Annotated in this window: 38 protein-coding genes, 1 pseudogene and 2 riboswitches; of the genes and pseudogenes, 12 read left to right on the top strand and 27 right to left on the bottom strand. The window is 68.7% G+C overall.

Annotation, left to right across the window (positions count from 1 at the left end):
- Positions 1-264: 264 nt before the first annotated feature.
- Both A5648_RS15740 and A5648_RS15735 read left to right on the top strand, forming a co-directional pair.
- Positions 265-936 carry an SDR family oxidoreductase gene (locus A5648_RS15740; RefSeq protein ID WP_065025440.1) on the top strand — a complete coding sequence of 224 codons (672 nt, stop codon included), beginning with the start codon at positions 265-267 and terminating at the stop codon, positions 934-936.
- 108 nt (positions 937-1,044) lie between these two features.
- Positions 1,045-2,433, top strand: a complete 1,389-nt coding sequence (locus tag A5648_RS15735) for an NAD(P)/FAD-dependent oxidoreductase (RefSeq protein WP_065025439.1) — start codon at positions 1,045-1,047, stop codon at positions 2,431-2,433.
- Positions 2,434-2,438: 5 nt separating this feature from the next.
- On the opposite strand, the gene A5648_RS15730 is transcribed toward A5648_RS15735, so the two are convergent.
- On the bottom strand, positions 2,439-2,852 hold the full coding sequence (locus A5648_RS15730; protein ID WP_065025438.1) for a PaaI family thioesterase: 414 nt from the start codon (positions 2,850-2,852) through the stop codon (positions 2,439-2,441).
- A 121-nt stretch (positions 2,853-2,973) separates the two neighbouring features.
- Here A5648_RS15730 and A5648_RS15725 point away from each other — a divergent pair, with 121 nt between their 5' ends.
- Genes A5648_RS15725 through gndA form a run of 3 tightly spaced genes read left to right on the top strand, consistent with a single transcriptional unit; the run spans position 2,974 to position 5,846 of the window.
- Positions 2,974-3,390: a BlaI/MecI/CopY family transcriptional regulator gene (locus tag A5648_RS15725; RefSeq protein ID WP_065025437.1), complete on the top strand. Its 417-nt coding sequence runs from the start codon at positions 2,974-2,976 to the stop codon at positions 3,388-3,390.
- A 14-nt stretch (positions 3,391-3,404) separates the two neighbouring features.
- Positions 3,405-4,343 carry a M56 family metallopeptidase gene (locus tag A5648_RS15720; protein WP_065025436.1) on the top strand — a complete coding sequence of 313 codons (939 nt, stop codon included), beginning with the start codon at positions 3,405-3,407 and terminating at the stop codon, positions 4,341-4,343.
- 54 nt (positions 4,344-4,397) lie between these two features.
- Positions 4,398-5,846, top strand: coding sequence for an NADP-dependent phosphogluconate dehydrogenase (gene gndA, locus A5648_RS15715; protein WP_065025435.1), 1,449 nt, complete (start codon positions 4,398-4,400; stop codon positions 5,844-5,846).
- Here the strand turns inward: gndA and A5648_RS15710 are convergent.
- Genes A5648_RS15710 through A5648_RS15700 form a run of 3 tightly spaced genes read right to left on the bottom strand, consistent with a single transcriptional unit; the run spans position 5,843 to position 8,862 of the window.
- The gene (locus A5648_RS15710; protein WP_207511733.1) at positions 5,843-6,715 is read right to left on the bottom strand and encodes an alpha/beta fold hydrolase; all 873 of its coding nucleotides are present in this window, start codon (positions 6,713-6,715) and stop codon (positions 5,843-5,845) included. The two genes, gndA and A5648_RS15710, sit on opposite strands and share 4 nt — an antisense overlap.
- Positions 6,712-7,773 carry a histidine phosphatase family protein gene (locus tag A5648_RS15705; protein ID WP_065025447.1) on the bottom strand — a complete coding sequence of 354 codons (1,062 nt, stop codon included), beginning with the start codon at positions 7,771-7,773 and terminating at the stop codon, positions 6,712-6,714. Before A5648_RS15705 ends, A5648_RS15710 begins: the two co-directional genes overlap by 4 nt.
- Positions 7,774-7,785: 12 nt before the next feature.
- A complete protein-coding gene (locus tag A5648_RS15700; protein WP_065025434.1) occupies positions 7,786-8,862 on the bottom strand; it encodes a histidine phosphatase family protein in 1,077 nt (358 codons plus the stop codon).
- Between the two features lie 742 nt (positions 8,863-9,604).
- Here A5648_RS15700 and A5648_RS15695 point away from each other — a divergent pair.
- The 6 genes from A5648_RS15695 to A5648_RS15670 all read left to right on the top strand — a co-directional run bounded on the left by A5648_RS15695 (position 9,605) and on the right by A5648_RS15670 (position 18,806).
- Positions 9,605-11,041, top strand: coding sequence for a GuaB1 family IMP dehydrogenase-related protein (locus A5648_RS15695; RefSeq protein WP_065025433.1), 1,437 nt, complete (start codon positions 9,605-9,607; stop codon positions 11,039-11,041).
- A gap of 79 nt (positions 11,042-11,120) precedes the next feature.
- Positions 11,121-12,467 (top strand): hemolysin family protein, encoded by a 1,347-nt coding sequence (locus tag A5648_RS15690; protein WP_065025445.1) that lies wholly within the window; start codon positions 11,121-11,123, stop codon positions 12,465-12,467.
- On the top strand, positions 12,460-13,530 hold the full coding sequence (locus tag A5648_RS15685; protein ID WP_065025432.1) for a hemolysin family protein: 1,071 nt from the start codon (positions 12,460-12,462) through the stop codon (positions 13,528-13,530). Before A5648_RS15690 ends, A5648_RS15685 begins: the two co-directional genes overlap by 8 nt.
- Entirely contained in the window at positions 13,523-14,407 is an 885-nt protein-coding gene (locus A5648_RS15680) for a 3-methyladenine DNA glycosylase (protein ID WP_065025431.1), read from the top strand. The genes A5648_RS15685 and A5648_RS15680 overlap by 8 nt, the downstream gene beginning before the upstream one ends.
- Before the next feature lie 49 nt (positions 14,408-14,456).
- The gene (locus A5648_RS15675) at positions 14,457-16,646 is read left to right on the top strand and encodes a malate synthase G (RefSeq protein ID WP_065025430.1); all 2,190 of its coding nucleotides are present in this window, start codon (positions 14,457-14,459) and stop codon (positions 16,644-16,646) included.
- A 69-nt stretch (positions 16,647-16,715) separates the two neighbouring features.
- A complete protein-coding gene (locus A5648_RS15670) occupies positions 16,716-18,806 on the top strand; it encodes a substrate-binding domain-containing protein (protein WP_065025429.1) in 2,091 nt (696 codons plus the stop codon).
- A 6-nt stretch (positions 18,807-18,812) separates the two neighbouring features.
- On the opposite strand, the gene A5648_RS15665 is transcribed toward A5648_RS15670, so the two are convergent.
- From A5648_RS15665 to secA2, 12 genes are all read right to left on the bottom strand, one after another.
- Positions 18,813-20,420: a hypothetical protein gene (locus A5648_RS15665; RefSeq protein ID WP_131810580.1), complete on the bottom strand. Its 1,608-nt coding sequence runs from the start codon at positions 20,418-20,420 to the stop codon at positions 18,813-18,815.
- 249 nt (positions 20,421-20,669) lie between these two features.
- Positions 20,670-23,507, bottom strand: coding sequence for an aminomethyl-transferring glycine dehydrogenase (gene gcvP, locus A5648_RS15660; protein ID WP_065025427.1), 2,838 nt, complete (start codon positions 23,505-23,507; stop codon positions 20,670-20,672).
- A gap of 151 nt (positions 23,508-23,658) precedes the next feature.
- Positions 23,659-23,756: riboswitch (glycine riboswitch) on the bottom strand.
- 48 nt (positions 23,757-23,804) lie between these two features.
- Positions 23,805-24,443, bottom strand: a complete 639-nt coding sequence (locus A5648_RS15655; protein ID WP_065025426.1) for a MerR family transcriptional regulator — start codon at positions 24,441-24,443, stop codon at positions 23,805-23,807.
- Positions 24,444-24,676: 233 nt separating this feature from the next.
- Positions 24,677-25,171 carry a bifunctional nuclease family protein gene (locus A5648_RS15650; protein ID WP_065025425.1) on the bottom strand — a complete coding sequence of 165 codons (495 nt, stop codon included), beginning with the start codon at positions 25,169-25,171 and terminating at the stop codon, positions 24,677-24,679.
- Between the two features lie 123 nt (positions 25,172-25,294).
- On the bottom strand, positions 25,295-26,032 hold the full coding sequence (locus tag A5648_RS15645) for a MerR family transcriptional regulator (RefSeq protein WP_082966522.1): 738 nt from the start codon (positions 26,030-26,032) through the stop codon (positions 25,295-25,297).
- 1 nt (position 26,033) lies between these two features.
- Entirely contained in the window at positions 26,034-26,519 is a 486-nt protein-coding gene (gene garA, locus A5648_RS15640; protein WP_207511731.1) for a glycogen accumulation regulator GarA, read from the bottom strand.
- Between the two features lie 175 nt (positions 26,520-26,694).
- Complete coding sequence (gene gcvH, locus A5648_RS15635) at positions 26,695-27,108, bottom strand: glycine cleavage system protein GcvH (RefSeq protein WP_065025423.1); 414 nt, start codon at positions 27,106-27,108, stop codon at positions 26,695-26,697.
- A gap of 28 nt (positions 27,109-27,136) precedes the next feature.
- Positions 27,137-27,901 carry a DUF881 domain-containing protein gene (locus A5648_RS15630; RefSeq protein ID WP_207511729.1) on the bottom strand — a complete coding sequence of 255 codons (765 nt, stop codon included), beginning with the start codon at positions 27,899-27,901 and terminating at the stop codon, positions 27,137-27,139.
- A 4-nt stretch (positions 27,902-27,905) separates the two neighbouring features.
- On the bottom strand, positions 27,906-28,238 hold the full coding sequence (locus A5648_RS15625) for a small basic family protein (protein ID WP_064855409.1): 333 nt from the start codon (positions 28,236-28,238) through the stop codon (positions 27,906-27,908).
- A gap of 46 nt (positions 28,239-28,284) precedes the next feature.
- The gene (locus A5648_RS15620) at positions 28,285-29,214 is read right to left on the bottom strand and encodes a DUF881 domain-containing protein (RefSeq protein ID WP_065025422.1); all 930 of its coding nucleotides are present in this window, start codon (positions 29,212-29,214) and stop codon (positions 28,285-28,287) included.
- The gene (locus A5648_RS15615) at positions 29,207-29,815 is read right to left on the bottom strand and encodes a CDP-alcohol phosphatidyltransferase family protein (protein ID WP_065025421.1); all 609 of its coding nucleotides are present in this window, start codon (positions 29,813-29,815) and stop codon (positions 29,207-29,209) included. The genes A5648_RS15620 and A5648_RS15615 overlap by 8 nt, the downstream gene beginning before the upstream one ends.
- 9 nt (positions 29,816-29,824) lie before the next feature.
- A complete protein-coding gene (secA2, locus tag A5648_RS15610) occupies positions 29,825-32,224 on the bottom strand; it encodes an accessory Sec system translocase SecA2 (RefSeq protein ID WP_109470809.1) in 2,400 nt (799 codons plus the stop codon).
- Positions 32,225-32,315: 91 nt separating this feature from the next.
- Here secA2 and A5648_RS15605 point away from each other — a divergent pair, with 91 nt between their 5' ends.
- A complete protein-coding gene (locus tag A5648_RS15605; protein WP_065025419.1) occupies positions 32,316-34,250 on the top strand; it encodes an ABC transporter ATP-binding protein/permease in 1,935 nt (644 codons plus the stop codon).
- Here the strand turns inward: A5648_RS15605 and A5648_RS15600 are convergent.
- The 11 genes and pseudogenes from A5648_RS15600 to A5648_RS15550 all read right to left on the bottom strand — a co-directional run.
- Positions 34,247-35,755, bottom strand: coding sequence for an FAD-binding protein (locus A5648_RS15600; protein ID WP_065025418.1), 1,509 nt, complete (start codon positions 35,753-35,755; stop codon positions 34,247-34,249). The two genes, A5648_RS15605 and A5648_RS15600, sit on opposite strands and share 4 nt — an antisense overlap.
- 30 nt (positions 35,756-35,785) lie before the next feature.
- Complete coding sequence (locus tag A5648_RS15595) at positions 35,786-36,286, bottom strand: VOC family protein (protein ID WP_065025417.1); 501 nt, start codon at positions 36,284-36,286, stop codon at positions 35,786-35,788.
- Positions 36,283-36,945 carry a hypothetical protein gene (locus A5648_RS15590; protein WP_065025416.1) on the bottom strand — a complete coding sequence of 221 codons (663 nt, stop codon included), beginning with the start codon at positions 36,943-36,945 and terminating at the stop codon, positions 36,283-36,285. The genes A5648_RS15595 and A5648_RS15590 overlap by 4 nt, the downstream gene beginning before the upstream one ends.
- Before the next feature lie 137 nt (positions 36,946-37,082).
- Positions 37,083-37,661: a LysM peptidoglycan-binding domain-containing protein gene (locus tag A5648_RS15585; protein ID WP_109401112.1), complete on the bottom strand. Its 579-nt coding sequence runs from the start codon at positions 37,659-37,661 to the stop codon at positions 37,083-37,085.
- Positions 37,662-37,773: 112 nt separating this feature from the next.
- On the bottom strand, positions 37,774-38,685 hold the full coding sequence (locus tag A5648_RS15580; RefSeq protein ID WP_165607356.1) for a sterol desaturase family protein: 912 nt from the start codon (positions 38,683-38,685) through the stop codon (positions 37,774-37,776).
- A 47-nt stretch (positions 38,686-38,732) separates the two neighbouring features.
- On the bottom strand, positions 38,733-39,446 hold the full coding sequence (locus A5648_RS15575) for an MgtC/SapB family protein (RefSeq protein ID WP_065025415.1): 714 nt from the start codon (positions 39,444-39,446) through the stop codon (positions 38,733-38,735).
- Positions 39,447-39,468: 22 nt separating this feature from the next.
- The gene (locus tag A5648_RS15570) at positions 39,469-40,674 is read right to left on the bottom strand and encodes a PPE family protein (protein WP_065025414.1); all 1,206 of its coding nucleotides are present in this window, start codon (positions 40,672-40,674) and stop codon (positions 39,469-39,471) included.
- A 409-nt stretch (positions 40,675-41,083) separates the two neighbouring features.
- A riboswitch (M-box (ykoK) riboswitch) is annotated at positions 41,084-41,270 on the bottom strand.
- A 126-nt stretch (positions 41,271-41,396) separates the two neighbouring features.
- On the bottom strand, positions 41,397-42,710 hold the full coding sequence (locus tag A5648_RS15565; protein ID WP_065025442.1) for a PPE family protein: 1,314 nt from the start codon (positions 42,708-42,710) through the stop codon (positions 41,397-41,399).
- Between the two features lie 5 nt (positions 42,711-42,715).
- Positions 42,716-44,011, bottom strand: a complete 1,296-nt coding sequence (locus tag A5648_RS15560; RefSeq protein WP_065025441.1) for a PPE family protein — start codon at positions 44,009-44,011, stop codon at positions 42,716-42,718.
- A gap of 12 nt (positions 44,012-44,023) precedes the next feature.
- Positions 44,024-45,244 carry a PPE family protein gene (locus A5648_RS15555; RefSeq protein ID WP_065025413.1) on the bottom strand — a complete coding sequence of 407 codons (1,221 nt, stop codon included), beginning with the start codon at positions 45,242-45,244 and terminating at the stop codon, positions 44,024-44,026.
- Positions 45,245-45,327: 83 nt separating this feature from the next.
- Positions 45,328-45,429: pseudogene (locus tag A5648_RS15550) on the bottom strand (type VII secretion protein EsxI); the annotation flags it as partial.

Below are 45,429 nucleotides of genomic sequence, written 5' to 3'. Positions count from 1 at the left end.
AAAGCGGCGGCCGCAGCGACGGTTGCGGCCGCCGCTTCCCCCTGCCCACTTGACAAGATGTCCCCCATATCAGCGGCGATCGCCAGCGCGGCGGAGCCGGGCGCGGCGGGTCGCCGCCATCGGCCCAGCGGCGCTCGCAAGCGCGGGTTGAGCGGCGGTTATTCCGGACCGTGGCCGGATCGTGTCTGTGCCGAGTTCCGCCCCTGGCTCGAAAACCGGCTACTGTCCAGTAACATAGCTGCGAACACGAGGGAGGTTCTACCGATGGATGTGCTGGTCACCGGTGGTGACACCGATCTGGGTCGCGCCGTCGCCGAAGGTTTCAGCGAAGCCGGCCACAAGGTGACGCTGGCGGGTATGCGAGGTCCCGAACTCGAGGTTGCCGCCAAGGAGCTCGACGCCAACGCCGTCGTCTGCGACAACACCGACCCGGCAAGCCTGTTGCAGGCCCGTGGGCTGTTCCCCGCTCACCTGGACACCATCGTCAACGTCCCGGCGCCGCGCTGGCAGGGCGGCGACCCGCGCACCTACTCGCTGGCCGACCAGGCCAGCGCCTGGCGCAGTGCCCTGGACGCCACGGTGCTCTCGGCGGTGCTGACGGTCACGACCGTCGGCGATCACCTGCGCTCGGGCGGCTCGATCATTTCGGTGGTGCCGGAGAACCCGCTCGACGGCAGCGCCGACGCGGCGGTCAAGGCCGCTTTGTCGAATTGGACCGCCGGGCAGGCCACCACGTTCGGCACCCGCGGAATCACCGTCAACGTGGTCGCCGCCGGAGCCGGCGCGCGCCCGGGTTACGACGGGCTGACCAGCGCCCCGCTCACCGCGGCCACCGAGATCGCCCGGCTCGCGGTCTTTCTGACCACGCCGGCCGCGCGCCACATCACCGGCCAGACGTTGCACGTCAGCCACGGAGCGCTGGCCAATTTCGGCTGATCAGGCGTCGAGTGGTTAATCCCACAACCAGCGGATGCGGTGAGCGCCAACCGGGTCGACTAGCGTATTTGTGAACGCAGTCGCCGTCGAGGAGCAACCGGATTCCCAATGAGTGCCCAGCCTGAAGTCACTGCGCAGCAGCAGAGCCGACGCCACCAGGTCGTGATCATCGGCTCGGGATTCGGCGGTTTGACTGCGGCCAAGAAACTCAAGCGGGCCGACGTCGACGTCAAGTTGATCGCCCGCACCACCCACCACCTGTTCCAGCCGTTGCTGTACCAGGTGGCGACCGGAATTCTGTCCGAAGGCGAGATCGCGCCGTCGACTCGCGTCGTGCTGCGCAAACAGCGCAACGCCCAGGTCCTGCTCGGCGACGTCACGCACATCGACCTGGACGGCAAGTTCGTCACCTCCGAGGTGCTCGGTCACACCTACGACACCCCGTTCGACAGCCTGATCATCGCGGCCGGCGCCGGGCAGTCCTACTTCGGCAACGACCAGTTCGCCGAGTTCGCTCCCGGGATGAAGACCATCGACGACGCCCTGGAGTTGCGGGGCCGCATCTTGAGCGCGTTCGAGCAGGCCGAGCGCTCCCGAGACGCCGCCCGACGGGAGAAGCTGCTGACCTTCACGGTCGTCGGCGCGGGCCCCACCGGTGTCGAAATGGCCGGGCAGATAGCCGAATTGGCCAACTACACCCTCAAGGGCGCGTTCCGCAACATCGACTCGACCAAGGCGCGGGTGATCCTGCTCGATGCCGCCCCGGCCGTGCTGCCGCCGATGGGCGAGAAGCTGGGCACCAAGGCCGCCGAACGACTGCAGAAGATGGGCGTGGAGATCCAGCTCGGCGCGATGGTCACCGACGTCGACCGCAACGGGCTGACCGTCAAGGACTCCGACGGCACCGTGCGCAGGATCGAATCGCAGTGCAAGGTGTGGTCGGCCGGTGTGTCGGCCAGCCCGCTCGGCCATGACCTCGCGGAGCAGTCTTCGGTCGAGCTCGACCGCGCCGGGCGGGTCAAGGTGCTGCCCGACCTGTCGGTGCCGGGGCACCCGAACGTCTTCGTCGTCGGCGACATGGCGGCCGTCGACGGTGTCCCCGGTATGGCGCAGGGCGCCATACAGGGCGCCAAGCATGCCGCCAGCACCATCAAAGCCGAGCTCGGCGGCGCCGACCCGGCCGACCGGGAACCGTTTCAGTACCTGGACAAGGGCTCGATGGCCACGGTGTCGAGGTTCTCGGCGGTCACCAAAATCGGGCCGCTGGAGTTCAGCGGTTTCCTCGCCTGGCTGGCCTGGTTGGGGCTGCACCTGATCTACCTGGTCGGGTTCAAGAACAAGATCAGCACGCTGCTGTCGTGGAACGTGACGTTCTTGAGCACGCGGCGCGGCCAGCTCACCATCACCGAGCAGCAGGCCTTCGCCCGAACCCGACTGGAACAGCTCGAAGTACTGGCAGCAGAGGCGCAGCGCGGCGCCGAACGCGCGGTCAGTTAGCCGGCTCAGGCGGGCAGGTTCTGCAACCGCACCTGGCCACGGGCCACGACCCGCTGATCGGCATCGGTGATGGTCACCAGCCAGAGCTGCTGACGACGCCCGCGGTGGATCGGGGTAGCGGCGGCAGACACCGTCCCCGATGAGACCGCTCGCAGGAAGTCGGTGTTGTTGTTGACCCCGACCACGGTGCCGCCGGCCTGTCCGCCGTCGCGGTTAAGCCAGGCGTGCGCTGAGACGCTTGCCACACTTTCCACGATCGAGCAGTACACCCCGCCGTGCACGATGCCGGCGGGCTGGCACAGCTTGGGCTGCAGCTTCAGCTCGGCGCTGGCGCCCTCGGGGCTGATCTCGGTGAAGACCAAGCCGATTTCGCCGTCGAACGGCGCGAAGTGGGAAGGCGGGGAACCGCTGGCAGCCATGCCATGGTTTTACACGACGGTCTCGGGGTCCACGCACCCCAGCAGACCCACAGCTGCCGATACGACAGCCGGTAGTAATTAAGGGTAGGCTTGCTCCGTTGCCCAGGGAGTTGATTACCAAATGGCGAAGCAAACCCACCTAGGGGATTTGGAACGAGCGGTGATGGACCACCTGTGGTCCGCGCCCGAGGCCCAGACCGTGCGCCAGGTTCACGAAGCGCTGTCCGCGCAGCGAGAGCTGGCCTACACCACGGTGATGACGGTCCTGCAGCGGTTGGCCAAGAAGAACCTGGTGTCGCAGATCCGCGATGACCGCGCGCACCGCTACACCCCGGTCCGGGGGCGCGACGAGCTGGTCGCCGGGCTGATGGTCGAAGCTCTCGATCAAGCCGCCGACTCCGGTGACCGCCGGGCCGCCCTGGTGCACTTCGTCGAACGCGTCGGCGTCGACGAGGCCGCGGCTCTGCGCCGTGCGCTCGATGAGTTGGAAGCCAAACACCACGTCGGTCTGCCCGCTGGCGGCCGACCCACGGCCTGAGGGAGACTGGCAGCGTGTCCGCGCTGGCCTTCACCCTCCTAGCGCTGTTGCTCGTGGGGCCGGTGCCCGCCCTCCTAGCACGTGCCGATTGGCCGTTACGCGCCCCGCGGGCCGCGGTGGTGCTCTGGCAGGCCATCGCGATCGCCGCGGTGCTGTCGGCCTTCAGCGCCGGTGTCGCCACCGCGAGCCGCCTGCTGATGCCGGGTCCCGACGGCCGGCCCACCTCGACGATCCTCGGCTCCCTCGAGCGGCTGGGCTGGCCGCTGTGGATCTTCTACACGGTGGTGTCCGCTTTGACGCTGCTGGTCGGCCTGCGACTGACCGTGACCGTGCTGCGGGTGGCGATCGGCACCCGGCAGCGCCGGGCACGCCACCGCATGCTGGTCGATTTGGTCGGTGTCTCCGATACCGCTCCGGCGGCGCGCACCAGCGGCCTGCGGATTCTGCAGGTGATGCAGCCGCTGGCCTACTGCCTGCCCGGGGTGCGCAGCCGGGTGGTGCTCAGCTCGGGGACGCTGCACGCCCTCACCGACCCCGAACTGGCCGCCCTGCTCTGCCATGAGCGGGCCCATCTGCGCGCCCGCCATGATCTGGTGCTCGAGGCGTTCACCGCGGTGCACACCGCCTTCCCGCGGTTCGTGCGCAGCGCCAGCGCCCTGGATGCGGTGCGGTTGCTGGTGGAACTGCTGGCCGACGACGCCGCCGTTCGGGTGGCCGGCGCTCCTCCCCTGGCCCGCGCCCTGGTGACCTGCGCTTCGTCGGCCACCCCGGCCGGCGCGCTGGCCGCCGGCGGGCCCAACACGGTGCTGCGGGTGCAGCGTCTGTCGGGTCGAGGCAACAGTCGCACGCTGGCTGCCGCCGCTTACTCCGCCGCAGCCGGGGTGCTCACGGTGCCCACGATCGCGCTCGCGGTACCGTGGCTGACCGAACTGCACCGACTGATCGCGGGGTAACCCACGCCGCGGGCGTACCGCGCGCAGATCACCTACCAACCGAAAGGCGAATGTATGAGCGCGTCGGAAACGGCCGGCACCGCCCAGATCGGGGTGACCGGTCTGGCCGTCATGGGATCAAACATCGCGCGCAACTTCGCCCGGCACGGTTACACCGTGGCACTGCACAACCGGTCGGTCGCCAAAACCGATGCCCTGCTGAGCGCATACGGCTCCGAGGGCAACTTCGTGCGCAGCGAGACCATTCCGGAATTCCTTGCCGCTCTTGAGAAGCCGCGCCGGGTGCTGATCATGGTCAAGGCCGGCGATGCCACCGACGCGGTCATCGAGGAACTCGCCGACGCGATGGAGCCCGGCGACATCATCATCGACGGCGGCAACGCGCTCTACACCGACACGATTCGCCGCGAGAAGGCGATGGCGGCCCGCGGTCTGCACTTCGTCGGCGCCGGGATCTCCGGCGGCGAGGAGGGTGCGCTCAACGGACCGTCGATCATGCCGGGCGGCCCCAAAAAATCCTACGAGTCGCTGGGCCCGCTGCTGGAGGAGATCTCCGCGCACGTCGACGGGGTGCCGTGCTGCACCCACATCGGGCCGGACGGCGCGGGCCATTTCGTGAAGATGGTGCACAACGGCATCGAGTACTCCGACATGCAGCTGATCGGCGAGGCCTACCAGTTGCTACGCGACGGGCTGGGGCTGGCCGCGCCGCAGATCGCCGAGGTGTTCACCGACTGGAACTCCGGCGACCTGGACAGCTACCTGGTCGAGATCACCGCCGAGGTGCTGCGCCAGGTCGACGCCAAGACCGGCACGCCGCTGGTCGACGTCATCGTCGACGAGGCCGAGCAGAAGGGCACCGGCCGCTGGACCGTAAAATCCGCGCTGGACCTAGGGGTTCCGGTGACCGGCATCGCCGAGGCGGTGTTCGCTCGGGCGCTGTCGGGCTCGGTCCCCCAGCGCCGTGCCGCCGCAGGGCTGGCCTCGGGGTCTTTGGGCGCTCGCCCGAGCGACGCCGCGACGTTCACCGAAGACGTCCGCCAGGCGCTGTACGCCTCGAAGATCGTCGCCTACGCGCAGGGTTTCAACCAGATCCAGGCCGGCAGCGCCGAATACGGCTGGAATGTCACCCCCGGGGATCTGGCCACCATCTGGCGTGGCGGCTGCATCATCCGGGCCAAGTTCCTAAACCGGATCAAAGAGGCGTTCGACACCGACGCCGATCTGGTGAGTCTGCTCGCCGCCCCGTATTTCCGCAGCGCCGTCGAGGCCGCCATCGACAGCTGGCGCCGGGTCGTCAGCACCGCGGTCGGCCTGGGGATCCCGGTACCCGGATTCTCCTCCGCGCTCGCCTATTACGACGGCCTGCGCACCGAGCGGCTGCCGGCTGCTCTGACCCAGGCCCAGCGGGACTACTTCGGCGCCCACAGCTACGGCCGGGTGGACGCCGAAGGCAAGTTCCACACGCTGTGGAGCGGCGACCGCAGCGAAGTCCAGGCCTAAACCAGCAGGCCCAGCACGGCGTCGGTGAAGGCCTGCGGATCCTCGATCTGCGGGTAGTGCCCGATGCCGGGCAGTTCGACGACGTCGGCGGCGGGGCGCAGCTCACGCAGGCCGTCGAGCACATTCGTGGTGGCGACCGGATCACCGAGTCCCCATACGAATCCCAGCGGCTTGGGCCAGTCACGCACCGCGCCGTGCCAGCGCTGCGCGTACCGCACCCGCTCGCCGAGGTAGGCCGAGAGCAGGTGTGCGATCCGGTGGCCGCCGTTGTGGCACAACAAGTCCCACTGCGCGGCGGCCTCCTCAGGGGACAGCGGATGCTGCGCGGAGAACAGCCGGCCGAAGCTGCGGATGAAGCTGCGCCGGTTCGTCAGCCGGGCGGCGACGCCGCCGAACGGGCCGCGCAGCACTTTCTGGATGGGACGCAGGCTGGCCCGCTCCAGGATCACACTGCCGTTGGACAGCACCGCGCGGCGCAGATCGAACGCCAAGGTGCCGGCGAGGTCGCGGGCCAGCAGTTCGGTGGTCACCGAGGTGCCCATGTCGTGGGCGGCCAGCACCACCGGGCCGGTGGTCACCGAGGACACCACGTGCTGCACCAGATCGGCTTGCTCCAGCAGGCTGTAGCGGTGTGGGCGCGGCTTGTCCGACAACCCGAACCCGAGGAAGTCCATGGTCAGCCAGGATCGGCCGGCCAGCCGAGCGGCGACCGACCGGAAATCGTAGGAGCAGGACGGAAAGCCGTGCAGCAGTAGCACTGTCGGCCCGTCTCCGGCGCCTGAGCGCACGAACACCCGTCCGGCGCCGGTCGACACCCACCGGCCGCCGTCACACCACTCACGCACGCTGCGCGGCAGCGCCGTCGTCATCCGAGGTTCGACAATTCGTCGACGATGTCGTTGAACACCGTTGCGGGGAACTGCCAGAACACCTCGCCGACATCATGCAGCCCGGTCTGCAGCGCGGCCTCGATCCCGGTCGGATCGCCGTCGAGCAGCGCCTCGTGCAGATTCCACAGCGCCGTCTGCGGTGTGGTGATCAGGTCGCGCAAGTCCATGATGAGTTTCGTCAGTAGTCCCGGGTCCTCGGGGACGGCGATCCCGTTCCAGCTGACCAGCGTCCATCCGTCGGTGGGGTTGCCCTCGATCTGAATGATGCCGGTATTGGGCAACAGCGGTGATCCGTCGTCATTGGCGAACATGGTCTGCAGGGTCAACGGCAGCAGCAGCGAGATGTCGGGGTTCTTGACGTTCATCGCCACCCAGGCCGCGACGTCGGCTTCGTTGTCGAATCCCACCGCGGTGATCGCCCCGTTGTCGCTGATCACCGGGTTGGCCAGGGCGGCGGTGTACATCGTGTTGATGGCGTCGGTGAAGTTCGCGTTGAGCACCACGCCGTTGGGGTCCTCGACCGAGCCCGGGATCGGCACCAGGATCAACCCGAGCAGCGACCACAGCAGCGGCGTCAACTGGTAGAGGAAGCCGGACAGGCTGGCGATGGGTTGGCCGGCGTAGATCCCGCTGTCGATCTCGTTGAGCCCGGACAGGATCTGCGGCGTCAGGTGCTCCAGCGCGGCGAACGGCGCGGCGGTGTCCATGTCGCGGATGGCCTGCCCGGAGAAGATGCCGGCGACGTGGTCGCCGAGCTCGTTGTGCAGCTGATCGGCCACGTCCTGCGCCTGCTGCACACCGAGAGCACTGAGCGGCGGGCCGGGATGATCCGGCGACGGAGTGATGACGTCGTTGAACGGCGGCATCCGCTGGCCGTGGCGCACGATGTCGATGACGACATCTTGAGCCTCGCCGCTGGTGAGTACGACGGAAGCACCGGCAACCGTTAGCGGACGCGGGGCCGGGACGACGGCGATGGCGCCCGCGCTGATCATGGCGACACCGGCGGCCGCCGGCCAAATCGACCTTGTCGGCATGGCCATCACCTCCTAACCGAGGTTTCCGAAGGCATCGGCGATGTCGTTGAAGACGGCGCCCGGGAACTGGGTGAGCGCGGAACTGATCTGCTCGAAACCGGTCTGAACGGCGTTCATGATCGCCGTCTGGTCGCTGGTGAGGATGGCCTCCCCGATGTTCCACAGCGCGGTCTGCGACGGCAGCACCAGATCGCGCACGTCGACGAACAGGGCGCTGAGCAGATCCGGATCCTGCGGGATCGCCTGGCCGTCCCAGCTGAGCAGCGTCCAGCCGTCTGTGGGGTTGCCCTCGATCTGGACGATGCCGGTGTTGGGCAGCAGCACGGTGGACAAGCCGTTGGCCACGGTGTGCGACTCCTGGATGAGGTTCAAGAAGAACGGCAGGTCGGGGTTCTTGACGTTCATCAGCACCCAGGCGAAGATCGACGCCTCGCTGTTGAACGCGACATCGGTGATCTGGCCGTTGTCGCTGACGATCGGGTTGGCCACGGCGTGGTCATACATGGTGTTGATGGCGTCGGTGAACCGTGCATTGAACATCAGCCCGTTACCGTCTTCGGAGCCCGGAGCCGGCACCAGCGCCAACCCCAGCGGCGCCCCCAGCGCCCACGCGCCGACGGTCAGAAAGGCCAGCCGGCCCCCCAGGCTCTCGATCGGGTCGAGCGCGTAGATGCCGCTGTCGACTTCGTTGAGGCCCGGCAAGATCTGCACGTTGTCCGACATGTGCTCGAGGGCGGCGAAGGGCGCGGAGGTCTGCATTTCGCGCAGCCCCTGCCCGGCGAAGATCCCGGCGACCGGACCGAGTTCGTTGAACAGCTGCTGTCCGACGTCCTGCGCCTGCTGCAGGCCCAGGTCGCTGAGCGGAGCTCCCGGGAACGCCGGCGAGGGGGTGAGCAGGTTCTCATACGGCGAGATCATCTGCGCGTGCCGGACGACGTCGATGACGACATCTGAGGCGCCGCCGCTGGTGAGCTGGATATCGCGGAGCGCCGCGGTCGCCGGCGCCGGCAGCGGAGCGACCGGGGCGACGGCGATACCGCCGACCAGGGCGGCACCGGCGGCGAGCGACCCGAGGTGGTTTGCCTGCATGATGCGTACCTCTTTCGGGCGAAAGTGGCGTTCAGTTGGCTGCGAATCGGCGGTCGAATATTTCGCAGTTTGGTCATTTCTAAGGATTGACAGCGCCCTACTGAATTGCTGACAGCTAACCCTATCGAGGGAACGGCCGCTGAATCGTCTGCCATTCTCCGGCCGCCGGCGAAACCCTGGTGCCGGTACGAACCGGCGCGATCGGTGTCGGCGGCCGGTTAGCGGCGGCCCGGGGTTCGCGAGTCCGATCCCGGTCACTCCGCTTATGAGCAGAGCGGCTGATATCACCGACGCGGCATGCTAACCGGTGCGCAGCGGGCGCCCGCCGCCGTGGCCGGACACCGATTCGGGAGTGGCCTCTTACGACCCGCGGTTGCGCCACTGCCGGTGCAGCTTGCGCTGAAGATAGCTTTCGACGGCGCATTCCCGCTGCGCCACTGGGGCACCGATTCCGCACGGGCGGAACGCAGGACAGCTAACCGTCATATCTGATCCCCTAAACGACGTGATGAGTTTACCCGACCAGGCGACTGTGAGGAAGATCAATTTTTCATCCTATTCGCTGCACCCGAAACCTCAGTGGTGCCCATCGATGCGCTGGCGGTACCGTGGCTGACCGGGCCGAAAAGATTCGTCCGGCAGCGCGTTGGCCGCCGGTGTTTGCCCGAAACCCGGCTCTCAGACCCTGTGGAGGCGAACAGATGGGCTCCTCGGAACCCAACGGCCCGAGAGCGGGCGCCCGATGAGATTCGCACGCGGGTACGACCCCAGCTACGACCTGACCTACGACGACGTGTTCATCGTCCCGAACCGCTCGACCGTCGATTCACGCCTCGACGTCGACCTGTCCACCCGCGACGGCTCGGGCGCCACCATTCCGGTGGTGGTGGCCAACATGACCGCGGTGGCGGGCCGGCGGATGGCCGAGACGGTGGCCCGGCGCGGTGGCATCGTGGTGTTGCCCCAAGACCTGCCGATCGAGGCCGTCAGCCAGACCGTGGCCTTCGTGAAAAGCCGCGACCTGGTCGCCGACACCCCGGTCGTGCTCTCCCCCGACGACTCGGTGTCCGCCGCGATGGCGCTGATCTCCAAGCGCGCACACGGCGCCGCGGTGGTGGCGGTCGACGGCCGTCCCACGGGCCTGGTGACCCGGGCGTGCTGCGAAGGCGTGGACCGCTTCAGCCGGGTTCGCGACGTCGCGATGTCCGACCTGCTCAGCGTCCCGATCGGCACCGAACCGCGCAAGGTCTTCGACCTGCTCGAGCATGCCCCGGTCGACGTCGCGGTGGTGACCAACACCGACGGCACCCTGGCCGGGGTGCTGACCCGCACCGGAGCGATCCGGGCCGGCATCTACACCCCGGCGATCGACGCGGCCGGCCGGTTGCGGATCGCCGCCGCGGTCGGCATCACCGGAGAGGTGACGGCGCGGGCGGCCGCACTGCTGTCGGCCGGCGTGGACGTGCTGGTCATCGACACCGCCCACGGCCATCAGGAGAAGGCGATCCAGGCCATCCGCTCGGTGGCCGCCCTGAAACCGGGCGTCCCCTTGGTGGCCGGAAACGTGGTGTCGGCGGACGGCACCCGGGACCTGATCGCCGCGGGGGCGGACATCGTCAAGGTCGGCGTCGGCCCCGGCGCGATGTGCACCACCCGGATGATGACCGGAGTGGGCCGCCCGCAGTTCTCCGCCGTGCAGGAGTGCGCGGCCACGGCCCACGAACTCGGCGCCCACGTCTGGGCCGACGGCGGGGTGCGCCATCCCCGCGACGTGGCGCTGGCGCTGGCCGCCGGCGCGTCCAACGTAATGATCGGCTCCTGGTTCGCCGGTACCTACGAATCCCCCGGCGACCTGATGTTCGACCACGACGACAAGCCGTTCAAGGAAAGCTACGGAATGGCGTCGAAACGAGCGGTCGCCGCCCGCACCGCCGCCGACAGTGCGTTCGACCGGGCCCGCAAATCCCTGTTCGAGGAGGGCATTTCGACGTCGCGGATGGCGCTGGACCCAGATCGCGGTGGAGTCGAGGACCTGCTGGACCACATCACCTCGGGGCTTCGCAGCACCTGCACCTACGTCGGCGCCGCCGACCTGGCCCAGCTGCATGAGCGGGCGGTGCTCGGGGTGCAGTCGGCCGCCGGTTTCGCCGAAGGCCATCCGCTACCGTTCGGCTGGTGAAACCCAGAGGATCCATAGTGGCGAGTGCTCCCATCGGGGCGACTAGTCCCCCAAAGACCCTCGCGGTCGGTAGGTGGCCATGACTGTCGCCGTCACCGTGGGCAGCCTGCTGGCGTTTCTGATCCTGACCCTGGGCACCGCGGTCTTCGTCGCCGCCGAGTTCTCCCTGACGACGCTGGAACGCAGCGCTGTGGAAGCCAACGCCCGTCGCGGCGGACGTCGCGACAAATACATCCAAGACGCCCACCGCACCCTGTCGTTCCAGCTGTCCGGCGCCCAGTTGGGCATCTCGATCACCACGCTGGCCACCGGTTTCCTGGCCGAGCCGGTGCTGGCGCGGTGGCTGCGTCCCGCGCTTTCCCTACTGGGATTGTCCGAGTCGGCCGCCGCCGCGGTGGCGTTGGTGCTGGCCCTGGTGATCGCCACCTCGCTGTCCATGGTCTTCGGCGAGCTGGTGCCCAAGAACCTGGCCGTGGCACTCCCGCTGCCGACCGCCCGTGCGGTGGCGGGGCCGCAGCTGATGTTCTCCCGGCTATTCACCGTCGCGATCAAGGCGACCAACGGGACGGCAAACCGGATCTTGAAGCGGCTCGGTATCGAGCCCGCCGACCGGCTGGCATCGGCCCGCTCGCCGCGGGAGCTGGCTTCGTTGGTGCGCAATTCGGCGCGTAGCGGCGCACTCGACTCCAGTACCGCAGCCCTGGTGGGCGGCTCGCTGCGATTCGGTGCCCTGACCGCGGCCGAGCTGATGACGCCGCGATCCAAGATCGTGAGTCTGCAGGCCGGCGACACCGTGGCCGACCTGGCCGCGGCCGCAATCGACACCGGCTTCTCCCGTTTCCCGGTGGTGGACGGCGACCTCGACGCCACCGTCGGCATCGTGCACGTCAAACAGGTGTTCACGGTTCCGGCCGCCGATCGGGCGGTCACCCCGGTCACCACCGTCGTCCAACCGGTCGCCGTAGTGCCGTCCACCCTCGACGGCGACGCGGTGATGGAACAGATTGGAACCAACGGTCAGCAGGTGGCCCTGGTCGTCGATGAGTACGGCGGAACCGCGGGAATGGTCACGGTCGAGGATCTGATCGAGGAGATCGTCGGCGACGTCCGCGACGAACACGACGACGCCACCCCGGACGTGGTGGTGGCCGGCGGCGGCTGGCAGGTTTCGGGCCTGCTGCGCATCGACGAGGTGGCCGCCGCCACCGGCTACCGGGCCCCGGAAGGCTCCTACGAGACCATCGGCGGGCTGGTGCTGCAAGAGCTCGGGCACATTCCCGCGGCCGGCGAAACCGTCGAACTGGTCGCGTTCGACCCCGACCAGCTGTCCGCGCACCCGCCGCGCTGGCTGGCCCGGGTGGTCCGGATGGACGGCCGGCGCATCGATCTGCTGGCGCTCATCCAACTGGGGACAGGCGATGGCTGACCTGTTCAACGTGGTGTTGACCCTGCTGCTGATCGCGGCCAACGCCTTCTTCGTCGGCGCGGAGTTCTCACTGATCTCGGCGCGGCGCGACCGCCTTGAGGCGCTGGCCGAACAGGGCCGGCGCAGCGCGGTCACCGTGATCCGCGCCGGCGAACAACTGTCACTGATGCTGGCCGGCGCCCAATTGGGGGTCACGGTGTGTTCGATTCTGCTCGGCCGCATCGGTGAGCCCGCCGTCGCCGACCTGCTCGAGGCGCCGTTCCGGCTGGCGGGCATCCCGGACCCGCTGCTGCACACCGTCGCGTTCGTCGTCGCGTTGACGATCGTGGTCACGTTGCACGTGCTGTTCGGCGAGATGGTGCCGAAGAACATCACGCTCGCCGGCCCGGAGAAGGCCGCCATGCTGCTGACCCCGCCGTACCTGATCTACATGGCGGCCGCCCGGCCGTTCATCGCGTTCTACAACTGGTGCGCCAACGTGACCCTGCGCGCCCTGCGGGTCCAGCCCAAGGACGAGTTGGAGATCACGGTGTCCACCGTCGAGCTGAGCGAGATGATCGCCGAATCGGTCTCGGCGGGACTGCTCGACCTCGAGGAGTACACCCGGTTGACCCGCGCCCTGCAGATCCGGACCCGGACCGTCGCCGACGTGGCGCTGCCGGTCGGCGACATCCGCACCGTTCCGGCGGCGGCCACCGGCCGCGGTCCCACCGTGGCAGCTGTCGAAGAAGCCCTCGCCCAGACCGGGTACTCGCGTTTTCCCGTCGTCGACCAGGGCGAATACGTCGGCTACCTGCATATCAAGGACGTCCTGCCGCTGTCCGAGAGCTCGGCGGGGCCCGGGAGTTCCGCCGAAGCGATCGTCGACATCGGCGTGGTGCGGCCGCTGCCCCGGCTTCCCGCCTCGCTGCCGCTGGCCGATGCGTTGACCCGGCTGCGGCGCACCAACAGTCATCTGGCCCTGGCGGTCGGCACCGACGGCGCCGTGGTGGCCATGGTGGCCCTCGAGGATCTGGTCCAAGACGTCGTCGGCACCGTCCGCGACGGAACGCATCATGTTTGACCGGGGCGAACCGGCGCTGGAAACCGAGCAGTGGCAGGGCCGCGCGGCGGCCTACCGGCTGCGCCTGGACCGCTTCCTGGACCCGCTGTCGCGCCGGATCGCCGCCGGCGATCCGGTGCCGAAGTTCCTGTTCAGCTACTACAGCCTGCGTCCTCGGCAGTTGCGCAGCTGGAACCCGGGATTCGGGGTGGCGCTGGCCGGCGCCCCGGCGCGGCGCGACTACCGGGAGCGCCGGGGCTACGCCGTGGCCGCCGACGGGACCGTTCGGGTCGCCGAGGACTACCTGCAGGAGCGGGCCGACACCGTGACGTTCGTCGCACGGCTGTTGCGGGCCACCGCCGCCCGGCCGGCACAGCTGAACTGCTTCGGCCTGCACGAGTGGGCGATGCTGTATCGCAGCGACACCGTCCGCCACGGCCATGTTCCGCTGCGGCTCAGCGCGGCCGAAGCGGACCGGGTGGTCGAGGCGAACCCGTTGCGCTGCACGCACTTCGACGCGTACCGGTTCTTCACCTCGGCGGCGGCCCCGCGCAATGCCGGGACGCCGCGCCGGGCCACCCAAACCGCTTGGGAGCAGCCGGGTTGCCTGCACGTCAATATGGATTTGTACAAGTGGTGTTACAAGCTGGGGCCGCTGATCGATTCCGAATTACTGCTGGATTGCCTGCAACTGGCCGCGGCGGCGCGCGAGATCGACATGCGCGCGAGCCCGTATGACCTGAGTGGCTACGGCTACGAACCGATCCGCATCGAAAACCCGGCCGGCCGTGCCGAATACGTTCGTTGCCAAACCGGGATCGCGCAGCGGGCCGCGCCGCTGCGCGCTGCCCTGCTCAAGCGGTGTGACCTGCTGTTGGCAGTCGCCGGATGCGGATAGCCGTGCCGTCGGCCGGTAAGGTGGTGGATTGGCTATGAGGGAGGAAATCATGACTGACCGGGTGTCGGTGGGCGATTTGCGGGTGGCCCGCGTGCTGTATGACTTCATCACCGACGAGGCGCTGCCGGGCACCGGCATCGACCCGGACAGTTTCTGGGCGGGGGTGGACAAGGTCGTCACCGATCTGACGCCCAAGAACGCCGAACTGCTGGCGCGTCGCGACGACCTGCAGGCGCAGATCGACAAGTGGCACCGGCACCGGGTGATCGAGCCCCTGGACACCGAGGCCTACCGCGCCTTCCTCACCGAGATCGGCTATCTGCTGCCCGAACCGGAGGACTTCACGATCACCACGGCGGGCGTCGACGACGAGATCGCCGTGCAGGCCGGCCCGCAGCTGGTGGTGCCGGTGCTCAACGCCCGATTCGCGCTCAACGCCGCCAACGCCCGGTGGGGGTCGTTGTACGACGCGCTGTACGGGACCGACGTGCTCAGCGAGGACGACGGTGCCGAGAAAGGCACCTCGTATAACAAGGTGCGCGGCGACAAGGTCATCGCCTACGCCCGCAAGTTCCTCGACGAGTCGGTGCCGCTGACCAACGGTGCGTGGACCGAGGTCAAGAGCTTCGCGGTCACCGACGGCGCGCTGGTGGTCACCCTCGCGGACGGAATGGAGACCGCGGTCGCCGAGCCGGCGGAATTCGTCGGCTACACCGGTGATGCCGAGTCGCCGTCGGCGGTGCTGCTGGCCCACCACGGACTGCACATCGAGATCCTGATCGACCCGTCGTCGCCGATCGGGGCGACCGACGCCGCCGGCATCAAGGACGTGGTGCTGGAGTCGGCGGTCACCACAATCATGGATTTCGAGGACTCGGTGGCCGCCGTCGACGCCGACGACAAGGTGCTGGGTTACCGCAACTGGCTGGGCCTGAACCGGGGAGATCTGGCCGAGCAGGTCAACAAGGACGGCAAGACGTTCACCCGCACGCTGTCGGCCGACCGTGAGTTCACCGGGCCGGACGGGGCGACGGTGACCCTGCCGGGTCGCAGCCTGATGTTCGTCCGCAACGTCGGCCACCTGATGACCAACGACGCCATCATCTCCGGCGACGAGGGCGCCGAGGTGTTCGAGGGCATCCAGGACGCGCTGTTCACCGGCCTGATCGCCGTGCACGGCCTGTCCGCCTCCGAGGACAACGGGCCGCTTACCAACAGCCGCACCGGGTCGATCTACATCGTCAAACCCAAGATGCACGGGCCCGACGAGGTGGCATTCACCGCCGAGTTGTTCAGCCGGGTCGAAGACGTCCTGGGGCTGCCGCAGGCGACCCTCAAGATCGGCATCATGGACGAGGAGCGGCGCACCACCGTCAACCTGCGGGCCTGCATCAAGGCCGCCGCCGATCGGGTGGTGTTCATCAACACCGGCTTCCTGGACCGCACCGGCGACGAGATCCACACCTCGATGGAGGCCGGGCCGATGGTGCGCAAGGCCACCATGAAGTCTCAGCCGTGGATCCTGGCCTACGAGGACAACAACGTCGACGCGGGCCTGGCGACCGGTTTCACCGGCCACGCCCAGATCGGCAAGGGCATGTGGGCGATGACCGACCTGATGGCCGACATGGTCGAGCAGAAGATCGGACACCCGCGCGCCGGCGCGAGCACCGCGTGGGTGCCCTCGCCGACCGCCGCCACCCTGCACGCGATGCATTACCACCAGGTGGACGTCGCCGAGGTGCAGCAGGAGTTGGCCGGAAAGCGTCGCGCCACAATCGATCAGCTGTTGACGATCCCGCTCTCCGAGGGCCTGGCCTGGGCCCCCGATGAGATCCGCGAGGAGGTCGACAACAACTGTCAGTCGATCCTCGGCTACGTGGTGCGCTGGATCTCTCAGGGTGTGGGCTGCTCGAAGGTTCCCGACATCCACGACGTGGCCCTGATGGAAGACCGTGCCACACTGCGGATCTCGTCCCAGCTGCTGGCGAACTGGCTGCGGCACGGGGTGATCACCGCCGACGACGTGCAGTCCAGCCTGGAACGGATGGCCCCGGCGGTGGACCGGCAGAACGCCGGCGACCCGAGTTATCTGCCGATGGCCCCGGACTTCGACGACAGCATCGCGTTCGCGGCCGCGCGCGAGCTGATCCTGTCGGGAACCAGTCAGCCCAACGGCTACACCGAGCCGATCCTGCACCGGCGTCGCCGAGAGTTCAAAGCCCGAGCCGGCGTCTGACCCTAGGCGGATCTTCAGTGGTATTGAGCGTGACCGGAGAGCTGACCGGGCGGAGAGGACGCATCCACCGTGGGTAGGCACAGTTTCCCCGGTCCGGACGATTTCGACGAGGACCCGCTCGGGCGCGACGAGGCCGACTACAGCGCCGACGACACCTCAGCGCCGGATCCGGTCGGCTTCGGCGACCCGGACGACGACGAGTACGTCGACGACTATCACGACGCGTTCTACGACGAGTCGTTCGGCGGCGAGTCGTTCGGCGGCGGAGCGGCCTATGACGCCGACCCGGCGCAGTACATGCGCCGAGGCGGACACGACGAGGAAGAAACCCGTTATCGCACCGGGCCTTTCGGTGCCATCGATGCCCGTGCGGGCGAAGCGTCGTCGGCCGCGCGGGACGAACCGCGCGGCGGCCGCCGCAACCTCGACCGCTGGCGCCGGCACCGCAACGACACCGCGCGCCGCGGTGTCAGCGTCGGTGTGATCGCCGCGCTGGTGACGGTGATCGTCGTGGTGGGCGCGGTGATCCTGTGGCGCTTCTTCGGCAACTCGCTGTCGCATCGTTCCGCCGTCGCCGCGGGCGCCTGCGCCGAAGGTGACCTGACCGTCGCCGTCGTCGCGGACCCCTCGATCGCCGATCACGTCCAGGGCTTCGCCGATCGGTTCAACAAGACCGCCAAGCCGGTGGGCGATCGCTGCGTCTCGGTACAAGTCAAGCCGGTGGATTCCGACGCCGTCGTCAGTGGTTTCATCGGTGACTGGCCGGCCCAGCTGGGCCAGCGTCCGGCACTATGGATTCCGGGCAGCTCGATTTCCGCGGCCCGCCTGCAGGCCTCCGCGGGTGCGGAAACCGTCAGCGACAGTCGTTCGCTGGTCACCTCGCCGGTGCTGCTGGCGGTCCGCCCCGAACTCAAGCCCGCTCTGCAGAAGCAAAGTTGGGCGAACCTGCCGGAGCTGCAAACCGACCCCGACGGTTTGGGCCGGCTCGGGCTGCCCGGCTGGGGCCAGCTGCGGCTGGCGCTGCCGATCGGTGGCAACGCCGACGCCGCTTTCCTGGCCGGCGAGGCGGTGGCGGCCGGTGCCGCCCCCAAGGACGCCCCTGCCACCGACGGGACCGGGGCGGTGCACCGGCTGGCCGGCGCCCAGCCCCAACTCGCCGACAGCTCGCTGGCCGAGGCGATGAACGTCCTGCTGCGCCAAGGCGTTCCCGCGGCTGCGCCGGTGCACGCGGTGGTGACCACCGAGCAGCAATTGTTCACCCGAGGGCAATCGCTCTCGGACCCGGCGAGCACGCTCGGTTCCTGGCTGCCGCCGGGGCCGGTGCCAGTCGCCGACTACCCGACGGTGTTGCTCGCCGGGTCGTGGCTGTCGCAGGAACAGGTCAGCGCCGCCAGCGAATTCGCCCGGTTCGCCCGCAAACCCGATCAGCTCGCGGAGCTGGCCAAAGCCGGATTCCGGGTGGAAGGCGTCGCGCCGCCCGACAGTGACGTCACCGGGTTCCCGGCGGTGACCGACACCCTGTCGGTGGGCGATGACGCGATGCGGGCCACGCTGGCCAATGCGCTCACCACGCTGCCGGGCAGCTCCGCGGTGACGATCATGCTCGACGAGTCGATGACCACCGACGAGGGCGGCAAGACCCGGCTGGCCCACGTGATCGCCGCCCTGGATCAACGGATCAAGGCGCTGCCGCCGCATTCCGCCGTGGGCCTGTGGGCCTTTGACGGCGTGGAGGGCCGCAACGTGGTCACCGCCGGCCCCCTCGACGAGCCGGCGAACGGCGGTACCCGGGCCGAGACCTTGGTCGCGGCACTCGATGGCCTGAGTTCGACGTCCGGCGGCGCGGTGTCGTTCACCACCCTGCGGCTGGTCTACAACCAGGCGTTGGCCAATTATCGTGGCGGGCAGAGCAATTCCGTGCTGGTCATCACCGCGGGCCCGCACACCGACCGGACGCTGGACGGCCCCGGACTGCAGGAGTTCATCCGGGCCAACACCGATCCCGAGCGCCCGGTCGCCGTCAACGTCATCGACTTCGGCGCTGACGCCGACCGGGCCACGTGGCAGGCGGTGGCTCAGCTGTCCGGCGGCAGCTACCAGAACCTGCGCGGGGCGAACTCCCCCGACCTGGCCGGCGCGCTGAACACGCTGCTGAGCTGAGCCTCGCTAGGCGCCCAACATATCGAGGATCTGCTGCGGGATGACGTCCACCAGCTGGGTGATCATCCCACCGAACGAGCTGACGGTGATGTTGGCCAGGTCCAAGTTGCCCAGACCCAGGTCGTTGAGCAGGTCGTTCAGGTTCAGATCCGACAGGTCGCCGACCAGGTTGCCTAGGTTCAACGGCAGGTCGTCGAGCCCCAGGCCGCTGACCAGGTCGCCCAGGTTCAGGCCGTTGAGCAACCCGGTGATGTCGAGACCGCCGAGCCCCAGCCCGCCGAGCAGGCCGCTGAGCGTCAGGTCGCCGGTCGAGGGGGCGAAGCCGAGGCCCTCCAGGATTCCGCCGATCGTCAGGTCGTCGGGTGACAGCGTGACGCCGAACGCCGCCAGCAGCGAGCTGACGGACTCGGTGATGGTCTGACCGCCCAGCAGGTCCCCGAAGGTGACGGCATTGAGGGCGTCGATGAGGTTCTGCGGAGTCAGGAGGATAGCGTCGAGGAGCTGGTTCAGCACCGGACCAATGAGCGGAAGGCTGCCGACGACGTTCGTCAGCAGGTCGCCGATCACCGAGTTCAGAAAACCGGTGATGCCCTCCAGTACGCCGCCGGGCAGCCCGTCGATGAGGCCACCCAGCGAGGAATCGAGCAGGCCGCCGAAGCCGAGGTTGTCCAACAGCGTGCCCAGACCCAGGCTGATGTCGCCGTTGATCCCGAACACGTTCAGCACGTCATCGAGGCTCAGGTCGTTGAGGCTCACGTTGGTGTCCAAGCCCAGGCCGCTCAAGATGCCGGTCAGGCTGAGGCTGCCCAGCCCGAGGTCACCGAGTCCGAGGAAGCCGAGTAATCCGCTCAGGTTGGTGATGTCGCTGCCGCCCTTGAGCAGGTCACCCAGACCGTCGTCGCTGATCCCGAGGGCGCCGAGCAGGCTGCCCAGGGTCAGGGTGCCCAGGCCCAGCTGATTCAGCAGGTCGTCCACGTTGAGGTTGCTCAGGTCCAGGTTGCCCAGCCCGAGAGCATCCAGCAGCTTGGTCAGGTTGAGGTCGGCCTCGAAGTTCTGCACCGGCGCCAGAATGCCGTTGAGCACCGGGATGTTGATGATGCCGCCGAGCAGGCTGACGTTCTGCGCGCCGTTGAGGTAGGCGTCGGCGATGGTGGCCGGCGCGGTGAACAAGGTGGAGAAGTTACCGCCTGCCATGTCGGTCGCGGCGTTGCTGATCGCCTGCGAGGCCAGCGCTTGTGCACCCATGCTGGCGATCGCCAGTTCCAGCCCGGGCGGCAGCTGCACCGAGACCGACGCCGGCAGCTCGGAGATGTCGGTGGTGACGGTCGGCGTGATGCTGGTGAACGCGGAGATCACCCCGAACGGGTCGGTGAACAGCTTGCCGAAGACAGCGGTGATCGCCGACCAGTCGGCGTTGTCGTTGATGTTGTTCAGGTTCGCCGTGGTGTGAGTGAACAGGTCCGACCAGGCATCGGTCAGCTGCACCGCGTGGTACTGCGCGCCGGCTGCCGGCACGGCCGGCGCAATGGGCGCGACCGGTGCGATCGCGATGATGCCGGCACCGGCCACGGCAACGCCGGCGGTGAAGTAAGGGCGAAGCGCAAGCTGTTGCATGGTCTCTCTCCTAGTGTGATCCCCATCACCGTTAAGGTTAGACCAGGATAAACTATTTTTTGGTTGTACATGAGATTTTGCTGATTTTCACCAGCGTCACTTTTATGGCGGGCACAGGCGTCGCTACACTGCCGCGTCCGCGCCGGGCGAACGTCTGGAACCCGGCGCGCCGCGCGGCTCAGCCGTTCGGAGGATATTACCTACCGCTCACAGACGGCAGGCATGCGAAACACCACAAGTGAGACGAGTTCAGGCGAAGGCTTCCACCGGCGGGCAGGAGCAGACCAGATTGCGATCGCCGAAGGCTCCGTCGATCCGGCGCACCGGGGGCCACACCTTCGGGCGGAAGTCGCGACCCAGCGGGTAGGCGGCGTGCTCGCGGGTATACGGGTGCTCCCACTTGTCGACCATCAGGCACTCGGCGGTATGCGGAGCCCCCCGCAACGGGTTGTCCTCGACCGTCCACTCGCCGGCGCCGACCCGGTCGATTTCGCCGCGGATGGCGATCATCGCCTCACAGAACGCGTCCACCTCGGCCAGGCTCTCGCTCTCGGTCGGCTCCACCATCAGCGTCCCGGCCACCGGGAAGCTCATGGTCGGAGCATGGAACCCGTAGTCCGCCAACCGTTTTGCGACATCGTCGACCGTCACGCCGGTGGCCTTAGTGATCCCGCGCAGATCCAGGATGCACTCGTGGGCGACCATGCCGTTCTCGCCGGTGTAGAGCACCGGGAAGTACTCGTCGAGGCGGCGGGCGATGTAGTTCGCCGAGGCGATCGCGGTCAGCGACGCCGCCCGCAGACCGTGCGCCCCCATCATCCGGATATAGGCCCAGGTGATCGGCAGAATCGACGCCGACCCGTAGGGGGCCGCCGACACCGGCGAACCGCCGGACAGCTCCGCGGCCAGCGGGTGCCCGGGCAGGAACTGGGCCAGGTGCGAACGCACCGCCACCGGCCCGACGCCGGGGCCGCCGCCACCGTGCGGGATGCAGAACGTCTTGTGCAGGTTCAGGTGGCTGACGTCGCCGCCGAAGCGGCCCGGCCGGGCCAGCCCGACCAGTGCGTTGAGGTTGGCGCCGTCGACGTAGACCTGACCGCCTGCGTCGTGCACGGCGGCGCAGATCTCGGCGATGTCGTGCTCGTACACCCCGTGCGTGGACGGGTAGGTGATCATCAGCGTCGACAGGTTCTCGGCGTGCTCGGCGACCTTGGCCCGCAGATCGTCGAGGTCGACGTCGCCGTTCTCGCGGCAGACCACCACGACCACCCGCATCCCGGCCAGCGCCGCCGAAGCGGCGTTGGTGCCGTGCGCGCTGGACGGGATCAGGCAGATGTCACGGTGGGCCTCGCCGCGGCTGGCGTGAAAGGCGTGGATCGCCAGCAGGCCCGCATACTCGCCCTGGGAGCCGGCGTTGGGCTGCAGCGACACCGCGTCATACCCGGTGATCCCGGCCAGCCAGCTCTCCAACTGGGCGATGAGCCGGCGCAGCCCGGCGGCGTCGTCAGCCGGGGCGAACGGGTGCTGGCGCGCGAATTCGGGCCAGGTGATCGATTCCATCTCCGCGGCGGCGTTGAGCTTCATCGTGCAGGAGCCGAGCGGAATCATGCTGCGGTCCAGCGCGATGTCCTTGTCCGACAGCGCGCGCAGGTAGCGCATCATCGCCGTTTCGGTCCGGTAACGCGAAAAAGCCGGGTGGGTAAGGAATTCCGAGGTACGGGTGATGACGTCGGCACCGGCACCGACCTGTTCCGAGGGGGCGATCCCGAAAGCCTCCAGCACCGTGGCCACATGGGCATCGGTGGTGGCCTCGTCGCAGGACACCGAGACGTGGTCGGCGTCGACGCGCCACAGGTTGATTCCGGCGGCCTTGGCCGCCGCGACGACCTCGTCGGCGCGGCCCGGGACCCGGGCCAACACGGTGTCGAAGTAGCGGTCGTGCACCAGCGCGTCACCGAGGGCGGCGCCGATCTTCTGCGCTTGGCCGTGCACTCGCCGCGCGATCGCGGTCAGCCCCTCGGCGCCGTGGTAGGCGGCGTACATCGCGGCCATCACCGCCAACAGCACCTGCGCGGTGCAGATGTTCGACGTCGCCTTGTCGCGGCGGATGTGCTGCTCGCGAGTCTGCAACGCCAATCTGAACGCCGGCGACCCGTCCTCATCCTTGGACACCCCGACCAGCCGTCCGGGCAGCTGACGGGCGTGCTTGCTGTGCACCGCCAGATAGCCGGCGTGCGGCCCGCCGAAGCCCATCGGCACCCCGAAGCGCTGCGCGCTGCCGAACGCCACGTCGGCGCCGAGCTCGCCGGGCGGGGTGATCAGCGTGCACGCCAGCAGGTCGGCGCCGACCGCCACCATCGCGCCGCGCTCGTGGGCGGCTTCGATCACCTGCGACCAATCGGTGACGCGGCCGGACGCGCCGGGCAACTGAGTGATCACCCCGAAGAAGTCGCCCTCGGGCAGCCCGTCTCGCAGGTCGGCGGTGACGATCTCGATGCCCAGCGGCTCGGCCCGGGTGGCCAGCACCGCCGCGGTCTGGGTGAACAGGTCGGCGTCGACCACCAGCCGGTTGGTCTTCGCGCGCACCGTGCGGTGCATCAGGGTCATCGCCTCGGCGGCGGCGGTCCCCTCGTCGAGCATCGACGCGTTGGCGATCTCGCACCCGGTCAGATCGGCCACCATGGTCTGGAAGTTCAGCAGAGCCTCCAACCGGCCCTGGCTGATCTCGGGCTGATACGGCGTGTAGGCGGTGTACCAGGCCGGGTTCTGCATGATGTTGCGCAGCAGCACCGGCGGGGTGAGCGTGTCGTAGTAACCCTGGCCGATCATCGACACCGCAACCGTGCTGGCGTCGGCCAGCTCCCGCAGTTCGGCCAGCGCCTGGGTCTCGCTGGCGGCCGCCGGCAGCGCCTCCAGCCCCGGCGCGACGCCGTCGGGCCGCAGCGCATCGAGGATGCCGCTCGGCAGCGCCTTGGCGGCCAGGTCGTCCAGCGAGTTCACCCCGATGGTGGTGAGCATGGTGGCGATCGCGGCACTGTCGGGGCCGAGGTGCCGGTCGACGAAACGGAATTCGGTGTGTTCGGGCACGTTGGCTCCTCGGCGATAGACGACTTGTGTCCTCCCCCTCTGTCGTCTGCCCGTCCCGGGCGCCTGAGAGATTCGGCGCCGGGATATCCGGGGCGCCTTTCCCCATGGGCGGGTGAACCCGAAACGGGCAGCACCGCTTTCCAGAGGCATCAATGCCCGCGCGGTCCGGGTGCCTGAGAGGTTGACGGAGAGGTATTGCTCCTTCGGCGCCCGAGACTGGCTGTCCCGGGACTCTCCCGCGCGAGGCTGATGCGCCGACCAGTCTAGCGCCGGCAGGGTCCGCGCAGCGAGTTCGCCCTAGCCGGTCTTGCGGTCGCGGAACTTGCGGCGGCTGGCCAGCTCGTCTTCCGGCGCGGCGATCGACTCGCCACCGTCGGCGCGCTCACCGGGGAAGTCGGCGATGGCGCCGGTCAGCTCGCGCATCGCGCCCGACACCGCGATGCCGAACACGCCCTGCCCGCCCTGCAGCAGGTCGACGACCTCCTCGGCCGAGGTGCACTCGTAGACGGTGGTGCCGTCGGAGAACAGGGTGATGTTGGCGAGGTCGCGGACCCCGCGCTCCCGCAGGTGGTCAACGGCGACCCGGATGTTCTGCAGCGAGATGCCGGTGTCGAGCAGTCGCTTGACGATCTTGAGCACCAGGATGTCTTTGAACGAGTACAGCCGCTGGCTGCCGGAGCCGGCCGCGCCCCGAATCGAGGGCACCACCAGTGAGGTGCGGGCCCAGTAGTCCAGCTGGCGGTAGGTGATGCCGGCGATCTGGCAGGCGCTGGGGCCGCGGTAGCCGACCAGCTCGTCGGGGACGGAGTCATCGGGGAACAGCCCGGCCTGCACCGGTTCACCGACGCCGGAAGCGCCCGCTGCAACCTCGACATCGGCGCCCGATTCGGACTGACCCGCGAAGTCCAGCTGGTCCTGCCCCGGTTGCTCTCCCACGATGCTTCCTCTCGCCGATCGCGCTCGTTGCCACTGGCTGGCCGGTGACCGCGTTTGCTCTTGCCCGAGTTGGTGGTGAGCATACGCTGTCGCGCGAGCCGCCGCGCCGTTGTTCCCGCCGTGGATTCAGTATGGGGGCCGCGATTTGCGGGCCGTGCTTTGCCGTGGGCGTGTCGGCGTCACCGCCTGCAGATGAGACGGTTCTGTGACGGGGCTGAGGCCGCCGCGCCGGGTCAGGTTGCTTTGAAATCGTCGGGCGACACGCTATCGAGGAACTCCTTGAACTTCTCCACCTCGTCTTCGCGGACCGCGCCGGAGGACTCGTCGTCGTTCTCGTCGGGGATCAGCAGGCCCGCCTCGGCCAGCACCGCCTCCTCGACGTAGATCGGCACCCCCACCCGCAGCGCGATCGCCACCGAATCCGATGGGCGCGCCGAGACCGTGATGTCCCGGTCGAAGATCAGGTCGGCGTAGAACGTGCCTTCCTGCAGATCGACGATCCGGACCTCTTTGAGCGAATGTCCGAGCGCGGCGATCAGGTCGCGGATCAGGTCGTGGGTCAGCGGCCGGGCCGGCTCCACGCCCTGCTGTTCCAGGGCGATGGCGGCGGCTTCGGCCTGCCCGATCCAGATCGGGAGGTAGCGGTCGCCGTCGGCTTCGCGCAGCAACAGCACGGGCTGGTTCTGTGGCTGCTCGACGCGAATGCCGACCACGCGTACTTCACCCATCTCCAGTCAGCCCTCCGCATTTGCTTGTCTTCCAAGTGGCTGTGCCCCAGCACGACTCACTGCGAAACCCCCGGTCGGACAACCGCATGTCGCACAACAAGCCGCCGACGCGAAGTCTAGTCCTCAGCCGTGCAGAACGTCGTGTACCGCCGACTTGAGCAGCGCGGTGTGCAGCGCGATCGCCAGCGCCGCGACCTCGCGCGCCAAGTCGTCGGCGCGGTCGCGTGCGCCGGCTTTGCCGCCCTTGACCAGCGGTCCGGCGATCTGGGCGATCAGATCCGACTGCCGATCGGCGGCTGAGCGGAACGCCCGCAGGTGGCGTGGCTCGACGCCGTAGTCGGCCAGCGCCCGGGCGCACTGCACGATGACGACCGCGTGCTCGTCGAACCATCCCCCCGGCCCGGCGGTGATCACCCCGGATCGCACCAGCGCCGTCAGCAGCACATCATCGGCGCCCGAGCGTTCCAGCAGGTCCTCCCGGCTCAGCCTGACCCGCCGGGGCGGCGTGGGCGACACCGTGGCGTGGTGAGTGGCCTCGTCGACGGCCGGCACCAACCGCGGGACCGGATAGGCCGACTCGGTCAGCGGCAACGCCCCGTCCGGCTCGGCGTCCAGCCGCGCCTTGATCACCTTCAGCGGCAGGTAGTGGTCGCGCTGGGCGGTCAGGACGTAACGCAGCCGGGCGCAGTCATACGCACTGAACCGGCGATAGCCCGACGCCGCCCGCTGCGGCGTGACCAGCCCCTCGGTCTCCAGGAAACGAATCTTGGAGATCGTGACATCCGGAAATTCGGGCCGAAGCAGATCCAGTACCGCTCCGATCGACATCCCGGCCAGTTCAGGGCTGTCAGGCGCGCTCAACTCAGCTCCCCGGCCCGGCCTCGGTCTCACCCGTCTTGGGGCCGGTCAGGAACACCAGCCGGAACTTGCCGACCTGGACCTCGTCGCCGTTGACCAGGACCGCCGAATCGACCGGCTCCCGGTTGACGTAGGTGCCGTTGAGGCTGCCGACGTCGACAACCTGAAACTCGTTGCCCTCGAGCCGGAACTCGGCGTGGCGACGGCTGACCGTGACGTCGTCGAGGAAGATGTCGCTGTCGGGATGGCGTCCGGCTGCGGTGACCGGTTGGTCGAGCAGGAAACGCGACCCGGCGTTGGGGCCCCGCTTGACCACCAGCAGCGCCGATCCCGCGGGCAACCCCTCGACACCCGAGGTCAGGCTCTCACCGCCCGCCTGCGCGGGCGCGTCGAGTTCGCTCAGAAAGTCCGCGCGGAAGACCGATGTGGTTTCCACGGTGACCTCGTCGCCTGCCTGGTCCTGCCCGTTTCCCGAGTCCTTCTCCGTCACCCGCTGCTCCTCACTGGCCACTGTCGTCCTACCTGGTCGCACCCGCCGGACATCCATGGCACCGGACCCATGATTGTTGAGTCGACCGTACCGCGCAGCGGTCGATAATGTGCCCCGCACCGCGGGATCGTGTCCCGGAATACCCGGCGCGTCCCGGCAGGCAGGCTAGCAATATTCATTCGGCCAGCGTCGCGCGGTACGCGTCGGCGCTCAGCAGTCCCGACAGGGTCTGATCCAGGGCATCGGCGGCGGCACTGTCGACCTGAAGATCCAGCAACCAGCCGGCGTCGTACGGGTCGGAGTTCACCAGCTGCGGGTTGGCGTCCAGATCGGCGTTGACGGCAACCACTTTGGCCGAGATCGGCGCATAGAGATCCGAAACGGATTTGGTCGACTCCACCTCGCCGAAGCTCTCCCCCGCGATCACCTCGGTGCCCTCGCCGGGCAGTTGCACGAAGACCACGTCACCCAGCGCCGCCTGCGCGAAGTCGGTGATGCCCACCCGGACGGTGTCCTGCCCGGTGCGCCGAATCCACTCGTGCTCAGCGGTGTAATACAGATCGGAGGGAACTAAACTTTCCGAACTCACGGTGATCGTGCTCCTTGCGCTGTCGGGTTCACTTGACTGGCTGAGCGTATTGGCGCGGTTTCGGTTGCCGCAACACGGTCACCTCCACGCGATCGGCCTGCTGCACGCCCATGGTGCCGCCGAGCCGCTTGACGCTGTCGACCGCCCCGCCGGGAATGTTCATCGCGGCCGCCAGCGTGGGCGGATCGCCTATCGCCAGAACGGAATACGGTGGGGCCAAGGCTATTCCGTCGAATTCCAGCGCCCCCGGGGGACCGGCGACCCAGGAATCCACTCCGATCCGCACCGCCTTGGCGCCATCGCGGACCTCCATCGCCTCGGCGCCGGCGGCCCGCAGCTCGTTGATCACATCGAGCATCGTCTCCGGCGCGACGCCGCGCGCCGGATCCACGACGGTGATGACCACCCCGGGCCCGAGAGCGCCGACGGTGCCGATCATGATCGCCAGCGCGGAGAGCCGGGCCTGGGCGTTCTCGATAGCGGCCTGGTCACTGCTGCCGGACTCCTGCAGCGCCTCGAGCGTCTGCTGCAACTCGGCGATCTCGGTGCCCAGCGCGGCTTCGCGCTGACGTAGCGACTCCAGCAGTACCAACAGATCGGCCGGCCGGGCCGTTTCCAGGGCGTCGGCGGAGTCGTTCTGGCGGACCTGGGTGACTATCGCGACGCCCAGCAGCAGGCACAGCAGCATCGCCAGCACACCGAACAACGGGCCGGAGCGGCCCGGCCGCGACCGCGCGCGATCGTCCGTCTCGGGCAACTCGTGCCGCCCGTGCGGCACCGGCTCGGTACCCACCGCGTCAGGCTCCGAACAGCCGTCGTCGCAGCGCCGCGGCGTTACCGAAGATACGAATGCCCAGCACCACGATGATCGCGGTGGACAACTGGGTGCCGACCCCCAACTGGTCACCGAGGTAGACGATCAGCGCGGCGACCAGGACGTTGAACACGAACGACACGACGAACACCTTCGCGTCGAAGATCCGCTCCAGATAGGCCCGCAGACCGCCGAACACGGCATCCAGCGCCGCCACCACCGCGATCGGCAGGTAGGGCTGAACCACCTCCGGAACGCTGGGATGAAAAACCAGTCCCAGCACGATGCCGGCGACCAGCGCGGCGATACCGATCATTGAGAAATCACTCCAGCCTCCCGAACCGGACCCCTGCAAGCTTGCGTCACGACTCCCCTATCTGTTTGGCGAACCGGACATCTCGTACCGAACCCGCCGGCAAGGTCAGGTCGGCACCGGTCCGGCCGTCGACGCGCACCACCACGCCGTAGGACACTTCCAGCAGTCGCAGCCGGTACAGGCCTGGGGTGCGGTCGAAGGCATCGCGCAGCTCGCGCGGCGGCCCGATGGCCCGCACCGAGTAGGGACTGCTGATCGGCTTGTTGTCGACCAGGATCGCACCGCCGGCCTGCCGGATCGTCACGTTGGGGCCGATCCGGACATCGCCGATCGCGATCGCCTCGGCGCCGCTGGCCCACAACGAGTTGACGACGAGCTGAAGGTCGCGGTCCAGGATGATCTGCTGGCTGCCCGACACCCGCTGTTTGGAGGCGTCGGAGAGGTTTCGCCCGACGCCGGGGTCGGTCACCGTGACGATCAGGCCGGGGCCGGTCACCCGGCTGCTGGCGGCGGCCAGGCTGAGCGCGTCGAGGCCGGCCAAAACCCGCTGGCCCTCGGCGTCATCGGCCAGCCGGTGCCGGCGCAACTCGTCGACCCGGTTGGTCAGTGTCTCGCGTTTGTCGGCGAGCCTGCCGGTCACGTCTTCGGCCGACCGCACGTTCGTGGCCAGCACCTGTTGGGCGTCGCGCACCCCGGGCGCCAACGAGCGGGCCTGGGCGAACGCGACGGCGAACACGGTCGCGACCAGCAGCGCCGCCAGCGCCTCCCACCCCCACCCCGCGAGCCGGGCCCGTCCCGTGGTGACGCGCCCGGAGTCGCGTTCGGCCGCCGCCGCGGCATAGCCGGGGTCGAGGTGCTCCGACAGCAGCGAGCGCAGCAGTGAAGGCACCGCGAATCGCTGCGGCCGGCCGGCCTCGTGAGCGCCCCGGTCGCCGCCGCTGTCGTAGCCGCTGAGGGCGAAAAACGGCTCAGACATCTGCTACTCGAGAGACGACCTTCGGCATCGTGCGCACTACCAGCCCCACCTGGATCAGGTACAGCACGAACGCCCACAGGTACATGCCCAGGCCCCAGATCAAAAAGGCCCAACCGATTGATGCCACCACCCGGCCGGCCAGCGCGTCCCACTGCCCCAACAGGATCAGCGGAAACGCCGACATCAGCGCGAAGGTGCCGGCCTTGCCGACGTAGGTCACCGGCAGCGCGGTCAGTCCCCGGCTGCGCAACACCGGCAGCACCGCGGCCAGCAGCAGGTCGCGGGCCAGCAGGGTGCCGATGATCCACCACGGCACCAGGCCGCGCAGGCCGAAGGCGACCGGGACCGCCACCATGTAGAGCCGGTCGATCGCCGGGTCGAGCAGTGCCCCCAGCGCCGACGACTGATCCAGCAACCGGGCCAGTTTGCCGTCGGCCCAGTCCGAGGCGCCGCTGAGCATGAGGATCGCCACCGCCAGCCCGTCGGCCCGCGCCACCAGTAGCAGGTACAGAAAGACGCCGATCAAACCGAGACGGGCCAAGCTGATGACGTTGGGCACCGTCAGCACCCGGTCGTGGACTGGCTCGGAGCCGGAGGCCATATCGACCTCCTAGCGGAAGATCCCGGGCAAACTCAGGGCGTCCATCGTGTCGTCGCTCAGCGGGTTGTCCCGGACCATGTAGGTCCACGTCGAGGTGGGCCGCGCCAGCTTGGACAGGTCGATGCCCGGCTCGGACTCGATCCGTTCGGAGGTCTCGAAGGTCTGCTGGGCCGCCTCGATGGCGTCGGCGGCCAGTGAGGCGAATGCGTCCAGGGCCATCCGGTGGAATTCGTCGAGCGGATTCTGCCGGCCCAGGGCGCGCAGGTGGATGCTCTCCCGGATGTCGGCCAAGAACGCCAGGTGATCGGCCCAACCGCGGTCCAGGTGGTAGAGCATGATCAGCCGGCAGATCTTCTCCAGCTTCGCATCGGCGTCGTCACCGTCCTGGCCGAATTTCTCGCGCAGCTCGGCGAAGCGCTGCGGGGCCAGCTCGGCGAGCTCCTCGCGCGCCGCCGGGGTGGACAGCAACGTATTGCGCCGCTCCACGATGATGGCGCGCTGCTGGGCGGTCAGCTGGTTGTAGCGCCAGGTGTTGGCGTGGATGTCGAGCAGCTTGCCTTCGGCGATGCGCTGGGCGTGGTCGAGCATCCCGGAGGCTTTGGGGCTCAGGATCCGCCCGTCCTCATCGGTCTCGGTCGGCAGCTTGTTGGCTTCCAGGTTGGTCGCGGCGACCTCGTCCTCCCAGCTGGAGAAGAACACCGACGAGCCGGGGTCGCCTTGGCGGCCGGCCCGGCCGCGCAGCTGGTTGTCCAGGCGCTGGGTGTGTTGCCGGCCGGTGCCGATCACGTGCAGACCGCCCAGTTCGACGATCGCGTCGTGATCCGCTTCTTCGGACCCGCCGAGCCGGATGTCGGTGCCGCGCCCGGCCATCTGGGTGGACACCGTCACCACGCCGAGCTTGCCGGCCTCGGCGATCACGGTCGCCTCCTCGGCGTCGTTCTTGGCGTTGAGCACCACCGCCGGGACCCCGCGCTTGCGCAACCGCTCGTAGAGTTCCTCGGACTCGGCGACGTCATGGGTGCCCACCAGCACCGGTTGACCGGTGGCGTGCACCTCGACGATGTGGGAGACGATGGCGTCGTTCTTGGCCGCCGCGGTGATGTAGACCCGGTCGGCCTCGTCCTCCCGGATGTTGGGCATGTTCGGCGGGATCGGCGAGACGCCCAGCTGGTAGAACTGGCGCAGCTGCTCGCCGGCCGCCAGCGCCGTTCCGGTCATGCCGCACACCGTGGGATAGCGGTTGACCAGTGCCTGCACCGTGATGGTGTCGAGCACCTCGCCGGTCTCGGTGGTCTCGATGCCCTCCTTGGCCTCCACGGCGGCCTGCAGGCCGTCGGGCCAGCGCTGCAGGGCGGCGATCCGGCCCCGGGAGGCGTTGATCAACTGCACCTTGCCGTCGCGGACGATGTAGTGCACGTCGCGCTGCAGCAGCACGTGGGCGTGCAGGGCGACGTTGATCTCGGTCAACGTCGAGACCACGTGTTCCTCGGAGTACAGGTCGATGCCGCCGAGCGCGGCTTCCACACGCCGTGCCCCCTTCTCGGTGAGGTGGATGTTGCGCCGGTCCTCGTCGGAGTCGTAGTCCACCCCCGGTGTCAGCCGGCCGACCAACTCCACGATCTCCAGTCGCGGGGTTTCGCGGTGCGTGGTGCCGGCCAGCACCAGCGGCACCAGCGCCTCATCGACCAGCACCGAGTCCGCCTCGTCGATCAGCGCCACGTCCGGATTCGGTGAGACCAGATCATCGACGTCGGTGACCAGCTGGTCGCGCAGCACGTCGAAGCCGATCTCGTTGACCGATGCGTAGGTGACATCGCACCGGTAGGCCGCGCGTCGGTCGGCGGCGCTGGACTCGGCGGTGATCCAGCCGACGCTGACTCCCATCGCGTCCAGCAGCGGCCCCATCCATTCGGCGTCGCGGCGGGCCAGGTAGTCGTTGATCGTGACGACGTGCACATGGCGCCCGCCGATGGCGTAGCCGGCGGCGGCGATAGCGCCCGAGAGCGTCTTGCCCTCACCGGTGGCCATCTCGACCACGTCGCCGGCCAGCATCCGCAACGCGCCCTGCAGCTGAACATCGAACGGGCGGAGCCCGATGCTGCGCTCGGCGGCTTCGCGGGCGATCGCCAGGAACTGCGGGATGTCCGAGGCGTCGGCCAGATCCTTGAGCTTGAGAAGCTGGGCGGCCTTGCGCAGCTGGTCGTCATCGAGCCCGGCGGCCTTCTTGGCGTAGTCGGCGGCCGCGGTCACCTCGGCCATCGAGCGGCTCTGGTTCTTCTCAGTGCTGGCGCCCAGCAGTTTCCAGAATTTTCCGCTCAACCGGCCCGACTTGGGACGCGAGGTTCCGGAGACCGTTTTCGACGTGTTAGCCACAGCACAACGGTACCGGGCTGCTTCGGCGGTGCTCATCCGACGCCGCGCCGCGCTACGCGGTAGGTTTCGCACGAGATTTTTGGTCTACCGGCCGGCGCCTGGCTCCGGCGGCGAAGGAGACGTGGCAGTGGACTCGAAGCCGTTCAACCCGTCCATCGACTGGTCGCAGGCACTGCCCGATTCGCTGCTCTGGATCGCGATGGCCTGGGCCATCAGCGCCGTCTGCGTGGTGGCGGTGGCGGCGCTGCTGCGGGTGAGCACCCGCTGGGGACGACAATTCTGGCAGATCACCGGCGCCTACTTCACCGGACGCGACAGCGTCCGGGTCTGGCTGATGCTGGGCGTGCTGCTGCTGTCGGTGATCACCGCGGTGCGGCTCAACGTGCTGTTCAGCTTCCAGGGCAACGACATGTACTCCTCGCTGCAGACCGCGTTCCAGGGCGCCGCCGGCGGCGACGACGCGATCCGAGATTCCGGCGTGCACGGGTTCTGGATGTCGATCGGCATCTTCAGCCTGATGGCGGTGCTGCACGTGGCGCGGGTGATGCTCGACATCTATTTGACCCAGCACTTCATGGTGAACTGGCGGATCTGGCTCACCGAGCGGCTCACCGGCGACTGGCTCGACGGGCGGGCCTACTACCGCGCCCACTTCATCAAGATGCCGCAGGACCCCATCATCGGCGACGCCGTCGAAGGTGCGATCGACAACCCGGATCAGCGCATCCAGCAGGACATCGACATCTTCACCGCGGGCAACGGCGCCAATCCCAATGCGCCGGCCAACAGCTCCGCCAGCACCCTGCTGTTCGGCGCCGTCCAGTCGATGGTGACGGTGGTCTCGTTCACCGCGATCCTGTGGAACCTGTCCGGGACGCTGACGGTGCTGGGAGTCGACATCCCCCGGGCGATGTTCCTGATCGTCCTGGTCTACGTCACGATCGCCACCGTCGTCGCCTTCTGGATCGGCCGGCCGCTGATCCGGCTGAGCTTCCGCAACGAGCTGACCAACGCGGCGTTCCGGTACGCGCTGGTGCGGGTGCGCGATGCCGCCGAATCCGTCGCGTTCTACCGGGGCGAGCTCGCCGAGCGGATCCAGCTGCGCAAGCGTTTCGGCGCGATCATCGACAACTACCTGAAGTTCGTGAACCGGACCATCGGCTTCGCCGGCTGGAACCTGTCGGTGAGCCAGGCGATCGTGCCGTTGCCCTGGGTGATCCAGGCGCCGCGGCTGTTCTCCGGGCAGATCATGTTCGGCGGGGTGGCGCAGACCGCGACGGCCTTCGGCAACATCTCCGACTCACTGTCGTTCTTCCGCAACGCCTACGACAACTTCGCCGGCTACCGTGCCTCGATCATCCGTCTGCACGGGCTGGTCGAGGTCGACCGCGAGGCTCGCGAGCTGCCCGAACTGCTGGTCAAGCCCAGCCCGGACGGCACCGTGGCGATCGAGGGCGTCGAGGTGCGCACGCCGGCCGGCGATCCGCTCATCGAGGCGCTCGACCTGCACCTGGACATCGGCGACGCGGTGATGATCGCCGGGCCGTCGGGCAGCGGCAAGACCACGCTGCTGCGCAGCCTGGCGCAGCTGTGGCCCTACGCCTCGGGCACCCTGCGGCGCCCGGATGCGGCCAACGCGACGATGTTCATCTCCCAGCTGCCCTATATCCCGCTGGGTGATCTGCGGGCGGTGGTGGCCTATCCGCTGGCTGCCGGTGAGGTGTCCGACGGCGAGATCGCCGAGGCACTGGCCAAGGTGGCGTTGCCGAATCTGGTCGACCGGCTCGACGACGTCGAGGACTGGGCCAAGGTGCTCTCCCCCGGCGAGCAGCAGCGGGTGGCCTTCGCCCGTCTGCTGTTGACCCGGCCCAAGGCCGCCTTCCTCGACGAGTCGACATCGGCGCTCGACGAAGGACTCGAGCTGACGCTGTACCGCCTGCTGCGCAGCGAACTTCCCGACACCATTCTGGTCAGCGTGAGCCACCGCCACACCGTCAAACAGCACCACAAGCACGTGCTGGAGCTGCTCGGGCAGGGCCGCTGGGAACTCAGTCCCGTTTAGCTTGCCGCCGCGTGCACGCCGGCGCGGCGGCCGAAGAACGAACCCTCCCCCAGCTGGGTGCCGCTGGCGTAGCCCTTACCGTCCTGGGCGATATTGGCCGCACAGGCACCGGCGGCGTAGAGCCCCGGTACCGGACTGTCGTCCTCGCGCAGCACTTGGCCGTCCACCGATGTGGCCAGCCCCCCGATGGTGAAGCCGGCATACATCGCCTTGCCCAGCGACAGGTCGAACGCGCCCCACGGCCCGGTGTCCTGTGGAGCGAGGAACGGCGGCTGCTTGTGAAAGTCCGGGTCTTCCCCGCGGGCCGCATACGTGTTGTAGCGGTCCAGCGTCGCCACCAGGTTCCCCTTCGGAATGCCCAGTGCCGCTTCCATTTCCGTCACCGACTCCCAGCCGTCGATCAACGGCACCAGCGGCACCCGCGGTTTGCGCAGGTGTGTTTCGTCGACGATCAGGAACGCCGCGCAGTCGGGCTGGTCCATCACGAACCCCGACGTGCGTGAGTGGTACGAGTCCTCGGCGACGAACCGTTTGCCTTGCGAGTTGACGATGATCCCGGTCAGCAGGATCGACGGCGGGTAGACCGGCGCGGTGATGAACACCTGGTCCATGTGCTTGGTGGCGCCGCCCACCGACTCCCCCAGTCGGATGCCCAGTCCGTCGTCGTAGGTGTTGCCCAGCACGAACGGTTTCTCCGCCAGCTTGGGTGTGTACCTGGCGACCATGTCGGGGTTCATCACGAATCCCCCGGCCGCGATCACCACCGATTTCGCTTTGATCGCACCGCTTTCGGCGTAGCGCTTCCAGGTGACGCCGGTGACGCCTCCCGAGGCGTCGGTTTCATGCGGCGCTCCCAGCTTCGGCTCTCCTCCGTCGAGCCTCGCTGAACCGCCGGTGACCAGGCCGGTCGCAGCGGTCTCGTAACGGATCTGCACGCCAAGGTTTTCGGCGCGCTTGAGCAGCAGGTCGATCACCATCTTGGCGCCCTGGGTGTCGCCGGGTACCGGCACCTTGTGCCCGCGCGGTGCCGGGACAGCCTGGTTCAGATACGGCCACACCTTCTCGTTGCCGGTGTACATCAGCCCCTCGGTGTTGGGCTGAATCACCGCCTTCTCCGGGTAGTAGCTGCGTTCGAACTGAAAACCCAAGTCCTCCAGCCAGTTGAAGTGCTCCACGCTGCCGTCGCAGTACGCCCGGATCTTGTCGTGCTCGGGCTCGCGCGAGACCGCGACAAGGTACTTGTACATCTCATCCGGTGAGTCCGCGTGCCCGGTGGCCTGTTGCACCGCGGTGCCGCCACCGAGGTAGAAGTGCCCGCCGGCCATGGCCGTGGTGCCGCCGGCCTCGGCGGCGCGCTCCAGCACCAGCACCCGCGCCCCGGCCGCCGCCGCGCTGACCGCCGCGCAACCGCCCCCGATGCCGAAACCGATCACCACCACGTCGACCTCGTCGGACCAAGACGTCACCGTGTCGGCACTGGTGGTCTCCGGTATCTCGGTACTCATTGGCGGCTCCTTCTTGTCCAGCGGCGGGGCTCACCGCTGCTGTTGTTTGATGTAGTCGAAGACGGATCGGATCTCCGGCGGAATGTGCGCGATCTCCACGAACGGGACGCCCGCGTCGGGCGCCGAGACGTAGGCGAAGCGCATACCGCCGGGCATCACGCCCTGCGAGACGATCTCGGCGCCGTCGGCGGCCGCGTCGTCGAGCATCGCGGCGAAGCCGTCGGCGTCATCGGCCTCCACACAGATGTGGTGCAGTCCGGGCCCGCTGTCGGCGAGAAAGTCCTGATAGATGCTGCGCCCGCTCACCGGTGCGATCAGCTCGAGCTGCATGTCGCCGAGATAGCTCAGCGCGATGTCGGCGACGAAATCCGCCGGCTCACCGCGGTAGCTGCACGTGTCCGGCGCGAAGTGCACCCCGGCCATGCGGACCCATTTGCGCACCCCCAACAGCGCGCTCAACATCGATTCGGTGGCGGCCAGATCGTTGGTGACCCAAGCGATCTGGACGGGCGTCCGCGGCGGCGAGATCATGTCTGAGGGGATGCTACTCCGACGTCCTCGCGGACCTGCTGGGAGATCGCCGACCACGACACGGCGGCGGGGTATTCCCCCCACACGCTGTTGAACAGGCCGACGATCCGGGCCAGGCCGGGCCCGCGGATCACATACACCGGGCCGCCGGAATCGCCCTGTTGACTGCGAACACCGCCCCCCATGGTGAACCAGCCGTTGTTGACCCGCTGGACGGTCCCGCAGGTCTCTCCGGTGACGATGCCGAAGTGGCAGACCGGCTCGCCGGGGGCCACACCGTCGTCCGGGCCGGTCTCGAGGCGCAGACCGCCGGGAAGGATGTCATTGGAGTCGACACCGTCGGCCAGCACGATGGCCTCGTAGTCGGCGATCACCTGGTCGGTGTTGACGGTCGCACCGTTGGGCGTGTTGTCGCGGAAGGTCGCCAATGTCCCGATGACATTGCCGGCCCGGTCGGTGACGGGGCCGCTGCCCCGGCAGTGACCGGCGGTGAAGGCGACGCGCATGACCGGGTCGACATAACCGAGCGTGCAGACATGGGTGTCCTGGTGGATCTCCATCCCCGGGAACACCAGCACCGGATCGGCTCGCGCGGTGCCGATCGCCGGAATCGCGGTCGCCACCCCGACCGCACCGCACACCGCCAGCACCCGCACCATGCGCCCGCGCACCGTCGACTCCGATCGTTGAGGGCCGGTTCGAGTCCGGCCGGTGTTCGACCGCCGTGATCACCGCCGCGGCGCGGCGGCCCGGCCCGGTGTGGGCTCCGAGCCGACGCGCCGGCGGTCAGCGGCGATCAGGGGATCGTCAGCTCCTGGCCGGGGTGGATCAGGTCCGGATTGGCGATACCGCTGGCCTCAGCGATCTGCGGGTACTTGTTGCCGTCGCCGTAGAACCGCTCGGCGATGGCCCACAGGGTGTCACCGGCGACAACGGTGTAGGTGCGCGCAGCGGGCGCTTCCGGCGCTGCGGGAGCAGCGGGCGCCTCAGGGGCCGCTTCGGGCTTGGGGGTTTCGGCCTTGGGCTCCTCCGGCGGCGGAGCGTCGGTCTCGGTCTTGGTGGACCAGGCCGCACCGTCGGCGGCATAGAGCACCAGGTTGCGGTCGTCCTGGAGCACCAGCTTGACGTCCTTCTTGCCCTTGGTATCGGTGTGCCAGATCGGTTTGTCCGCGGTGTACAGCACGAAGTTGCCGTCCGGTTGCACCTCGGCGCGCACCACGTCGTTGCCGTTGGTGCCGGAAGCCCAGACCGCCTTGCCCCGCGACGCCAGCACCAGGTTGCCGTCGTCCTGCAATGTCAGTGTGTATGCCCCGTTTTTGGAGGTCAGCGACTCGCCCTTGACGAGCTTCTTTCCTGCGGTGAGCGTGTCTCCCAAGCTCTGCGCCACGTTGTCCCCTTCTCATCGGCACACCGCGGCGCAAGGCGCCGGGCGGTGTCGCTGCGATACGACGTCGCAAGCCTATGCGAACAGCGGTCGGTGCGCTCCATCATTGCGGCAGTGCCGCCGATGGGGCCGCCCTCGTCGCCGACGGCACCGGGCGCCAGCCCGGTGGCCCGAAAACGTATCCGAGCCGGTCACGCCACCGGCTAGCGCCGCGCAGATCGGCGATGATCGAGGCGTATTCGTGGATCTGCAGCGTCACGATGTTGAAGGTGTCGACCTGCTTGGTCAGCCCGTAGCGCGGACGAAACCGCTCGGGTGCGAAGGTGCCGAACAGCCGGTCCCAGATGATGAGGATGCCGCCATAGTTGCGGTCCAGGTACTCCGGGTCCATTCCGTGGTGCACGCGGTGGTGCGATGGGGTGTTGAAGACGAACTCGATGGGTCGCGGCAGCTTGTCGATCCGCTCGGTGTGCACCCAGAACTGGTAGATCAGGTTGACCGAGAACGCGGCGAACACCATCCACGGCGGAATTCCCAAGAGCGGCAACGGGATCCACATCAGGATCTCGCCGCTGTTGTTCCACTTCTGTCGCAGCGCGGTGGCCAGGTTGTAGTACTGACTGGAATGGTGCGCCTGGTGAGTGGCCCAGATCAGCCGGATCCGGTGCGCCATCCGGTGATAGGTGTAGTAGAGCAGGTCCACGCCCAGGATCGCGATCACCCAGGTGTACCACTGCTTCGGCGAGAGATGCCAGGGCGCCAGATAGGTGTAGATCGCCGCATAGCCGAACAGCGCGAGCAACTTCCAGCCGGCGGTGGTGGCCACCGACACCAGTCCCATCGAGATACTGGTCCAGGCATCCCTGGCCCGGTAGGACCCGCGTTCGAGGTCTTTCAGCTTGCGGGCGGCAGTCCATTCCAGGGTCAGCAGCAGCAGAAAGAACGGGATGGCGAACAGCACCGGGTCGCGCATCGGCGCGGGCAACACCGACCACACACCAGCGATCCAATCCACCGTGCTCACCTCCGCCTCGATGCCAGCCTAGAGCGCCGTGCCGGTGCTTATTCCGGCGACAGCGACGCCGGGTCCTCGGAGTGCCAGTGCACCGCGTAGACGCCCGGCTGCAGCGACAATTCGCCGACCAGGCGCTCGAGGCGGTCCGGCGCCCTGCTGTCCGAGAGCATGGACGCGGTGAGCGCGATGTTGTCCTCGGCGTCCTTGCCGGTGTGGATCCCGCGCAGCACCAGGTCGTTGCCGGCGGTGTGCTGCACGATCTGGGCGCGCAGGTACTTCTCGGACTTGGGCCGGCAGATCACCTGCACCTGATAGGGCGACTGCGGTTCGTCCTCCTCGATGTGCTGATCGCGGTCGATGAGCCGGCCCAGCGGTCGCAGCAACAGGTGGGTGCCGACGATCGCGCCGGTGCCGATCACTGCGAACAGCAGGTTCCCGGCCGCCGCCAGCACTCCGACGGCGGCCGAGCACCACAGCGTGGCCGCGGTGTTCAAGCCGCGGACATTGAACCCCTCCCGCAGGATCACTCCGCCGCCGAGGAACCCCACCCCGGACACCACATAGGACGCGACCCGGGTGGAGCTGGTGTCCCCGGCGGTGACGCCGTACAGCACGAACAGCGTTGCACCGGCGGCCACCAGCGCGTTGGTGCGCAACCCCGCCATCCTGGCCCGCCATTGGCGTTCCAGCCCGATCAGGGCGCCGCAGCCCAAGCCGACGGCCAGTCGCAGCGTGAACTCGGCGACGCTCAGCGTCTGCATGAGCTAAACCCTGTCACAGGCCCTAGCCGGCGACTACCGGCCGACCCATCACGGTGGGCTTGAAGCCGTACCGCGGAGCGGCGAAACCGTAGTTGCGGCCCTGCCCGGCGCCGGCCAACGGCACGCCCGGCATACCGGCCGCGCCGGCCTCCGGCGCGTGCGCGGCAACCGTCCAACCGGTGGCGGCCACGGCGCTGCCCGGGGCGGCGGTAGCCGGGATGGACGCCGCCCACGACGGCGGCACCGACAGCGCGCCGACCGTGGACGCGTGGCCCATGGTCGCCGAGGCGGTGCCCAGGCCGCCCAGCCCGGCACCCAGGCCGTGCATTCCGGTGCCGAGTCCGCCGAACCCGCCGAACATGGGCGTGAACGGGTCGATGGCGCCCAAGCCCAGCGGGTCACCCGCGGCGATGGCAGCACCGCGTACCACCGCCATGTCGGCGGCGAAGTTGGAGATCCCGGCCGCACCCATCGGGGAAAACGAGCTGCTCATCAGGTTGGTCAGCGCGTTGCCCAAGTCGCCCGCACTGATGCCTTCGCCTCCGGTGACCGGCGGCGTGGGCGGCTGCACCGGCGCGGCAAGGGACTGCAGCGTCTGCGGCGTGTTCGTAATCGCCTGGGACAGTGTGGATTGCGCATTCGACGACGCCGCGTTACCGGCGGCCTGGGCGACCGCGGCCTGCTGTGCGCCCTGCGACGACGGGTCGGCGACCTCGCGCGGCGAGCTGAACGGTGTCACCTTGGTGGCCGCCGCCGACGCGGCCGCGTAGCCGTACATCGCGGCGGCGTCCTGGGCCCACATCTGGCCGTAGTGGGCCTCGGTGGCCGCGATCGCCGCGGCGTTCTGGCCCAGAAAGTTGGTGGCCACCAACGTCGCGAGCTGGCTGCGGTTCGCCACGATGAGCGGCGGCGGAACCGTCATCGCGTAGGCCGCATCGAATGCCGCGGCTGCCGCCTTGGCCTGTGCCGCAGCCTGTTCCGCCTGAATGGTGGTGGTGCCCATCCAGGCCGCGTAGGGCGCCGCCGCGGCAGCCATCGCGTTGGAAGCCGGGCCCATCCAACCCTCGCTGACGAGTCCGTTGATGACCGACTGGTAGGCGGCCTCGGCCGCGGCGAGCTCGGCGGCCATCTTGTCCCAGGCCCCCGCGGCGGCCATCATCGGCCCCGAGCCGGGGCCGGTGTAGATACGAGCTGAGTTGATTTCCGGCGGGAATGCTCCGAAGTCCATGGCATTGCTCCTTTTTGATCGGTGGTTTTTGTCCAGATCGCTGGGCGGTCTTGGCGGGTGTGCAGGCACGGTCGATGTCCCGATGGCGGGCAGCCGGTCATGGCGACATGCCGGAGCTGGGCACGTCGGGAGAATCGCTGCTCGGCGGAAAGACCGAGCTGTCAAGCGATTTCAGGACATGGCGAAGCCTGGCGCACTCCGCGAACGGAAGGCACGCCAGTCGACGAATTCAGCGCCGGTGCGAATCAGAGGGTGAAAGTGGTACCGAGAGCGAAGGAGACGACCATCGATCTCGGATAGGAACTATCACTCGGACTCAATGTCGCTCTCACCTCCTCTCGGCCAGGGCACGCGCGGGTGCCTGCACGTATGCACACAGAGGTGAATGCGCCCGGCCAGACAGCCGGACTCCGCACCCCTCTCGTCAGAGCTTCGGCACTGCACGGCGTGTCCTGACCTGCGCAAACAATGCAGGTCCGGAAGCCACTTGGGCTCAACCCTTAATCCGGGAGGAGCTGTCCTGACCCGGGGCGTCTTTCGACGTTCGGGGTCAGTGGCCTGTATCCGTGCAGACGCCTCACCTAACGAGGTGCTTGCCTCACCATAGTGCACCAGGTCGCTGGCAGGGTCAATCGGCCACGGCGCGTCGTCGATCACTTCACGGCCACCGGTCCGCGCCGGCACCGAAAACGCTTGTCGTCGAAGCGGAATTAGCGCCCCCGTCAACCCGGTTGTCGATCCGGCCCGGTGGCGTTCTGGCCGTCGCGGTTGACGTGTACGGCGTGCACCCCGGGTTGTTCGGCCAGTTCCTCGAGCAGGCTGTCGAGGCGGCTGGGGTCGACATGCCAGTGCTGCACCTCGGTGGTGCCGGCCAGCTCGGTGACCAGGCGTTCCAGCCGGCTCTGCGCATGGCCGTTCATCGCCGCGGCGGGACGACTCCGCGGTGCGGCGCCGGTGAGCGCCTGTCCGGCCAGACTCGCCATCGCCAGGTCACCGAACACCCCGGTGGGGATTGCGGCGGCCGGCGCCGCCGCCGACGCGGCAGCCGGCAAGGCGGTGGCCGCCAGCTTGGCCACCGGCGCGGTCGTCACCCAGTTCGGCGGGACACTGAGTCTGCCGATCGTGCCCGCGCTGCCCGCTCCGGCCGAAACCGATGCGGAGCGCAGCGGTGCGGATGCTTCGGCGGCCAGCATCGTTGCGCCGGAACCGAACCCGGCCCGGCCGCCGGTGGCCGCGGCGATGTCGAGGTCGATCGTGAGATTGCGGGAGTACTGGATCAGGCCGTACAGCACCGTCTTGATCGCGTCGTTGAACGGCACAATGCTCTTCGGCAGGATCTCGAAGTAGGAGACCAGCTGCGACAGGGTCGGTGCGGCCGGTGGCGCCGCTTGCGCGGAAGCGAGCCCGTTCAGCGCCTGCGGTAGCGCGGCGATCAACTGCGACAGCTGAGTGTGTCCGCTGCCGGCGGTGGCCGCGGCCACCGCCGCCGCCTGCCCGCTCACGCCGGAGGGGTCGGTGGTGGCCGGCGGTTCGGTGAACGGGGCCAGCGCGGCCGCCGCCGCCGACTGCGCCGCGTAGCCATACATCGCGAGCGCATCCTGCACCCATAGCTGGGCGTATTCGGCGTCCAGCGTCGCGATCGCCGCGCTGTTCTGTCCGAGCACGTTCGTCGCGACGAGCGTCGCCTGCGCGCTGCGGTTCGCCGCGATCACCGGCGGCGGCGCAACGGCCGCATAGGCCTGATCGAAAGCGGCTGCGGCCGCGGTGGCTCGAGCGGCGGTCTGCTCGGCCTGTGCCGCGGTCGCGTGCAGCCAGGTCACGTACGGCGTGACGGCGGCGGCCATCGCCTCCGAGGCCGGTCCGAGCCACGCCTGGTCGCTCAGGGCCGCCAGCACCGACTGGTAGGTCTCCGCGGTCGAACCGGTTTCGGCGGCCAGGCGGCCCCACGCCGTCGCCGCGGCCACCATCGGCCCCGATCCCGGTCCGGCATACAGTCGCCCGGAATTGACTTCCGGTGGCAGTGCTGCGAAATCCATGGCGATCACTCCCGGCCCGGCGGGGGGCCGGTGTCCGGTTCGCCGGTATCGAAGTAGATCTCGTGCACACCGGGCTGCCCGGACACCTCACTCAGCAGGGTTTTGAGCTCGCCCGGCTCGACATGCCAGTGTCGTACCTCGCTGATTCCGGTGAGCCGGCCGGCGATTCGCTCGTCGTGCGCGTCCGGCCGGTCGCCACGTTTGCGCCGGCCGGCCCGCCCGGCGGCCACACCGGCCAGACCGGCCTCAGCCATGCCCGCGCCGCGGCCTGCGGGTGCGGCCGCGGCGGCCGCCGATGCGGTGGGCGCCGCGATTGCGGTGCTGGTGGCCTCGGGCACCGCGTCGGTCCAGGACGGCGGGACCGCAAGCTTGCCGACCACGCCCGCGTTCCCGGTGCGCGCGGCCACCATCGGCCGGGCACCTCCGGCCGGAGCCGCCGCTTCAGCGCTGCCCGATACCTGTGCACCGGAACCGAACCCGGCCCTGCCGCCGGTCGCCTGGGAGACGTCGAGGTCGGTGTTGAGATTGCGCGCATACTGCCCCATGCCGTAGAGCACCGATATGTTGGAGTCGTTGGCGGGCAGGATCGTTCGCGCCAACGTCTCGATGTAGGAGGCGGCCTGCGACACCGGGTCGGTGCTCTGCGCCGAGGCCAGCGCTCCGAGCGGAGTGGCCGGGGCACCTCCGGAGCCGGAGAGCCCGTGCAATGCCTTCGGTATGGCGTTCAGCAGCTGGGTCAGCTGGTCGCCGGTACCAGCGCCGTGTCCGGCCGATCCCTTGGTCACCGGGGGCGGCGCGGTGAACGGCTGCACCGCCGACGCGGCCGCCGAGCGCGCCGCGTAGCCGTACATCGCCATCGCGTCCTGTAACCACATGTGGTTGTACTCGGCCTCGGTCGCTGCGATCGCTGGCGTGTTCTGCCCGACCACGTTGCCGGCAACCAGGCTCGCCAGCAGGCTGCGGTTGGCGGCGATCGCCGCGGGCGCCACCATCGCGGCGAACGCCTGCTCGAAATCGCTGACCGCCAGCATCATTCGGCTCGCGGTGTGCTCTGCCGCCGTTGCGGTGGCGCCCAGCCAGTTCGCATAGGGCGTCGCGGCGGCCGCCATGGACTGCGACGCCGGCCCGAACCAGCTCTGCCCGGTGAGCTCGGCGATCACCGTCTGATAGGCCGAGGCCACCGCGTTGAGTTCGCCGGCCAGTCCCCGCCAGGCGCCGGCCGCGGCCAGCATCGAACCGGTGCCGGGGCCGGCATACATGCGCGCGGAGTTCAGCTCCGGGGGCAGGGCTCCGAAGTCCATGCCGAGCACGGCTCAGTCCTCCGCCGACGGTGGGATGACGATGATGGTCGCCTTGCTCGGCTTATTGGGCTTGCTCGCCGCCGCCAGGCCGGTCGCCCCGCCCACGTCGCGACCGGCGGCTCCCCCGCTGACCGCCATGGCGCGTCCGGCCAGGCTCCCCAGAGCCAGGTCGCCGGCCAGTCCACTTTCACCCTCCGCGGCAACCGCCACAACGGCTTGCGGCCCAGCCTCGGGGAAGACCGCGGCGACGGCCTTCGCGGTGGAGGTCTGGGCGATCCAGCCTTGTGGCACCGACAACCGCCCGATCGAACCGCCGTTGCCCAGTCCCGCCGATACCACCGGCGCGCCGGCCAATCGGCTTCCGGCCAGCGCTCCGGCGGGAAGCGCCTTCGGTTCTTCGAGCCAGGGTTTGGGCCCCATCGCCCGGTTCACCGCGGAGACCACGTTCGCGCCGTTCATCGGCAACAGCACGCACTGGATCGCCAACAGATAAGGGATACCGCCGATCCCGAACAGCGAGATCGGCGAGAGTGGTCCCGCCAGGAAGTCAAGGATCGACGTCGGCTCCGCCTGGGCCGCCCCCGATACCGCCATGTTCTGCAGCGCCTGCGGCACCGTCGAGATCAGTTGGGTCAACGACGACTGCGCCTGGGCACCGACGCCGGCCCCCGCCTGGGTGGCTGCCGCGGTCTGGGCTTGCAGACCGGCAGGGTTGGTGGTCTGCGGCGGCGTGGCGAACGGGGACAGCGCGGTGGCACTGGCCGACGCACCCGCGTAGCCGTACATGGCGCCGGCATCCTGCGCCCACATCTGGGTGTATTCCAGTTCGGTGGCAGCGATCGCCGCGGTGTTCTGGCCCAGGATATTGGTGGCGATCAGTGCCAGCAGCAGGCTGCGGTTCGCGGCGATCACCGGTGGCGGCACCGTCGCCGCGAACGCCGACTCGTAGGCGGCGGCGGCAGCCCGGGCCTGAGCGGCGGACTGCTGGGCTTGCGCGGCGGTGCTGCTCATCCACCCGGCGTAGGGCTGTGCGGCCGCCGACATCGTCGCCGCCGTCGGACCGGACCAGACTTGGGCGAGGCTGGTGACCACCGAGTGGTACGACGACGCGGTCGAATTCAACTCGGCGGCAAGGGCGTCCCAGGCGGCGGCGGCCGCCAGCAGCGGTCCCGCACCGGGACCGGAATACATTCGCCCCGAGTTGATCTCCGGCGGCAACGCTCCAAAATCCATGCCCTCCACCTCTGATCGATTGGCCGCCGCGTAAAACTCCGATCAGCCGGTGACGGTGCAGTGCCCCGGTGGGCTCGGGTCGGTCAGGCCCAGCTGGAGCCCACCGAGGCGTCGGTGTTGGCCATGTTGTTGCCGGCGGTCTGCACCTTCTGACCGTGGGCATTGGCCTGCTCGTAGATGACCGC

The organism is Mycolicibacter sinensis, assembly GCF_001673565.1.
In the GTDB taxonomy this organism is placed as follows: Bacteria; Actinomycetota; Actinomycetes; order Mycobacteriales; family Mycobacteriaceae; genus Mycobacterium; species Mycobacterium sinense_C.
This window is presented reverse-complemented; position numbering and strand designations above follow the sequence as displayed.

Excerpts from the sequence above, each read along its gene's own strand:
- A5648_RS15740 (WP_065025440.1), top strand. The coding sequence starts at position 265 with ATGGATGTGCTGGTCACCGGTGGTGACACCGATCTGGGTCGCGCCGTC.
- A5648_RS15735 (WP_065025439.1), top strand. The coding sequence starts at position 1,045 with ATGAGTGCCCAGCCTGAAGTCACTGCGCAGCAGCAGAGCCGACGCCAC.
- A5648_RS15730 (WP_065025438.1), bottom strand. The coding sequence starts at position 2,852 with ATGGCTGCCAGCGGTTCCCCGCCTTCCCACTTCGCGCCGTTCGACGGC.
- A5648_RS15725 (WP_065025437.1), top strand. The coding sequence starts at position 2,974 with ATGGCGAAGCAAACCCACCTAGGGGATTTGGAACGAGCGGTGATGGAC.
- gndA (WP_065025435.1), top strand. The coding sequence starts at position 4,398 with ATGAGCGCGTCGGAAACGGCCGGCACCGCCCAGATCGGGGTGACCGGT.
- A5648_RS15710 (WP_207511733.1), bottom strand. The coding sequence starts at position 6,715 with ATGACGACGGCGCTGCCGCGCAGCGTGCGTGAGTGGTGTGACGGCGGC.
- A5648_RS15705 (WP_065025447.1), bottom strand. The coding sequence starts at position 7,773 with ATGCCGACAAGGTCGATTTGGCCGGCGGCCGCCGGTGTCGCCATGATC.
- A5648_RS15700 (WP_065025434.1), bottom strand. The coding sequence starts at position 8,862 with ATGCAGGCAAACCACCTCGGGTCGCTCGCCGCCGGTGCCGCCCTGGTC.
- A5648_RS15695 (WP_065025433.1), top strand. The coding sequence starts at position 9,605 with ATGAGATTCGCACGCGGGTACGACCCCAGCTACGACCTGACCTACGAC.
- A5648_RS15690 (WP_065025445.1), top strand. The coding sequence starts at position 11,121 with ATGACTGTCGCCGTCACCGTGGGCAGCCTGCTGGCGTTTCTGATCCTG.
- A5648_RS15685 (WP_065025432.1), top strand. The coding sequence starts at position 12,460 with ATGGCTGACCTGTTCAACGTGGTGTTGACCCTGCTGCTGATCGCGGCC.
- A5648_RS15680 (WP_065025431.1), top strand. The coding sequence starts at position 13,523 with ATGTTTGACCGGGGCGAACCGGCGCTGGAAACCGAGCAGTGGCAGGGC.
- A5648_RS15675 (WP_065025430.1), top strand. The coding sequence starts at position 14,457 with ATGACTGACCGGGTGTCGGTGGGCGATTTGCGGGTGGCCCGCGTGCTG.
- A5648_RS15665 (WP_131810580.1), bottom strand. The coding sequence starts at position 20,420 with ATGCAACAGCTTGCGCTTCGCCCTTACTTCACCGCCGGCGTTGCCGTG.
- A5648_RS15650 (WP_065025425.1), bottom strand. The coding sequence starts at position 25,171 with ATGGGTGAAGTACGCGTGGTCGGCATTCGCGTCGAGCAGCCACAGAAC.
- A5648_RS15625 (WP_064855409.1), bottom strand. The coding sequence starts at position 28,238 with ATGATCGGTATCGCCGCGCTGGTCGCCGGCATCGTGCTGGGACTGGTT.
- A5648_RS15620 (WP_065025422.1), bottom strand. The coding sequence starts at position 29,214 with ATGTCTGAGCCGTTTTTCGCCCTCAGCGGCTACGACAGCGGCGGCGAC.
- A5648_RS15615 (WP_065025421.1), bottom strand. The coding sequence starts at position 29,815 with ATGGCCTCCGGCTCCGAGCCAGTCCACGACCGGGTGCTGACGGTGCCC.
- secA2 (WP_109470809.1), bottom strand. The coding sequence starts at position 32,224 with ATGAGCACCGCCGAAGCAGCCCGGTACCGTTGTGCTGTGGCTAACACG.
- A5648_RS15600 (WP_065025418.1), bottom strand. The coding sequence starts at position 35,755 with ATGAGTACCGAGATACCGGAGACCACCAGTGCCGACACGGTGACGTCT.
- A5648_RS15595 (WP_065025417.1), bottom strand. The coding sequence starts at position 36,286 with ATGATCTCGCCGCCGCGGACGCCCGTCCAGATCGCTTGGGTCACCAAC.
- A5648_RS15590 (WP_065025416.1), bottom strand. The coding sequence starts at position 36,945 with ATGGTGCGGGTGCTGGCGGTGTGCGGTGCGGTCGGGGTGGCGACCGCG.
- A5648_RS15575 (WP_065025415.1), bottom strand. The coding sequence starts at position 39,446 with ATGCAGACGCTGAGCGTCGCCGAGTTCACGCTGCGACTGGCCGTCGGC.
- A5648_RS15570 (WP_065025414.1), bottom strand. The coding sequence starts at position 40,674 with ATGGACTTCGGAGCATTCCCGCCGGAAATCAACTCAGCTCGTATCTAC.
- A5648_RS15565 (WP_065025442.1), bottom strand. The coding sequence starts at position 42,710 with ATGGATTTCGCAGCACTGCCACCGGAAGTCAATTCCGGGCGACTGTAT.
- A5648_RS15560 (WP_065025441.1), bottom strand. The coding sequence starts at position 44,011 with ATGGACTTCGGAGCCCTGCCCCCGGAGCTGAACTCCGCGCGCATGTAT.
- A5648_RS15555 (WP_065025413.1), bottom strand. The coding sequence starts at position 45,244 with ATGGATTTTGGAGCGTTGCCGCCGGAGATCAACTCGGGGCGAATGTAT.